The organism is Onishia taeanensis (genome assembly GCF_013349955.1).
Taxonomy (GTDB): Bacteria; Pseudomonadota; Gammaproteobacteria; order Pseudomonadales; family Halomonadaceae; genus Onishia; species Onishia taeanensis_B.
Genome location: NZ_JABVXC010000001.1, coordinates 401,587 through 459,002 on the forward strand (window position 1 = coordinate 401,587; position 57,416 = coordinate 459,002).

Consider the following 57,416-nt stretch of genomic DNA (forward strand, 5'->3'; position numbering starts at 1 on the left):
CAGGCGCCTCGGCGGTCTCCCACAGCCCTTCCATGGCAGCCAGTTTGGTGGGCTGGGCACTGCCGTTGATGAAGCCCAGGGCGTCGCCCAGCGAAATCACGCCGACGGTGGCGAATACGCCGAACAGCGCGGCGACCCGGAAGGAGCGCTTGGCCAGTTCGATATGGCGGCGGCGCAGCAGGTAGAAGGCGCTGATGCCCACCACGAAGATCGCCGCGGTCACGTAGCCGGCAATGCTGGTATGCACGAACTTGGCCTGTGCTTCCGGGCTGAAGATCAGGTCGGGCAGGCTGGTCAGCTCCATGCGCATGGTGTCGGGATTGAACACCGAGCCGACGGGATTCTGCATGTAGCCGTTGGCGACCAGAATCCACAGCGCCGAGAGGTTGGAGCCCAACGCGACCATGTAGGTCACCAGCAGGTGCTTGCCGCGGGACAGCTTGCCCCAGCCGAACAGCATCAGGCCGACGAAGGTCGACTCGAGGAAGAATGCCATCAGACCCTCGATGGCCAGCGGTGCACCGAAGATGTCGCCGACGAAGTGCGAGTAGGTCGACCAATTGGTGCCGAACTCGAACTCCATGGTCAGCCCGGTGGCCACGCCCAGGGCGAAGTTGATGGCGAACAGCTTCGACCAGAAGTGGGTCATCTGGCGATAGATATCGCGGCCGGTGATGACGTAGATGGTCTCCATCGTCGCCAGCAACACCGATAGCCCCAGTGTCAGCGGCACGAAGAGATAGTGGTACAACGCCGTCGCCGCGAACTGAGTCCGCGACAACTCGATGACGGTGTCTAGTTCTTGCATGGCGAAAGTGCTCTCTATGATCCCTGCTGCGAAACCGGCGCCCGATGCGAGACGCAAGCGAGACCGGGGAAAGATACCCAATCAGGGTAAATCAATGCCCGGACAGGCTTTTTGACCTGCATCAAGGGCCATTCAGGGGGTGACCTCGGCCGGCCGCGGCGCGGTGTCGCAGGCACTGTCATAATCACTGACGCCCCCCGACAGCCCACCGACGGCCAGACGCCGGTAATCGGCACAGTCGCGCGCAAGGGTGGCATGATCGCCCGCGGCCAGCAGGCGGCCGTGCTCGAGCATCAGCACGCGGTCGACCTGGCGCACCCAGGCCATGTGGTGGCTGATCAGCAACAGCGTGCGCCCCGCGAGATAGCCGTCGAGGTTGCGCCACAGGCGGGCCGCCGTGGCGTTGTCCAGCCCCTCGCAGGGCTCGTCGAGTATCACCAGCGGCGCGTCGCGCAGCAGCGCCCGGGCGATGCCCAAACGGCGGATCTGGCCACCGGACAGCTTGAGCCCCTCCTCACCCACCAGGGTGTCGTAACCCTCTGGCAGTGCCAGAATCTCGTCATGCAGGCAGGCCAGCCGCGCGGCCTCGATCATCGCGTCCTCGTCGGCCTCGGGGGCGCCGATCAACAGGTTGTCGCGCACCGAGGCGTGGAACAGATAGATCTTCTGCGGCACATAGGCGATGCGGGTGCGCAGGTCATCGCTGCAATAGTCGCCGATCGGCCGGCCGTCCCAGTAGAGCGTGCCACGCTCGGCCTCGACCAGCCGCAGCAGCAACTGGGCGACGGTACTCTTGCCGGCGCCGCTGGGCCCGACCAGGGCGACCCGCTCGCCCGGCGCGATGGCCAGATCCAGGCCATCCAGCGCCGCCGCGCCCTCAGGGGCATGGCGCACGCCGACGCCCACCAAGCGCAGCGCGTCACTGGCCGGCGCCTCAAGCGGCGTTTCGGGCTCGGTCACCGCCGGACGCAGCGCCTCGAAGGCGCGCAGCCGACGCGTCGCCGAACGCACCTGGCCCAGTGCCTGCCAGGCCCCGGGCAACTGGGCCACGGCCTCGAAACAGCCCATCGCCAGCAGCACCACTGGGGCGAAGTCCACCGCGTCAAGCCCCGGCGACTGCAGCCGCGGCACCATCAGCCAGGCGGTGGCCAGCACCGCCAGATGGGTGAAGACCAGCACCCCGGCCTGAGACAGCCCCGAGAGCCGCGACAGGCGTGCCTGACAGGCGATCCAGCGCCGCCCCAGGGCATCTACCCGGCGCCGGCGTTGGTCAAGCACACCGAACACCGTCAGCTCGCCGAGGCCTTCGACCGCGTCGACCACCTCGGCCTTGAGCGCCGCGCCGACCTCGACCGCCTCGGCCCCGGGGCGCCGTCCGAGCCGCTCGACCAGCGCCGGCAATAGCGCCCCGGCCGCCAGCAGCAGCGCCAGATCGACCAGCGCCACCGCCGGGCTGTAGACGGCGAGCACGGCCACCGCCCCGGCCACGCAAACCAGCGCCACCACCGCGGGGGTCAGCAGTCGCAGGTAGACGCTGTCCAGGGTGTCGATGTCGGCACGGATGCGCGCCAACAGGTCGCCGTTGCGCAGGCCCTGCAACTGCAGCGGCGAGAGCGGCTCCACCTGACGGTAGAACCGCACCCGCAAGCCGGTGAGCAGGCGCAGCGTGGCGTCGTGGCTGACCAGTCGCTCGAGATAGCGCCCGCCGGTGCGGGTGATCGCCAGGCCGCGAATCAAGGCTGCCGGGGTGAAATAGTTGAAATCCGCCGCAACGAGTCCCGCCGCCGCCATGCTGGCCAAGAACCAGCCCGATACGGCGAGCAGCGCCATGTTGGCGGAGACGGTCACCACGCTGAGCAGGATGCCCAGCGCGAAGTAGCCGAGATAGGGCCGGGCCAGGGTCAGCCACCAGCGCAGATCGCTCATGACAGCGCCTCCCCGGCAGCATCCGAGACCAGCCGGGCATAGAGCCCGCCGGCCGCGAGCAGCTCATCGTGACTGCCCTGCTCGCGGACGCGTCCGTCCTCGAGGACCACGATGCGATCGGCGTGGCGCACGGTCGCCAGCCGGTGGGCGATGACCACCAGGCTACGGCCCTCACCCAACGCCTTCAGGGCCGTGACCAGCGCGCGCTCGTTGTCGGCATCGAGGTGGGCGCTGATCTCGTCGGCGACCACGAAACCGGCGTCACGCACCAGGGCCCGGGCGATCGCCAGACGCTGCGCCTCGCCGCCGGACAGGCGTACACCGCGTTCGCCGAGCGGGGTGTCGAGCCCCTGTGGCAGGGTCGCGACGAAGTCCTGTGCCTGTGCCAGCTCGAGCGACCGCCACAGCGTGGCATCGTCGACGCCTCTCCCCAAACAGAGGTTGTCGCGCACGCTGCCGAAGAACAGTCGCGGCTGCTGCGGCACCCAGGCCAGCGTCTCGCGCCAGGCGACGATGTCGATCTCGTCCAGGGTCACGCCATCGACCGTCACCGCGCCGCGGTCAGGGCGCAGCAGGCCCAGCAGCATCAGCGCCAAGGTGCTCTTGCCGGCGCCCGAGGGGCCGACAACCGCCACCGTCTCGCCGGGGGCAATGCTCAGCGAGACATCATCGAGCGCCGGCTTGCGCGGAACATGCGTGTCGCCGGCGGAAGCGTCATCGCCGCGAGCAACGTCGTCGGCGGGATAGGCATAGCCGAGCCCGGCCAGCTCGACCCGCGGCACCCGCCCCGCGCCGAGGCCGTCGCGCCGCGTCCCGGTCCACTCGAGTGTCGGCGCGTCGAGCAGTTCGACGATGCGCTCGGCGGCCCCGAGCGCTTCCATGCGTGCGTGATAGACCCCGCCCATGTTGCGCAGCGGCAAATAGAACTCCGGCGCCAGCAGCAGCACCAGAAAGCCCGACTCGAAGTCCAGCTCGCCCCACAGCAGCCGGAAACCGATCAACACCGCGACCAGGGCGATGCTCACCGTGGCCAGGAACTCCAGGACCAGCGACGAGATGAAGGCCAGACGCAGGACCTGGAGCGTGCTGGTGCGATACTCCTCGGAGAGCCGTTCGATCAGCCGCGCCTCGCGCCGGCCCAGGTTGAAGACCTTGAGCGTGGTCAGCCCCTGCAAGGCATCGAGGAAGTGCCCGGAGAGCTGGCCCATGCGCCGCCACTGGCGCTGGTTGAGCTTCTCCGCGCCCTTGCCGATGAAGATCATGAACACCGGGATCAGCGGCGCGGTGACCATCAGGATCAGCGCCGAGACCCAGTCGATAGGCAGGATCACCGCCAGGATCGCCAGCGGGATCAGCGCGGCCAGTGCGGTCTGCGGCAGGTAGCGGGCATAGTAGGCCTCGAGCTGCTCGACGCCGTCGGCGACGGTGTTGACCACATCGCCAGTCTGCGCGCCGCGCTGCCAGACCAGCCCCAGCGCCTGCAACTGGCGCATCAGGCGCTCGCGCACCGCGAGCTTGACGGTGCTCGCCGCCGTGAAGGCGAAGTGTTCGACGGCATAGATCAGCCCGGCGCGCAGCAGCAGGATCGCCAGCATGGCAGCGAACGCCGGCCACAGCCTGGCGAGTGGCGCCTGCTGGAAGATCGCGCCATCGGCGACATGGGCGAGCAGGGTCGCCTGGATGATAAGTAGCACGCCGCTGGCGAGCCCCAGGCCAATGGCCCAGGTAACGGGCGTGCGCACACGACGGCTCTCCTGCTTGAGCCAGCCGAGGGGGTTGGTCGTTGTGGTTTGCATCGTAGAGCCGGAGTCAGGGAGTCAGTCTTTAGAAGGGACGCATCGTGGTCCGTTTCGGGCCCAGTCTACGCGTTGCGCTTGGTCATCCCTTGACCTGCATCAACCTGGCTCGCGATGCATTGCCTCGTAGGCCTCGACGGACCCGCCGGCGGCCCACCGCTGGATAAGGTGGCGACCCGCGACCCGGCCATGGCGCAGCGAAGCGAGAGACACGATAAGGAGAGAGACAGTCAGGGAGACACACTCAGGGAAGGGGCATGGCGCGGGGGGATGCGTCATGTGCGATGTCTGGAGCTGGGCCAGCGCCGGTCGAACGGCGACGGCCCAGACGATACGGAAGGCCGGGACGCCGCGGCGGCGTCCCGGTGGAGCTTGGGCTCAGCTCAACTTGGGCATGCCGGTGATATAGCCCACCGCCGCACCGAAGCGATCCTTGTAGTTGGCGCGCACGTAGGGATCCAGAGTATCGCGGACCTTGTCGTGCAAGGGGCTATCCCAGTCGCCGGGATGCTGGAAGTTGCTCATGATATAGGTCCAGCCATTGATCGCATCAACGGCCTGTAGGCCGGTGGACTCGGCACCGGCCGGACAGGACAGCAGACGGGTCAGGTCACCGCTGTCGACGTTGTAGGCCCACAGGAAGTTGTTGACGTGATTGCCGCTGTCTTCGCCAATGAACAGGGTGCGCAGCGCCTCGGAGTACTTGATGTTGTCGGGGTTGGCAATGCGTTCGGCATGCGCCGTGTTGCCCAGCGCGTCGGGCTCGGCCAGATCCTCACCGATGAGGTTGGGCGGCACCGCCATGTGCACCGACATCCACTCGCTGTCGATGGGCTGGCCATCGCTGTCCTTCTGCCCACCGCGCAGGGTGTGCTCGTAGACCGCGCCGGCGGCCGGGCCTTCGACATGGATATCGCTGCTGCCGTCGGTCATGCTCTTGTAGACGTAGGACATGGCCGAATAGGCCTTCTTGTCGGCGGCATTGACGGTGGTGCCTTCCATCTTGGTAAAGCCCATGGAAGCGCCCATCAGGGCCGCGTAGCGATGGGTCTCGAGGAAGGCGGCGGCCTTCTCCATGCCCGGCTGCAGCTTGACCCAGTTGACCTTGCCGCTGAAGGGAATGCGGGTGAAGCTATCGTCGTTGGGATCCTCGGTGCGGATATCCATGATATCCGTCGCCTGGATGCCCTCATCGATCATGGCCTTGATCTCGGCACTGCTGGCGTGGCCCAGGCGAATCCAGCTGATATCGCCGGCGCCGGGCCCCTGGCCCGACACCTGGGTCCACTTGCCCACGTACAGGGTGCCGGACGACAGATCCCGCGGCTTATCGGCGACGAGCACGAACAGGCCACCGTTGGTGGCGTCATCGCCCATCAGCACGGTGCGCTCGTCGGGCATCACCTGAATCAGCTCATGGGAGATGCGTCCCATGTTGTAGTGTTTGACGAGGGTGCCGCTGCCGTCGGGATTCACGGTCACTTCCGGCAGATGACCGTAGTCGTAGGGGTTGCCGCGACTCTCGTCGCCGAACAGATGCCTGCAGAAGCTCTTGAAGGTGTCGTCCGGCGCCGCGGCATCCGGCTCGTATTCTTCGCTCGACAGGTGGGTGCCCCAGGGCGATAGGCTGGCACCGCAGGTGATCCACAGGCCGTTGACCGGCGAGGTATCGACATTGTGGTATTTGACCAGCGACAGCTCGCCGGTTTCCGGGTTCTGATCGAGGGTCAGCACTGCGATCGGCGAGGGTAACTGACCGTACATCCCTTCTTCAGCACCGTTGCGGGTGGTGTACTCGAACTGCACCACGGCGAACACCGGGTTGCCATACACGCCCTCGACCTGAGGGTTTTCGACCGTCAGCAGGCTGGTGCCATCCGGGCAGTCGGAGAAGAACTGACGATTGCCGGCCGTGGGATCCAGGATCGGCTGGTTATCGATATCGTAATAGCCGCCGGCGACCACGGTATCGCCCTTACCGTCGGGCACACGATCACCGGTGATGAAGAAGGGATGATAGGCCAGCTTGACCTGACGACTGGTGCCATCGCTCATCTTCAGTTGCATGGCCGAACCGATGGTGGTGGTCGCCATCGCGGCCGGATTGCTCAATGAGGGCGCCGCCATGGGCAGGAACTTGACGGACGTCACTGTCGCCTCGCTCTCGGCGAAGGCTGAAGTGCTGGTTCCTAGGCTGGCAAGCCCCCCGGCGAGGGGCAGCAGGGGCGCGCCCGCCATGAAGCTGAGGAGACGGCGGCGATTTCTATCGACAGACTGGGTCATTGGAACGTCCTTGGTCATCAAACGGATCGAGATCATCACGGGTAGCGATCATGTCAAACGACGACGCTCTAGCCTCCCGGCGAGCACCGACGCCGCTGACCGGCACTAAGCATAGTCTCTAGGTTTGATGACGTATCGCTGACAGTTCCATGTCCGCTGGATGCAACCACCAAGACGGAACCAAGGACTAGGCGGAGCCTTTATCCCCTTTGTGCACCCGTGGCCTGGGCAGGCTCGCGGCCGATTTCCGCCATGACCCAGCGCATGATCTCGCCGATCAGGGCGCTGTGAGCATAACGGGTACGTAGAATATAGCCGTGGCTCTCACGGCGGATCGGCGGCGCGAGCGGTATCAGGCTACCGTCCTCGAGCGCATCCTGGACCAGCAGGTCCCAGCCCAGGGCGATGCCCTTGCCGGCCTGGGCCGCGTTGATCAGCAGCGGATAGTTGTTGTACTTGAAGACGGCTCCCCGCTCTTCATAGGGCTCCTCATAGGGCACCCCGGCCAGGGCGCTCCACTGCCGCCAGTCGATCCAGCGCGAATTGCGCTCGTCCATATGCAGAAGCGGCAACGCCGACCAGCGCGGTGGGGTGTCGCCCTCGAGCAGGCCATGCTGGGCCGCGAAGGCGGGGCTACAGACCGGAAATACCTCTTCCGGGGTGAAGATATCGTCCTGCTCGCTATCACGGTCACAGTGAATGGCGATATCGGCACGGTGGTCCTGATCGTCTTGATCGACGGCCAGCACCTCGATATCCACCTGCGGAAAGGCCGCCTCGAGCCTCGAGAGCCTGGGCAGCAGCCAGAGATGCGCGAAGCCGAAGTTGGCGGCGATCAGCACCCGTTGGCGGGTCGAGCGCGCTCGGGCTCTGAGCGAGTGAACGGCGCTGTCGATGCGGTTGAGCGCAGGCGCGATGTCATCATAGAAGCGCAGCGCCTCTCGGGTCGGCGCGAGGCCGCCGCCACTGCGCTCGAAGAGCACCAGCCCTACCTGGCTCTCTAGCCCGCGAATGCGTTGGGAGATCGCCGGCTGGGTGGCACCAAGCGCCTTGGCAGCGGCGGTCAGCGACCCCAGACGAATGGCGGTTTCAAAGGCGATGAGCGCCTTAAGGCTAGGCAATGACTCGTCGATGTTGGCCATAAGGCAACTCTATGGGATGCATAAGATGGGCGCGCCTTCCCGGCATTTGCGCGATGCGTAAAATGCCCAGCCACACGTTCCGTCAGAGCCGAGATGATGTCAGAACCCGCTTTTCACGTCCAAGAATCCCCCGCCAAGGTCTTCGCCATGGACGCTGCTGGCACCCGCACCGAGCTGCCGGCCCTGTGGCTTCGCGAGCGCTGCCAGGAGCCGGAGAGCCTGGATGTCGCCACCCAGCAGCGCCTGTTCAACCCTCACCACCTGGATGAGAGCCTGACGCTGGTAGAAGCCGAGCTTATCGGCGACCAGGAGGTACGTCTGTGCTTCAGCGACGGCCACAGCGGGCGCTACGATCTGCGGCATTTCGCCGATGACTTCGACGATCGCGACGGCCTGCCTGCCCCGCGGCTCTGGGACAGCAGCATCGACTTCGCAAGCATCACCTGCGACTGGGAGAAGATCGACGATCATGACTACTTCCGCGATGCCCTCGAGACCTACCTGCGCCATGGGGTGATCATCCTCAAGAATGTGCCCACCGACGGCGCGCGCCTGGTCGAGGTAGGCGAGACCTTCGGTCATGTCCGTTCGACCAATTTCGGCAAGTACTTCGAGGTCTGCTCGCGCCCCGCGTCCAACGATCTGGCCTATCGCAGCGTGCCCCTGGCACCGCACACCGATAACCCCTACCGCGACCCGGTGCCCGGTATCCAGCTGCTGCACTGCCTGACCAACGAGACCACCGGCGGCTTGTCGACGCTGGTCGATAGCCTCGCCGTCGCCGAGCAGCTACGCACGGAGGACCCGGAAGGCTATCGTCTGCTGGCCACCGTGCCGGTGCGCTTCCGCTTCATCGACGACGGCGTCGAGCTGATCGAACGCCGGCCGATGATCCACCTCGATGCCATGGGCAAGATGGACGGCGTGCACTACAGCCCGCGCCTGGACTACCTACCGCTGATGGACGAGCAGAGCACCAAGGCCTTTCATCGTGCCCGGCGCCGCCTCGGCGAGCTGTTCGCCCACCCGGACTATCAGATCCAGTTCGCGCTGGGCGACGGCGAGCTGATGATGTTTGACAACAACCGGGTGCTGCACGGCCGCACCGCCTACGATCAGAACGAAGGCTTCCGCCACTTGCAGGGCTGCTACATCGATCGTGACGGCCCCACCGGCCATTACCGGGCAATCGTCAAGCAGGCGCGTGCCTTTCAAGCCAGCGTTTCAACCGAGAGCGTGACTGCCGCATGAATACCGTGAATTTCACCCAGATGAAGGATGGCACCAAGGACGAGTACATGATGCTCGGCGAGCTCGAGGAGCGCTTCGTCGAGGGCCTGCCCGAGCGCATCCTCGAGGCACTGAAGGCACTCGAGAACACCCTCTCCGGCTACCGGGTCTCGCGACTCGATCATGTGCTGCAGTCCGCCACCCGGGCCGAGGACGACGGCGAAGACGAGGAAATGATCGTGGCGGCGCTGATCCACGACATCGGTGATGACCTCGCGCCCCACAACCACTCCCAGTACGCCGCGTCCATCATCCGCCCCTATGTGCGGGCCGAGGTGACCTGGATCATCGAGCACCATGGGCTCTTCCAGAACTACTACTACATTCACCACTTCGGCGGTGATCCGCTGGAGCGCGACCGCTACCAGGACCATCCCTGGTATCAGCGCTGCGTCGACTTCTGCGAGCGCTGGGACCAGGCCTCCTTCGACCCGGACTATCCCACCCGGTCGCTCGAGCACTTCGCGCCCATGGTCCGGCGCATCTTCAGCCGCCCGGCCTTCGATCCGGCCTATGTCGGCGACGAAAGCGCTCGACACCAGTGAGGCGCTTGATAACCACAGAGTAAAAACGACGCGGCCCCTGCTGGTGCAGGGGCCGCGCTTGCATCCTGGATTCGAGCTTCAGCCAGTGCTTCGACGCATCAGGCCGACAGCCGCCGCAGCAGAAATACCAGCGGCACGCTGAACACGTAGATCAGCCCCATCCAAGTGAAGATGTCGTTGAAGGCCAGCACCTGGGCCTGTTGGGAGACCCTCTGTACCAGCATGCCAACGGCCGCGTGGTAGGCATCGGGCACCGAGCCTGCGAGCATCGCCTGGTACTTGGCGATTTCCGCCACCACCACCTCGCGGCCAGTATCGATGGCCGGGGCCAACTGGTTCCAGTGAAAGTCCTCGCGGATGTCGCGCACCGTATCGAGCAGCGCCAGCCCCATGGCGCCACCGAGGTTGCGCATCACGTTGAAGAGCCCACTGGCATTGCCCACCTCGCCGGGTGGCAGCGTGCCCAGCGCGATGCGCGAGGCCGGGATGATGCACATGATCAGCCCCATGCCGCGCACGATCTGCGGCACGCAGAACTGCCAGAACCCCGACTCCACGGTGAGGTTGGCGTTCATCATGGTACCCACACCGACCAGCGCAAGGCCCAGCAGCAACAGCACCCGCAGGTCGAGGCGATTGGAGGCCTGGCCCACTAGCGGCGCGCACAGAAACATCGTCAGCCCAGTGACGAACATCACCTGGCCGATCTGCAGGCTCGAATAGCCGCGCACATAGCCGAAGAACAGCGGCATGATATAGACCAGCCCGTAGAGGGCGATGCCGATGATGAACCCCATCCCGGCGCCGATCGCGAAGTTACGATTGGCGAAGGCGCGCAGATCGACGATCGGATGGTCGCTTCGCAGGGTGCGGGTGAAGAACCACACCCCGGCCGCCAGACAGGTCAGACTGAAGATGATGATACGGTCGCTGGCGAACCAGTCATCGCCCGGGCCCTCTTCGAGCACGAACTCCAGCGAGCCCAGAAATACCGCGATCAGCACCAGGCCGATCAGGTCGAGATTGCGCGCCACCGCATGGTTGGGCTTGTCGATATCGAGAAAGCTCCAGGCAGCCCAGCACACCAGCAAGCCGGGAATCACGTTGGCCAGGAACAGCCAGTGCCAGCTCATCGTCTCGGTGATATAGCCGCCTACGGTGGGGCCGATAGAGGGCGCCATGGTGACTACCATGCCAATCACCGCCTGCACGCTGCCCATCACTCGCCGGGGAAAGATCGAGAAACTCACCGCCTGGGTGATCGGGATCATCGCCCCGCCCATGAAGCCCTGGATGGCGCGCAGCACGATGAGTTGCTCGATGGAAGTGGCCAAGGCACAGCCGAGGCTTGCCAGGGTGAAGCCGGCACAGGAAAGGGTAAAGGCCACCCGGGTCGAGAGAATACGCATCAGCATGCCCGACAGCGGGATCATGACGATTTCGGCGATCAGGTAAGAGGTCTGTACCCAGGAGATCTCATCTTCGCTGGCCGAGAGGCCGGACTGAATCTCATTGAGCGAGCTGGCGACGATCTGGATGTCCAGGATCGCCATGAACATGCCAAACACCGCGGCAATGAAGCCGACTCGCTGCCGCCAGGGCGGCATGTCGCTGACCGACGCCGCGGAGGCTGAGGCGGCCGGATTCCCGGACCGCTCGCTCACGAGCCGGCCTGAGCGTCAGAGGGAGTGCCTGCTGCCTGGGCCACGCCTTCATCGGGAACACCGTCGTCAGGGGAGCGCTGGTCGGTGTCCAGGCCGCGAGTGTCCACCTCAGGCACCGCCGACAGCCCGGCGCGCAGCTGGTCGAGCGACTCAACGGGGCCGGTGATGCGGATCTTGACCGGCACCCGCTGCACGATCTTGTTGAAGTTGCCGGTGGCGTTGTCCTGGGGTAGCAGGCTGAACTCGGTGCCGGTGGCCGGCGACAGGCTATCGACCACGCCCTCGAAGGTGGTGTCCGGATAGGCGTCCAGGTGTACCTCGACCGGCTGACCGACGCGAATCCGCTCGAGCTGGGTTTCCTTGAAGTTGGCCGCCACATAGGCCGACTCGATGGGCACCAGTTGCAAAAGCGTCAGCGACGGCTGGGCCAGGGTGCCGGCCTCGACCCGCAGATTGCCGACGACGCCGTTGCGGGGAGCGACGATGCGCGTCTTGTCGAGCTGATGGCGAGCATAGTCGAGATCAGCGTTGGCGGCGTCGAGGTTGGCTTCGGCACGGGTCACGTCGCTTTCGGCGACCGCCAGCTGACGCTTGGCCGAGACCACCGCAGCACGGCTCTTGGCCAGATTGGCCTCGGCGACCCGCAGCGCCGCCTGGTCGTCCTCGCGCTGCTGGCGGGAGCCGTAGTTGTTGACGGCAAGCGATGAAGAGCGCTCGAGATGCTGGCGGGCCTGGTCGACATCCGCCTGGGAGGCCTCTATCTGTGCATTGGCCTGATCAATGGCCGCCTGCTGCAACGCTACCTGGCGCCGAGACTGGACGATCGAGGCCACCGCGACCGCCTGCTGGGCCTTGGCCTGGGAGACCTGATCGCGATAGGTCTCGGCGTCCAGGCGCACCAGCAAATCGCCCCGCTCGACCGTCTGGTTGTCGTCCACGGCTACCTCGGCGACCCGCGCCGATAGCTCGGCGCGCACGGCCACGCTGTCGGTACGCACATAGGCATTGTCGGTCTCTTCGATGAAGCGTCCGGTCTGCCACCAGCCCAGGCCCCACCAGCCAAGCGCCGCCAAGGCGATGAGCCCCGCCAGCGCGACCAGCATCTTGCCACTCGATTTCCCGCCGGTCCGCGTATCTGGGGGCGCGACCGAAGCGTCGCTCTGGCTAGCGACCGAACCCTCGCGCTGGTCCGAGGTTTCACCCTGATTGGCATCCGATGTCATGGCCACTCCTCAATGCATGTCGTCCCGACGGGCGTCTGTGGAAAGTCGGCTCTTCGGGAGGGAAGCCCTTTAGTGTAATGAATGCTACACTACATGACCACCGCGGAATCACCCGCGCCATGGGCGGGTTCCGCCAAGACCGCTCTCTCAGCCGTGGCCTCTCTAGGTGCCACTGACATGCCGCGACAGGAATGTGCATGCCCCGCTCAGTCTCTCCCGATTCCCAAGCCCCCTCTGGCAAGACCGACGCATCCCTCACCCCACGCGGGGTAGCGAGACGCGAACGGCTGCTGGATGCCGCTCGGGATGTCTTTCTCGAGCAGGGTTATGCCGGCGCCAGCGTCAATGAGGTGGTGGCTCGCGCCGGCGGCTCACTGGCGACGCTCTACAAGCAGTTCGGCAACAAGGAAGGACTGTTCACGGCGGCCATGGAGCGCCATATCGCCACCGCCTGGGCGGTGCTGGAAGCGGGACGGCGGGATCGCCAGGCGCCCGAGCAGGTGCTCTACGAATTGGGCCGCCGCATGCTGGCGCTGGTGTTCGATCCAGGCGTGATCCGCCTGGTACGTGGCCTGGCCTTCGAGGCCGAGCGAGCCCCCGAGCTTGGCGAGCTCTTCCTCACCCGTGGCCCCGACCAGACCCGTCAGGCGCTCGCCACCTACCTGGCTGACCAAGTCGACAGCGGCCACCTCGATCTCGACGACCCGCGCGAAGCGGCCGGGATGTTCATGGGCATGCTGCTCGGCGAATGGCATATCGACGCCCTGCTCGGCCGCGACCTGCGCCTCGACGAAGCGGCGCGCGACGCCCGGGCCAGGCGCTGCGTAGCGATCTTCCTCTCGGGGGTCGATCGGCCACCGGCCTGAGGCCTTGTCACGGGCATCGGCGAGGACTCAGCCGGATACTGCCAGAGCCTTGAGCGCCTGATGATCTAGGCAACGATAGCTGAACGAGGGGCGGCCTACCTGACCATAGTGGAACGATTCTTCAAGGATGCCGGTTTCGGCCAGGTGCTTTAAGTACTTGCGCAGCGAGACCCGCGACATGCCGGTGGCCGGCGCTAGCGCTTCGGTGGCGAAGTGAGCATCGCCCTGCTCGGTGACCGCCCGGGCCACCTGGGCAAGGGTCGGCGCGGTCAGCCCCTTGGGCAGGTCATCGGGGTGGCGAACCGGGCCTGCACCCGAGCGACCGAACAGACGGTCCAGGTCGCGCTGGGAGGCCTCGGCGGGCAGGTGGCGCAGGGAATCCCGGGCGGCCACGCAGGCGCTGACCGCATCCCGGAAGCGCTCGAACTCGAAGGGCTTGACCAGAAAATCCCTGACGCCCAGCTTACGCGCCAGGCGCACCGTCTCGACCTCTGACGCGGCGGTGATCAGGATCACGTCGATATCGCGCCCCTGGCGCTGCAGCTGGCGCACGATGTCCAGTCCGCTGCGCTCCCGCAGGTAGACGTCCAGCAGCACCAGGTCGATACCGCCCTGCTCCAGCACGTCCAGCGCCGACGGCACATCGCGGCACTGGGCCGCCAGGGTGACGTGGTCCAGGCGGTTGAGGTACTCGAGGTTCAGGCGCATCACCATGGGATCGTCCTCGACGATCAGCACACGGATGGGATCGCTCATGGTGCCTCCTGTCGAGGAAGGTCTCGGGATGAGAGGTCATCGGTTGCCGCCGCGTAGGGTAGCGCGACTTCGATCAGCGTGCCCTGCCCTTCGCTGCTGTAGAGCGACAGCACGCCTTGATGGGCCTCGACCCGCTCCCGGGCCAGGCCAAGCCCAAGCCCGCGACGCTGCCCCTTGGTGGAAAGCCCCCGCTCGAAGACCCGCGCCTGAAGCGCTGGCGGAATGCCGGGCCCGGTGTCCTGAATCTCGAGGGTCAGCCAGCCGTGCTGATAATCCAGCGTCAGGCTCACCCGGCGCTCCTCGCAGCTCGCCAAGGCCTCGAAGGCATTTTCCAACAGGTTGCCGATCACCGTCACCAGCGTATGGCCAACCTCCGGATCGGCAGCCACCGGCAGCGGCTGCTCGGCCGAAAGCGTCAGGGTGATATCGCGCTCGCGGGCCTCGCTGCGCTTGCCGAGCAAAAAGCCTGCTAGCACCGGGTCACGAATCGCCTCGTTGAGACCGTCGGATACCACCCGTTGGCCATCGCTTAGCTCGCGCAGATAACGCTTGAGGGCCGCCAGATCGCCGAGTGCCGCCAGGCCGGTGATGACGTGCAGCCGGTTCTTGAAGTCATGGGTGGTGGCGCGCAGCGCCTCGGCGTAACGGCGCACGCCGGTCAGTTCCTCGGCCAGCCGATGCACATCGGTCTTGTCGCGCAGGGTCGCCACGGCACCGATCACCTGGCCACGATGGTGGATGGGCACTCGGTTGGCCAGCAATACCTGATCATTGATGGCCACCTGCTGATCGAGAGACGGCCTGTCTTCGCTCAGCACCTCCAGCATGCCGGTCTCGGGCAGGTAGTCGGCAAGCGGTATGCCCAGTCTCGGCGCTGGGAGTCCCGCCCGCTGCAGCAGGCGTCGGGCGGCATGATTGACCAGCGTGATGCGTCCGCCGGCATCGACGGCCAGAATCCCCTCGTGCACCGAGCTCAGCATCGCCTGGCGCTCTTCGACCAACTGAGCGATCTGGTAGGGCTCGAGCCCCAGCAATACGCGCTTGATATAGCGCGCCAGCAGCCCCGCTCCCAGGGCGGCGGCCAGCATCAGCGCCAGCACGCCCAGCACGATCTGATGGCGATGGGCTTCGAGAGTCGGCAGCAGCGAGGCCATGGTCACCCCGACCGCGACCGCTCCGATCACCGCGCCGTCGTCGCCAAGCACCGGTGCAAAGCCGCGGATACTGGTGCCCAAGGTTCCCTCGGAGCGTGATGCGTAGCGCTCGCCCTCGAGGGCCGGCCCTTCATCACCGCCCTGAAAGAAACGCCCGACACGCGATGGGTCGGGGTGGGTCAGGCGCTGAGAGGTCTCGGTCATCACCACGATGAAATCGACGTCCAGTTCCCGGCGCAGCCGCTCGATGGAGGCCTGCAGCGGGCCTGGCGTCAGGGTGGCGTTATCGCGCTGTAAGGCGAGGGCCGAACCCACGTCGCTCCTGCCCGCCACTACCTGAGCCAGGTCGGTAACGCGGGTGGCCTGCGCCTGCTCCAGGGCGCTTCGCTGCTGACCGACGAACAGCCATAGCGCCAGGCCCAGCGACAGCACGATCATCACCGCCACCAACAGCGAAATCAGCGCACTCAGGCTAAGGCGAGGTCTACTCATGGCGACCTCCGGGCAGCGTTCGTCGGCATCGCACGGCCCCGGCCCCTCGCTTGCCAGACACGACAGGGCGAAATTGCGACCTTGGTGGCATTTCCTGTCTGCGCTTGCTGAATCAACAGGCCTACCTCGAGTTTCATTAGTTTCAAAACGCTTTGTTAATTTTGCAAAGCTTGGCGCCACGCCAGGGCGACTTATCCTCGGCCTACCCCTTGGCAACGATTGGCAACTGCCTCGCAAGGGACATCCCATTGACGACGCTGCCTGACCCCGCTCAGGCACCATGATGCCGCCCTCGTATGCTACCTGGCGGCCTGGAGGATAAACATGAGTCACGCCACCGAATCCGCGACCGCCGTGCCGGGCAGTCGCTCCGCGCTGCCGCGCATCTTCGGCCTGCCGATGGGGGTCTTCGCCCTGATTGCCGGTGTAATGGTCGTCGCCCTGGCCACCGACACCCTGCCGGCGGGCATGATCGGCGCCTTTCTGGTGCTGATGGTGTGCGGGGAGCTGACGGGCTTCATCGGCGACCGGCTGCCGATCATCAAGACCTACCTGGGCGGCGGCGCCATCCTGTCGATTTTCGGTGCGGCCACTCTGGTCTACCTGGGCTTTCTGCCAAGCGATGTGGTCGACAACGTCACCGGCTTCATGAAGAGCGGCGGCTTCCTGAATTTCTACATCGCGGCACTGATCACCGGCAGCATCCTGGGCATGGATTCCAAGGTGCTGGTCAAGGTCGGCTCGCGCTTCGCCCTGCCGCTGATCTGTGCGGTGCTGTTTGCCGGCCTGTTCGCGATGGCCGTCGGCGCCCTACTCGGCTTCTCGCCTCAGGATGCCCTGGTGGTCATCACCCTGCCGATCATGGGCGGCGGCATGGGCGCCGGCGCGGTGCCCATGAGCCAGATCTACGAGCAGCTGCTCGGCCAGCCGGCCAGCTACTACATTTCGATCCTGGTGCCGGCGCTGGCGCTGGGCAACGTCTTCGCCATCATCATCGCCGGGCTGCTCAACGGCCTGGCCAATCGCTTCCCCCACCTGACCGGCAACGGCCAGATGATGCCGGGGGTCGAGATCGAGGATCGCAAGAGCGTCTTCGATCCGTCCACGCTGGGCATCGGCCTGGTCGTGGCGCTGACCTTCTTCACCGCCGGCGAGATTCTCGGCGATTTCATCCCGCTGCATCCCTATGCGCTGATGATCGTGCTGGTGGCGCTGTGCAAGGTGCTCAACCTGGTGCCGGAGCGCATCAACGAGGCGGCCTCTCAGTGGTTCCAGTTCGTGGCCAAGAACTGGACCTTTGCGCTGCTGTTCGGCATCGGTATCGCCTACACCGACCTCGGCCAGGTGATCGACGCGATTTCCCTGACCTATGTGCTGATCGTGCTGGCCGTGGTAGCCGGTGCCGCCTTCGGCGCGGGCATCGTCGGCAAGCTGGTCGGCTTCTATCCCGTCGAGTCGGCGATCACCGCCGGGCTTTGCATGGCCAACATGGGCGGCACCGGTGACGTGGCGGTGCTGTCCGCGGCGCGGCGCATGTCGCTGATGCCCTTCGCGCAGATCTCGTCACGGCTGGGCGGCGCGCTGATTCTGCTGATCTCCAGCGCCCTAGTGCCACTGCTGGCGGGCTGATCGACAAAACCAAGCACTGGCAACGGCACCCTTGTAATGCCCTTGCAACGACAACGGCCCCGCCAAGCGGGGCCGTTGTCGTTTGCGGGGCCTCAATATGCTTGGGCCAGTCCTGGCGCAGCCCTCTAGACCAATCCTTTCGATCAACCGCTGCGCTCAATCCTCTTCATCGTCGGCAATATCCCGCCCGAAGGCACGCCACTGGGCCAGCGTCATCACCTCGGTGAGTTCGGTCTGCAAGTCATGAGCGATCAGCAGCTCGCCGCGTTCGAGCTGGCCCTTGAGCTCGGCGGCCCAGCCGCGCATGCCCTCGCCGGTATCGGTGGTGTCATAGCCCTGGCGGGTCACGAAGGCCTCGAGCAGGGCGTCGAGGGTCTCGCCGGGCAACATGCGATAGGGGACTTCCACGAAACGGCTCATTGAGTCTCCTCTTGATGGTCAGCGTCGCTTTCAGCGTCCATGGATTCGCCGCGCTCCCAGGCGGCCAGGCGGGTCAGGAACTCGTCTTCGTCGATCACCGGCACGCCGAGATCCGTCGCCTTGGTGAGCTTGCTGCCGGCGGCCTCGCCGGCCACCAGGCAGGCCGTCTTCTTCGACACGCTGCCGGCGACCTTGGCGCCCAACGCCTGCAAACGCGCCTTGCCCTCGTCGCGGGTCAGGTTCTCGAGGGTACCGGTCAGCACCCAGGTCTCACCCGCCAGCGGTTGCGGCCGCTCGACCACCGCTTCCTCCTGCCAGGTGAGGCCCTGCGCGATCAGCGCCTCGATGGTTTCCCTGTTGTGGGGCTGGAGAAAGAAGGTATGCAGATGAGCGGCAACGATCGGCCCCACGTCATCCACGGCTTCTAGGTCCGCCTGCTCGGCGGCCATCAGGGCGTCAAGGGTGCCGAAGTGGCGGGCCAGGTTGTTGGCAGTGGCCTCGCCGACCTCGCGAATGCCCAGCGCATAGATGAAACGCGCAAGAGTGGTCTGCTTGGCCTTCTCCAGCGCCGCGACCAGGTTGGCCGCCGACTTCTCGCCCATCCGCGGCAGGCCGGCCAGCGCCTCGGCGGTCAGGGTAAAGAGATCCGCCGGGGTCTTCACCCAGTCGCGCTCGACCAGCGCATCGATCAACTTCTCGCCGAGTCCTTCGATATCCAGGGCACGGCGACTGGCGAAATGCTTGAGCGCCTCCTTGCGCTGGGCCGGGCAGTAAAGCCCGCCGGAGCAACGCGCCACAGCCTCGCCTTCCAGCCGTTCGATCTGCGAGTCACAGACCGGGCAGCACTCGGGAAAGACGATCTCGCGGGCATCTGCGGGCCGCTCTTCCTCGATCACCCTCACTACCTGGGGAATGACGTCACCGGCGCGGCGAATGCTGACCTGATCGCCAATCTTGACGCCGAGGCGGGCGATCTCGTCCTGGTTATGCAGGGTGGCATTGGAGACGGTCACGCCGGCCACCGAGACCGGCGCCAGCCGCGCCACCGGGGTGATGGCGCCGGTACGCCCGACCTGAAACTCGACGTCCTCGAGGGTGGTGACCTGCTCCTGGGCCGGGAACTTGAAGGCAATCGCCCAGCGCGGCGCCCGGGCGACGAAGCCAAGCTCGCGCTGCGCTCGCAGGGCATCGACCTTGATCACCGCGCCGTCGATATCATAGCCAAGGCCGTCACGCTTCTCGCCGAGGCGCCGGCAGTAGTCGATGATGCCCTCCGCCCCCCGGACGACTTCAAGCTCAGGGCTCACGCGGAAGCCCCAGTCGCGCAGCAGGGCCATCTGCTCGCTATGGGTGGGCGTATCGATATCGGCCAAACTGACCGTTCCCTGGACGAGTTGATAGGCGCTGAATTCCAGGGGCCTTTTGTCGGTGATGCGCGGGTCGAGCTGTCGCAGGCTGCCGGCGGCGGCGTTGCGGGGGTTGGCAAACACCTTGGAGCCCTCCTCCCGGGCCTTGTCATTCATGGCCTCGAAGTCGGCGTGACGCATGGTGACCTCGCCACGCACTTCCAGGCGCTCCGGCCACTCATTGCCACGCAGCCTGAGCGGGATCGATTTCAGTGTCTTGAGATTGGAGGTGATGCCCTCGCCGGTGCGGCCGTCGCCCCGCGTCACACCACGAGTCAGTTCGCCATGCTCAAAGACCAGCGACACGGCGGCGCCATCGAGCTTGGGCTCGCAGCAGAAAGACAGCGACTCGGGAGTGACCTCCAGGCGGTCGGCGACCCGGCGCACGAAATCGGCCAGCTCCTCCTCGTCGAAGGCGTTGTTGAGCGACAGCATGGGGACGTCATGCGTCACCTCGGGAAAGCCATCGGCCGGAGCGGCGCCGACGCGCTGGGTCGGCGAGTCCGGGGTCACCAACGCCGGGTACTCGGCCTCGATCTCCTGCAGGCGGCGCAATTTGAGGTCGTAGTCCGCGTCGGTCAGTTGCGGCTCATCGAGCACATAGTAACGGTAGTTGGCGTCATCGAGGGCGGCACGCAGCTGGGCCACCTCGTCGCGGATCTGGGTATCAGGCTGGCTCATGAAGGGGCGGCATCACCTAGGGTAAGCAAAGGGGCATTGTAGCGGCGGCGGGGCCCAAACGACATATGGGCTCCCGAAGGAGCCCATATGGAGGGTCGTACCGGCAGAGGGTACCGGTTCAGTTGGCCTGGGTACGATGCAGCCGGTGGCGACGCTCGAACTCCTGCACCCGCTCGCGGGCAAAGCCCACGGTCTGGGCGGTCATCACGCTCTGGTTCTCGTCCTTCAGCTCGCCGCCAAGATGACGCACCACGACCATGGCTGTCTCGACCATGGCTTCGAAGGCCGCGGAGCTATCCTGCGCCCCGGGCAACGGCATCAGCAGGCTGATGCCCGGCGTGGTGAAGTCGACGCCGTCGTCAAGCGGGAAGGTCCCGGGCTTGATGACGTTGACCATCGAGAACTGCAACTCGCTATGCGGGTCCTGGGTCTCGAAGCGATGGAATATCTGCATATCGCGACAATAGCGCAGGCCGCAAGCCAGCATCAGGTCCAGCAGGGCTGTACCCGAGAAGCCCTCCTCGTTTCGAGACATCACGCTGATGACGATGATCTCCTCGGCATTGCCGAGGGTCTCGCGGGCGTGCTCGACCTTGACGCCATTGCGCAGCGCACGCTGGATCGTAGGATGCGGAGGCTCGCCGACGTCGGTTAGCTCGGGCGCCTCGTCAGCATATTGAGGGGCGTCAAAGGCGGCGTAGCGCTCATCACCTCTCTCCTCTGCCCCACCTTGCTCGCCTCTCTCAGCACGGCGAGTGTCATCCAGGCGTCCGCTATCACTTGCCGACGCGCTTGCCTGGGCGCTTTTCTGGGCAGACAGCCGCGATGAAAACAGCGGATCGTCGCCGTCGCGCTGCGCGGCGGCTTCGGCCGCGCGGCGGGCCTCAATTTCACGTTCGGCCTGTTGCTGCTGTCGACGGCTGGTTTCGCGGGCCTGACGCTCGGCCTTCTGACGCTCGCGCTCAAGCTTGTCCTTCTTGCGCTTTTCCTTGCGGCTGGCCATTTTCTGCTGGATCGAGGAGCCGAAGCGCTGCATCGAATTACCTACCCTCGCCGAGCGATCGCGCAGCGAATCGGACATGCCGTCGAAATCGACGAGCTGATAGCGCTCCTCATCATGGAAGCCTTCATGATCCGCGGGATCGGCGGCAAGACCGGACAGCACATCGTCCTGAACGTCGTCCTGATGCTCCGTGGCGAATTCCTCACGGGCATCGAGATCCATCCGTGCCTCGGCGCCATCATTAATCTCACCTGGCTCGTCTATTACCGGCTGCTTGCCCTTCGGCTGGCTGGCCTTCTGACTCGCTTCCCCACGGGGCACCTGAGGGGCGTCGTCTTGCGGCGGTCTCGTATCCTGATGGCGCGGCTCTTGACGACCAGACGCCTGGGTGACCGTGGGTTCGCCGTCGTGCTGGCTCCCCTGACTCTGGCCACCCTTGCTCTGACTAGCCTTGCTCTGACCGCTCTGACCACCCTGACTCTGACTTTCCTGATCCTGGCGCCAACTGGACAGCACCCGCGACGGCCCCGGGTGCTCCTGGCGCTGCAGCTTGGGCTTCGAGCGCGGCTCGTAGGCGGCGGGCTTGACGACCCGTGCCCCGCCGTTTGGCAGCTCACGGCGCACTTCAGCATCCCGAGCTTCCTGCTCAGGGTCGGTGTCTGCCCCCGATGCTGCATCGGCCGATGAGGCATCGACCTGATCCAGTCGAGGGACGCGACGCTGACGCTGCAGACGACGTACACCATCGATCACGATGATGGTCACCAGCGCCAACCCCAGAATGATCAGCCACTCTCTAAGTTCCATGAGTTGTCTTGCCTGTCTGCTAGGGGCACCATGCCGGATAGATTAACTGCCATTAGCATAGCGCGATTACCAAAAAAAGGGCCATGTCTTTTTTGATTGTCAAGCAACATTCATTGCCTGACAGCATGTCGAATGGCCAGCGTAATCACCCTACGTGTGCGTCACCGACATCGTTTATATCTCCCGTCTTGGTACCCGCTTTCGCGATCGGGTGCAAGCGTCGCATTTCACCGACCCAGCCCAGCCTGCGCCGTCTTCAAGCCTCGGCAAGCACCGCTGCCTCCTCGACACCGACCGATACCAAGCGCGAAACTCCGGGTTCCTGCATAGTCACACCCATCAAACGTTCGGCCGCTTCCATGGCGATCTTGTTGTGGGTGATATAGATGAACTGCACGGTCTCGGACATCTCCTTCACCAACTTTGCATAGCGTCCTACATTGGCATCATCCAGGGGTGCATCGACCTCATCCAGCATGCAGAACGGCGCGGGGTTGAGCTGGAAGATGGCAAACACCAGCGACAGAGCAGTGAGCGCCTTTTCTCCCCCCGACAGCAGATGAATGGTGCTGTTCTTCTTGCCCGGCGGCCTTGCCATGATGGCGACCCCGGTCTCCAGCAAATCATCACCGGTAAGGGTCAACCACGCGGTCCCGCCGCCGAAGACTTTAGGGAAAAGCGTCTGCAGACCGGCGTCGACCTGATCGAAGGTGGCCTTGAAACGGGTGCGGGTCTCCTGATCAATCTTGCGGATTGCCCGGTCCAGCGTCTCCAGGGCCTCGGTCAGCTCGGCATGCTGGGCCTCCAGGTAGTCGCGGCGTTCGGCCTGCTGGTCGTATTCCTCGATGGCCGCGAGGTTGATGGCGCCGAGCCGGCGGATCTTGTCGCCCAGGCTATCGAGACGCTCCCGCCAGGCGGATTCGGTGGCGTTGGGGTCGAGGTGCTCGGCCAGGGCATCGGCATCATGATTGAGTTCAGCGAGCTGCTCATCCTGAGCATCGGCCTTCAATGCCAGGGCCTGAACCTGCATGCGCGCTTCCTGCAGCCGCTCGCGGATGCCTTCCAGGTTTCGCTCGTGCTGCTGGCGGGCCTGCTCGTCCTCACGCAGCTGTTCGGTGAACGCGGCGGTCTTGTCGCGACAGTCGGTCAGGGCCCGTTCGTCACGGTCGCGCTGATGCAGGAGTTCCTCGAGACGCTCGCGATTCTCTTCGTCAGGCTCGCGCAGCATCTCGCGATTCTCTTCTAGCTCAGCGCACTTCTCCTCCAAGCGGGCCCGGGATTCCTCGGCGCGGCCCTGCTGCTGGCCGAGACCGGCGCGTTCGGTGGTCAGCCGCTGATGATCCAGCGCCAGTTGCTGGGCACGCTGGGCCAACGGCCGCTGGCGGGTGCGCAGCGAAGCAAGCCGTTCCTGGGCTTCGCGGCGGGCACGCTCGAGGCCCTCACGCTCGGCGCTATCGTCTTCCAGCCGTGCCATCGCGGCCTGCCACTGTTCGCGGGCTTCCTCCAGCGCCAGGGCACGCTCCTCGCGCTGCTCTTCGATACGCTCGAGCTCTGCGTCGATCTCCCGGGCACGCGCTTCCAGGTGTTCGAGGCGCGTGGCGAGATTGGCCTCGGCGAGGGTCCACTGCTGATGACGCCCCTGCTGTTCGGTCTCGTCGCGACGGCACTGCTCCAGGGTCGCCTCGATGTCCTGATCGCGACCCTCTAGCGCTGCCAGCTGCTCGTCCAGCTCGGCCAGGGCAGCGCCCACCTCATCGAGTTGTGCGGCGACCTCGTCGCGGCGGCGACGACTGGTCAGCAGGCTGTTGCTGCCCTGCGCCTCGCCACGCCGCCGCACGAAGCCTTTGCCTAGCCACAGGCCCGTGGGAGTCACCAGGCTTTGCCCTGGCGACAGGCTCGCGACCCGCGACCAGGCCTCTCGCTCGTCGGCGGCACAGTGAATGCCGGCAAGCAGCAGCGCCGCGGCACCCGCGCCCTGCACCTTGCCGGCCAGGCTTTCGTCGCCCAGGCTGCCACCAAGATCCGAGGTATCAAGGTCGCCATCCAGCAGCGCCAGATCGCCAAGCGCGGCGGTCTCCGGGCCGGCATCCAGCGCCTGGCGGGCGCGGCCCAGATCGACCAGCCGGGTGTTGAGCCAGGGGGCGAGAATCCAGCCGACGACGTCCTCCCAATCGGCCTCCACCGACAGCCGCTCACCGAGGCGCGGCGCATCACCCAGGCCATGCTCGGCCAGGTGGGCTTCCAGGGCCTCGTCATGATCGGCAAGTGCTGCTTCGATCAGCGCATCGAGGGAGGCCAGTTCGCCTTGCAGGCTGTTGCGGCGCTGGCGTTCGGCCTCCCGGCGCGCCTCGGCGTCGCGGCGCTCGTCGCGAGTCTGCTGGCGGCGCTCCAGTGCCTGCTGACGGCGATCTTCCAGGGCTTCGCGCTCCAGCTCGGCTTCGGCCAGACGCTCGGCAAACTCGGCGCGCTGCTCGCGAAGCTCGCTGGCATCGGGGAGCTCTGCGCGCTGCTGATGGCGGCGCTGCACCTCGGCGGCCAGTGTCTCGACGCCCTGCTCCAGGTTGCGGACCCGATCCTGGGCACGTTCGGCTTCGTGACTCGCCTGCTGATGACGCTCGTTGAAGGCGTCCCAGCGCTCGCTGTGTTCGGTGTTGGCTGCCTCGGCTTCCTCGAGGGCCTCTTCGAGCTGGGCCAACTCCTCGGCCACTTCCTCCTGCTCGGGCCCCAGCGTCTCGAGGCGCTCGTCCAGCGCGGCCAATCGCTCGCCGTCGCTGTCGTTCAGCCGGTCGAGGTCGGCGAGTTCGGCGCGGGCACTTTCCAGATCCCGTGCCAGCTGCTGCTCGCGGGTTCGGGCATGCTCGAGGCTCTGCTCGAGGCGGGCGATAGCGGTGGTGGTTTCATAGAAGCGGGCCTGATGGCCCTCGAGTTCCTCGGCGAGGCGGTCATGCTCGCTTCTGGCCTGTTCGAGCCGGGTCTCGCATTGGCGGGCCCCCAGCACCTCGCGCTCGACGCCGGTCTCGAGCTCGCGGACACGGCTCTCCTGTTCGTTCTGTTCGGCGCGCAGCGCGCGGCCGCGCAGCAAGGCCAACTCGCCCTTCAGCCGGTATTCCTCCTGCTTGAGGGTCTGGTAGCGCTTGGCGGCGTCGGCCTGTCGCTTGAGCCGTTCCAGCTGCTTGTCGAGCTCTTCGCGGATGTCGTCGAGGCGTTCCAGGTTCTCTTGGGTGCGCCGCATGCGGTTTTCGGTCTCGCGACGGCGCTCCTTGTACTTGGAGATGCCGGCGGCTTCTTCGAGGGTCGAGCGCAGCTCTTCGGGGCGCGCCTCGACCAGCCGCGAGATCATGCCCTGGCCGATGATGGCGTAGGAGCGCGGCCCCAGGCCGGTGCCCATGAACAAGTCGGCGATGTCGCGCCGCCGGCATTTCTGGCCGTTGAAGAAGTAAGTGGACTGGCTGTCGCGGGTCACCACGCGCTTGACGGCGATCTCGGCGTACTGGGCGTAGACGCCGCCCATGCTGCCGTCGCGGTTGTCGAACAGCAGTTCGATGGACGCCTGGCCGACCGGTTTGCGGCCGGTGGAGCCGTTGAAGATGACGTCGGTCATCGACTCGCCGCGCAGGGTCTTGGCCGAGGACTCCCCCATCACCCAGCGCACGGCATCGATGACGTTGGACTTGCCGCAGCCGTTGGGGCCAACGATGGCGGTCATGTTGCCGTCGAAGGGCACGGTGATCGGGTCGACGAAGGACTTGAAGCCGACCAGTTTGATGGACTTGAGCTGCATGGTTAGTCGTCGGCCTCACTGCTGGTGGTGACGATCCGGTCGATGGCCACCTCGACCGGAGCGCCCGCTTCTTCATCCCCTGACGCGGTCACAGGCACCGCCGGGTGCTCGCCGACCAGGTCGCCGGGCTGGGGCACGGCCTGACCGCTAGGCGAGACCCGCACCACCAAGCGCGCCTGCTGGACCTGAGAAAGTTTGGCCATGGGGCTCATGGCGGCACCGTCATCGAGACGCACCGTCAGCGGCAGTTCGCCCACCGTGGTGCGCACGATGGCCAGTGGCGGCTTCTCGCCGTCAATATCTCGAGCGACCACGAAGACGCTGGCACCGGCATCGACCCGCTCGGCGAGGCGCGGATCCAAGCGCACCCGCACGCTGATACCCGGACCTTCGGCGGCCGGCTGGTCCGGTGCGTCCTGGTCCGGCGCGTCCTGGTCCGACACCGCCTGGCCCAGCCGCGCTTTCGCCACAGCGATGCCCTGGCGCAGGGACTCGGCGGCATCCGGGGTGTTCAAGCCGGCCACGGCACGCCGCCAGTAGTCGATGGCGGCTTCATAGCGGCCATGGTCGAAGGCCTCGATGCCCAGCATGCCGAGGATGGTCGGCTCGCGGGGGTCCTTGTCGAGCGTCTCATCGACCAGGTCCTGCACCTCAGGCGTCAGGGTGCGGTTGGCGTCGAAGAAGCGGATCTGCGCCAGCTGGGCAAGCAGCGACGGCTGGCGGCCCTCCAGGGTGATCAGCCGCTCCAGGGCGGCCTCGGCCCGTGGGAGCCGACCGCCATCCCGGTACAGCGGAAAAAGCGAGGCCCAGACGTTGGGATTGTCGGGCTGGCGGTTGGCTTCCTCTTCGAGGCGATTGATCATCATCGCCGGCGAGCCGTTCGGCGCCTGACGCACCTCCTGCTGCACGGCATAGAGCGCCAGATCGCCGGTGGCACCCTGCTGGCTGTACCAGGCGAAGGCCGCCACGGTCACCGCCAGCATGGTGATCGGCACCATCAGCCGGCCGGCACCGGCCGGCTTGAGTGGGCGCCGGGCTTGCGTAGCGGTATCTTCGAGCAGGCTGCGTTCGAGCTCCAGCAGATCCTCGTCGAAGCGGGCATCATCGATCTCGCCGCGCTCCCGGGCAGCCTCCAGGGAGGCCCGGCGCCGGCGATAGATCGCCAGGTTCTGCTCGGCGCTGCGATCGCTCTCCTCATAGTCGCGCTGGGCCGTGGCGAAAGCACTGGCGCGGCGCAGCGGCAGGGCCAGCAGCCACAGCGCCGGCAGCAGCAATACGGCCAGGGCAAGCCAGAGTAGGGTCATTCAGTGATCTCCTGAGGCATCAGGGGGTCGATTGAGCAGGGCATCCAGGCGCGCGCGCTCGTCGGCCGAGAGCTCGCGGGCCGATGCGCGGCGCCGGCGGCGCACGATCAGCGCCACCAGCACTCCACCCAGCAGCACCAGGGTCGCGGGCAGGCCCCAAAGCAGCAGGGTGCGATCCTCCAGGCGCGGATTGTAGAGCACATAGTCGCCGAAGCGAGCGACCATGAAGTCCTGAATCTCGCGGTCGCTGCGGCCCTCGCGCAGCAGCGCCGCGACCCGCTCGCGCATGTCCTTGGCCACCGGCGAGTTGGAATCGCCGATCGCCTGGTTCTGGCACTTGGGGCAACGCAGGGCACCGGTCAGCGAGCGGTAACGCTCGGCGGTCACCGGGGAGTCGAAGTCGCGCACCTCGACCGCCGCCCGGACCGGCTCCGCGCAAAGCCCCATCAGCAGTGAAAGCAATAGCGCGGCAAGCAGCGTAAAGCCGAGACAGCGCCTTGCGGCAAGCAAAGTCGCAGAGGGAGACGCTGTGGCGGTCATTGCCATTTCCTCACCTCCGGCATGATGGTCTCGGTAACGTCCTCGGGGGTGATATAGCCGGTGTGGTGGTAGCGGATCACCCCATCGGCATCGACCAGGAAGGTCTCCGGGGCACCGTAGACGCCAAGCTCGAAGCCAAGCTCGCCTTCAGGGTCGAAGAGATTGACCTCGAAGGGGTTGCCGAACTCCTCGAGAAAGGCGCGGCCCTTCTCGCGGCTGTCCTTGTAGTCGACGCCGACCAGCCGCACGCCACGCGCCGCGAGATCGAGCAGCTGCGGCATTTCCTGCTTGCAGGTCGGGCACCACTCGCCCCAGACGTTGACCAGGGTCACCTCGCCCTCGAGCAGCGAGGCATCCAAGCTCGCCTCGGGGTCCTCGAGGCTCGACAGGCTGAAGGCGGGGAAGTCCCGCGCCAACAGCGCCGAATCTCGGGACGAAGGATCCAGCGACAGGCCGCGATAGAGCAGCGCCGCCAGGGCGATGAACAGCAGCAGCGGAATGGCCAGCAACAGACGCCGCTTCATGCCCGAGCCCCCTCAGCGCCGGCCCGCGACGAGTCGTCAGATGCGGTGCCCTCGCCCCGTGACCGAGCGCTGCGCGCCTTGACGCGCCTGCGATAGCGCCGGTCGACCACCGCCACCAGCCCACCAGCGGCCATCAGCAGCGCTCCGAGCCACAGCCAGCGCACGAAGGGCTTGAACTGAATGCGCAGCGCCCAGGAGCCGTCGTCCAGCTCTTCGCCCATCGCCACGTACAGGTCGCGCAAAAGGCCGGGGCGCAGGGCGACCTGGGTCATCGGCATGCCGCGGGCGAGATAGACGCGTTTCTCCGGGTGCATGGTGAACAGCCGCGACTCGTCGCCGCGGCTGACGGCGATGGTGGCGGTATCGGCCAGATAGTTGGGGCCGCGCTGCTGACCGAGCCCGGTCATGGTGAAGTCATAGCCCGCCACGCTGACGCTTTCGCCCACGTCGAGGCGCACATTGCGCTCGACGTTGTAGTTCGAGACCACGGTGACGCCGACGATGGTCACGGCGAGCCCCAGATGGCCGAGTACCATGCCCCAATAGGCCGGCGACAGACGCTTGAGCGCGGCCAGCGGCGCGCCCTGCCGGCGCATCCTGTCGACCAGGTCACGCACCAGTGGCAGCACCACCCACAGCGCCGCCACCAACCCGAGCGACACCCAGAGATTCCACGCCCCGCCGTAGATCAGCGGGGCAATGAGGCCGATCACCAGCGCGGTCATTCCAGAAAACGCCAGGCGACGGGCCAGCTCACGGCCCGGCATGGCCTTCCAGCGCGATACTGGGCCCAGGCCCATGAACACGCAGAGGATCACGGTCAGCGGCACGAAGAGCGCATTGAAGTACGGCGGGCCGACGCTGATCTTGCCAAGATCCAGGGCATCCAGCACCAGCGGGTAGAGGGTGCCGAGCAGCACGGTGACGGTCATGATCACCAGCAGAATGTTGTTGATCAGCAGCAACGCATCCCGTGACAGCCAGCTGAAACGCACCGCATGGCTCACTCGGGGAGCGCGCAGGGCGAATACCAAGAGCGAGGCGCCCACGGTGATACCCAGCAAGGCGAGAATGAACATGCCTCGCGACGGGTCGTTGGCGAAGGCGTGCACCGAGGTCAGCACCCCAGAGCGCACCAGGAAGGTGCCGAGCAGCGACAGCGAAAAGGTGGTAATGGCCAGCAGCACGGTCCAGCTCTTGAAGGAGCCCCGCTTCTCGGTCACCGCTAGCGAGTGGATCAGCGCGGTGCCGGCCAACCAGGGCAACAGAGAGGCATTCTCGACCGGGTCCCAGAACCACCAGCCGCCCCAGCCCAGTTCGTAGTAGGCCCACCAACTGCCCAGCGCGATGCCAACCGTCAGAAAGGCCCAGGCGATATTGGTCCAGGGCCGCGCCCAGCGGGTCCAGGCGGCATCCAGCCGACCGCCGAGCAAGGCGGCAATGGCGAAGGCGAACACCACCGAGAACCCCACATAGCCCATGTAGAGCATCGGCGGATGGATGATCAGGCCAACGTCCTGCAGCAGCGGATTGAGGTCGGCACCGTCCTGTGGCGGCACCGGCAGCATGCGCGTGAAGGGGTTGGAGGTCATCAGCACGAAGGTCAAAAAGCCAGCGCTCACTAGCCCCATCACCCCCAGCACCCGGGCCAGCATGTCTCTCGGCAGTTCCCGGGAGAACAGACTGACGGCAAACCCCCAGGCGCCGAGCAGCAGGCTCCACAGCAGCACCGAGCCCTCATGATTGCCCCAGACGGCGCTGGCCTTGTAGTACCAGGGCAGCATCGAGTTGGAGTTGTTGGCGACGTTGGCGACGCTGAAGTCATCCAGCAGGTAGCTGGCGGTCAGGCAGACGTAGGCGACCAGCAGGAACAACAGTTGGCCCGTCGCCATGGGTTGGGCGAAGGCCATCCACAGCGGCCGACGGGTCGCTGCGCCGGCCAGCGGCACCACCGCCTGGACCAGGGCCATCAGCAGGGCCAGCACCAGCGCGAAGTGGCCGAGTTCGGGAATCATCTCAATCAGCATGGCAACTCCGGGTCAGTAGGCAGCGTCGCTCGCGCTACCGGCCTTGGGGGCGCTGTCACCACCGGCGGACGAATAGTCGGCAGGGGAATAGCCGGCGTCCTTCAGGGCGTCGGCGACCTCGCGGGGCATGTAGTTCTCATCGTGCTTGGCCAGCACCTCGCTTGCCATCAGGTGACCCTCGCCATCGAGCTTACCAACCACCACCACGCCCTGACCCTCGCGGAACAGATCGGGCAGGATGCCGCTGTAGCGTACCTCGAGATCCTCGACGAAATCGGTGATCACGAAGGTAACATCCAGGCTCTCGGCGTCTCGGGCCACGCTGTTCTCCTTGACCATGCCGCCGGCACGCAGGGTGCGGTTGACCGGCGCCTCGCCGGCGGCGATCTGCACCGGGCTGAAGAACAGATTGATGTTGCTGCGCAGGGCATACAGGGTCAGGCCGATCGCCAGCGCGGCCAGGGTCATCAAGCCAAGAATGATGAAGAGCTTCTGCTTGCGCTTAGGATGCATCGGGATTTTTCCTCGGGGTGGCGGCCTCGCGGCGCGCCCGGCGTTCAAGATCACGCAGCAGGCCGCGGCGTTCGATCCGGGCATGCGCCACGCTGCCGACCATGGCAAGCGCCGTGACCGCCCAGGCTGACCACACGTAGGCGCCATGACCGCCCATGGCGAAGAAGGCGTCGAGGGAATCGAAAGCCATCAGGCGCCTCCCGCGGCGAGTTCACGCACCCAGTGCTTGCCGGCCTCGCGGCGCAGGACCTCGCTGCGGGTCCGCATCAGGGTCATGGCGATAAAGAAAGCATAGAAGCCCAGGACCATCAGCAGCAGCGGCCACCACATCTCGACCGGCATCGAAGGACGCGAGGTAATCGAAAAGGACGCCGGCTGATGCAGGGTGTACCACCAGTCGACGGAGTACTTGATCACCGGAATATTGATGACCCCGACCATGGCCAGCACCGAGGCGGCCCGGGCCCCGCTGTCGCGGCTGGTAAAGGCGCCGCGCAGGGCGATCACGCCCAGATACAGGAACAGCAGAATCAGCATCGAGGTCAGGCGGGCGTCCCAGATCCACCAGGTGCCCCAGGTGGGCATGCCCCACACCGAGCCGGTGAACAGCGCCACGAAGGTCATCACCGCACCCAGCGGCGCCATCACCGCGGCGGCCATGTCGGCGACCTTGATCTTCCAGACCATGAATATAAGCGCCGCCACCGCCATGGAAACGAAGATCGACTGCGCGAGGAAGGCCGCCGGCACATGCACATAGATGATGCGAAAGCTGTCACCCTGCTGGTAGTCGGCCGGGGCAAAGGCGAGCCCCCATATACTGCCGACGAGGATCAGGGTCACCGCCAGGGTCCAGCACCAGGGCAAGAGCCTTGCGCTGATGGTGTAGAACCACTTGGGGGACCCGACCTTGTGAATGAACGCCCACATACCCCGAAATTCCTTATCCGTTGATACTGATGCGCAGCGACGCAGCGATGGCAAAGGGCGCCAGCATCAGCGCCCCGCAGCACAGCGCGCCGAGGATCGCCAGGTGCGGGCCCACTGGATTGCCGATGATCGCCGCCTGGACGGCGCCGGTGCCGAAGATCAGCACCGGAATGTTCAGCGGCAGAACCAGCAGCGAGAGCAGTACGCCGCCCCGGGACAGGCCGACCGTCAGGGCGGCACCGATGGCGCCGATCAGGCTCAGGCTGACGCTACCCAGCGCCAGTGACAGCGACAGCACCAGGTAGCTCTCGCCCGGCAGCGCCAGCAGCAGCCCCAGCAGCGGCGCCATCAGCGCCAGCGGCAGCCCGGTCATCAGCCAGTGCACGGCAACCTTGCCGAGCACCAGCGCTGACAGCGGCTGAGGCGCGAGCAGCAACTGCTCGAGGCTGCCATCGTCGAAGTCGGCGCGAAACAGCGCATCCAGCGACAACAGCGTCGCCAGCAGTGCCGCCACCCACAACAGCCCCGGGGCGATGGTGGCCAACAAGGCCTGCTGCGGCGAGATGCCCAGCGGAAACAGGGTAATCACCAGGGCAAAGAACGCCAGCGGGTTGAGGATATCACTGCGCCGCCGCGCGGCGAGAATCAAGTCACGCTTGAAGATAGCGGCCATGGCGACGCCGAGGCCGCCGCGGGGCTCCACCATCTCGACTGCACTCGACGCACCCTTGTCAGAGGATGGCATGCTCACTCCCTTCACCGAGCTGAACGCGCTTTACGCCCCCTTGGGAGGCCAGGTCGTGATGGGTGGTCAAGAGCACGCTGCCGCCGACGGCGACATGCTCATGCAGGCGCTGCTCGAGGGCCGCGACGCCCGGCTTGTCGATGGCGGTGAAGGGCTCGTCGAGTACCCACAGCGGCCGCGGCGTAAGCTCCAGGCGCGCCAGCGCCACCCGGCGCTGTTGCCCCGCCGAGAGCTGAGCCACCGGCAGGTCTTCGAAACCGCTAAGGCCGACCGCATGAAGCGAATTGAGGCGCGCCGCCTCGCTGCCCGTCTCACCCGCCAGCGCCTGATACCAGGCGAGGTTCTCGAGCGCCGTCAGCGCCACCTTGATGCCGGTGGTATGCCCCAGGTAGACAAGGTTGGCCAGAAAAGCCTCGCGAACACGGGAGAGAGGCGCGTCGCCCCAACGCAGCTCGCCCTGGTAGTCGTCAAACTGCCCCGACAGAATCTTCAAGAGCGTCGTCTTGCCGCTGCCATTGGGCCCTTCGACACGCACCAGCTCGCCGGGGCCGATCGCCAGATCAAGGTCACGAAACAGCATGCGTCCGTCGCGTTCACAGCTCAGGTTTCGCGCTTGCAGGCGAGCACTCACGAGGGTCTCCCAGGGTCGATAATCCGCTCGGCACTGTACACGCTGCGGCCATTTCTCGCCAGCACGGGGCTTGCGGCGGCAGGTCGCATTGGCCTGTTATGAGGCGGTTTTAACGTGATTCCCTTGCGAGCCTCGCTGCCCTTGCTATGATGCAGGAGCACTGCCAAGAATACTGTAAATAACAACAGCTACTGAGCCATGGGCTCACTTCGACGCCGCGCCTAGGGAGAAGGATCATGCCGCACACCGCACCGCATTATCTGCACCGTCTACCCAACCTGCCGCTCGGCAATGCCTGGGAGGAAATTACGGCCAGCGACATGGTCGAGGTCGAGCTGCTCGGCAAGGTCGCTGCCGGACTACCCATCGAGGCCTGCCCTGACCAAGCCAGCGTGCTCATTCCGTCCCGGATGGTGCGACGCAACACCTATGCACTCAAGGTCTGTGGCGACTCAATGATCGACTGCAATATCTTCGACGGGGACGTGATCATCATCGAGCGCCAGGAAAGCGCCGAGAATGGCGAAACCGCCGTGGTGCTGATCAATAACCAAGAGGTCACCCTGAAGAAGCTCTACATCGAAAAGTCTGGCGTGCGCCTGCAGCCGGCCAACGAGACCATGGCACCGATCTTTCTCAAGAACGACGATATCCAGGTGCTTGGCCTGGTCATGGGCGTGGTGCGACAGCCGGCACAGGCGGCCTGATGCGCTACCCGATTCCCGACCTCCCCCTTGGCGACTGGCGCGAAACCGAACTCGAGGTCGAGAGGAGCCGCTTTCTGACCTGGACCTGCCATGCCCCGGACACAGCGAGTTTCGAGGCCCTGCTGGCCGAGGCCCGGACCCGCCACCCCAACGCCAGCCACCACTGCAGCGCCTTCATCGCCGGCCCACCCGGCGAACAACAGGCCATCGGCTTCTCGGATGACGGCGAGCCCGGCGGCACCGCCGGGCGCCCCATGTTCCAGGTGCTCGAGGGCGCCGGCATCGGCCAGGTGGGCTGCGTGGTCATTCGCTATTTCGGCGGCACCAAGCTCGGCACCGGCGGCCTGGCACGCGCCTACTCCAAGGCCGTGGCTCAGGCGCTCGAGACACTGCCGCGCCGCGATTTCACCCAGCGCACCCCGCTGCGCATGAAGCTCGGCTTCGCCGGCGAGGCCGAGGCCCGCTCCTGGCTCTATGAGCAAGGCATTCCCGTCGAACAGGCCGATTACGGCGCCGATGGCGTCGTGCTCACCGTGGGCTGGCCCTCTGACCGGGACGCGGATCTCAGCGCCCTTGATAGCCGTCTCAAGGGACGGCTCGAGCACCTCACCGACTGACGCTCACCCCGGCGCCTGCGCGCCTGAACGCCACAAAAAAACGGCGCCCGTAGAGGCTGTGTGAAAACAGCCTCCAACGGCACCGTTTCTATTAGCCGGCAGCGTAAAACGCAGGGCTCAGCCCAGGTACTTGATCATTACCCCGGCGGCGACCGCCGAGCCGATGACGCCGGCCACGTTCGGGCCCATGGCATGCATGAGCAGGAAGTTGTGGGGGTTGTACTCGAGTCCCACCTTGTTGGACACCCGTGCCGCCATCGGTACTGCCGACACGCCGGCCGAGCCAATCAGCGGATTGATCTCCATCTTGCTGAAGGTATTCAACAGCTTGGCCATCAGCACGCCGCAGGCGGTGCCGATCGCGAAGGCGACGATGCCGAGACTCAGGATGCCCAGGGTCTCGACGGCCAGGAAGCGATCGGCGATCAGCTTGGAGCCCACCGACAGGCCGAGGAAGATGGTCACGATGTTGATCAACGCATTCTGGGCCGTATCCGAGAGGCGCTCGACCACGCCACACTCGCGCATCAGGTTACCGAAGCAGAACATGCCGAGCAGCGGCGCGGCATCCGGCAGGAACAGCACCACCAGGATCAACAACACCAGCGGGAAGCAGATCTTCTCGAGCTTGGACACCGGCCGTAGCTGGGTCATGACGATCCGGCGCTCCTTTTCGCTGGTCAGCGCCCGCATGATCGGAGGCTGAATCAGCGGCACCAGCGCCATGTAGGAATACGACGCCACGGCGATCGCCCCCAGCAGCTCGGGCGCCAGCAGGCTCGACACATAAATCGAGGTAGGACCGTCGGCCCCGCCGATGATGCCGATGGCGGCGGCCTGCTTGAGCGAGAAATCCATCCAACCAAGCGAGGTCATCCCCACCGCGCCGATCAGGGTGGCGAAGATGCCGAACTGAGCCGCGGCCCCCAGAAACAGGGTGCGAGGGTTGGCGAGCAGCGGACCGAAGTCAGTCATGGCGCCCACGCCCATGAAGATCACCAGCGGCGCGATGCCGGAAGCAATGGCCACGCTGTAGAAGTTGTAGAGCATGCCATTGGCGAAGCCCACATCCTGAGCCACGTCCTGGGCGGCCCGCACCAGATTCGGTGCGGTATCGCCATGCACCACCTCGGCGATGGCATGGCGCGTGGCCTCAATCGAGGCGGAAGGGTCCAGGTTCATCCCCAGCGCATCGGCCATGCGTGCCAACACCTCGGGGCTCGCCAGGTGCGCCGCCTGCTCGGCGGCGGACAGAGCGAGCCCGGCTTCGGGGATGTTGGCCAGTATCCCGCCGAAACCGATCGGCACCAGCAGCAGCGGCTCGAACTTCTTATGGATCGCCAGGTAGAGCAGCAGCAGGCCGATGACGATCATCGCCGCCTGCCCAAGGCTCAGGTTGTAGAGCCCCGAGCCGTACCAGAGAGTCAACAGTTTATCCATGAATCGGCGCCCTTACAGGACGACCAGCGCATCGCCTACGGATACGCTGTCGCCTTCTTTGACATTGACCGCAGAGACGGTGCCGGCGCTTGCCGCGCGGATTTCGGTCTCCATCTTCATGGCCTCGAGAATGATCACCACATCGCCCTCGGCGACCTGATCGCCTGGCTTGACGTTGACCTTGAAGATATTACCGGCGAGCGGCGCGCTGACGGTCTCACCGCTGGAGGCGGCCGGCGCCGCTGGGGCAGCCGACTGACCGGCGTCCCCCTGGGACTGGACCTGGCCGATCTCGCCCCCTTCGGCGACCTCGACCACATACTGCTTGCCGTTAACGGTAATGGTGTAGGTCTCGGGACCCGCCGGTGCCTCACCGCCTGACTTGGCAGGAGCGCTGGCCGCCGGCACACCCTCAGTCTGAGCCTTGGGCGCTGGCTCGAAGGCGTCGGGATTATCGCGGTTCTTGAGGAACTTGAGCCCGATCTGCGGGAAGAGCGCATAGGTCAGCACGTCATCGATGCGCCGCTCGCCCTCTTCCAGACGAATTTTCTCTTCTCCGGCCTTGCCCTCGAGCTCCTGGGTCAGGCGCTCGACCTCCGGCTCAAGCCGGTCGGCCGGCCGGCAGGTGATCGGCTGCTTGCCTTCCAGCACCCGCGACTGCAGGTCCTGGTTATAGTCAGAGGGTGCTGCGCCATATTCGCCCTTGAGCAGCGCCTGGACCTCCTTGGAGATCGACTTGTAGCGCTCACCCATCATCACATTCATCACCGCCTGGGTGCCGACGATCTGCGAGGTCGGGGTCACCAGCGGAATGAAGCCCAGGTCTTCGCGGACCCGTGGAATCTCGCTGAGCACGTCATCGAGTTTATCGCCGGCGCCCTGCTCCTTGAGCTGGCCTTCCATGTTGGTGAGCATGCCGCCGGGCACCTGGGCGACCAGGATCCGCGAGTCGATACCCTTCAGCGAGCCCTCGAAGGCGGCGTACTTCTTGCGCACTTCGCGGAAATAGGCGGCGATATCCTCGAGCAGCTCGAGGTCCAGGCCGGTGTCGCGGTCGGTGTCCTTGAGCATCGCCACCACCGACTCGGTGGGGCTGTGACCGTAGGTCATCGACATCGAGGAGATGGCGGTATCGATATTGTCGATGCCGGCCTCGACGGCTTTCAGGGCAGTCGCCGTGGACATGCCAGTGGTGGCATGGCACTGCATATGGATGGGAATCGACAGTTCCTGCTTGAGCTTGGACACCAGCTCAAAGGCGGTATAGGGCGCCAGCAGGCCGGCCATGTCCTTGATCGCCAGAGAATCGGCGCCCATGTCGGCAATCTGCTTGGCGAGCTCGACCCAGCCATCGATCGTGTGCACCGGGCTCACGGTATAGGCGATGGTGCCCTGGGCATGGCCTTCATTGGCACGCACGGCCTTGATGGCTCGCTCGAGGTTGCGCGGGTCGTTCATGGCATCGAAGACACGGAAGACGTCGACACCGTTGGTGCGGGCGCGCTCGACGAACTTGTCGACCACGTCGTCGGCATAGTGGCGGTAGCCCAGCAGGTTCTGGCCGCGCAGCAACATCTGCTGGGGCGTGTTGGGCATCGCTTCCTTGAGAGCCCGAATGCGCGCCCAGGGATCTTCACCCAGATAGCGGATGCAGGCATCGAAGGTGGCACCGCCCCAGGACTCCAGCGACCAGAAGCCGACCCGGTCGAGCTTCTCGGCGATTGGCAGCATGTCGTCCAGACGCATGCGAGTGGCGAACAATGACTGGTGGGCATCGCGCAGCACCACATCGGTGATGCCCAACGGGCGTCGAGTTTCGCTCATAACGGTTTATCCTTGTCTTTGTCGATGATTCTGTCTGGCAGGCGCAGAGGCTCAGGCCTGCGCGCGGCGTGATGTGACGACCGCCTGCCTAACGACGATGACGCTGGCGATAGCGGTGCACGGCCGTGCTAATCACCACCATCAGGTCGTCATCCTGGGCGGCAGGCGCGGGTGCCCGCGCGGCGGCTTCGGGCTTGGCCGGCACCGGCGCCCAGCGCGCGACCAACTTCGACATACCGGTGGTGGCGATGACCAGCACCGTCAGGAAGACGAAGACGAAGCCCATCCCGAATGCCATCAGCATCAGGCCTTCCTGCATCAGCGAGTCTTGCATATATAATCCCCTTGCTCGGTCGCGCCCAACCATGACGGCCCTGGGCATGCTATTCGGCTGGTACAATAACCTGCCTGAACCTACCGATAATGCAATGACACCATGGTTGAGCAGAACGTAGTTAATTTACTACATGAAGGCCGCATCGGCCTAGCGCCCATGGAAGGCGTGATCGATGCCCATACCCGCGCCCTGCTCACCGAGCACCCAGGCTTCGACTGGACGGTGACTGAGTTCGTGCGCGTCGTCGACGTGCGCCTGCCGCCGCGCGTCTTCTACAAGCACTGCCCGGAGCTTATCCAGGCGCCCGAGCAAGCGCCTGGCCAACCACGGGTCATGACCCCCCATGGTATCCCGGTGCACCTGCAGCTGCTGGGCTCGGACCCGGCGGCCTTGGCCGCCAACGCGCGCCAAGCGGTGAGCCTCGGGGCGATCAGCCTCGATCTGAACTTCGGCTGCCCGGCCAAGACGGTCAACCGTCACGATGGCGGTGCCTCGCTACTGCGCGACCCGCGCCGCCTCGAGCGGGCCGTGGCCGCGGTGCATCAGGCCGTGGACGGCGCCGTGCCGGTCACCGCCAAGGTGCGCCTGGGCTTCTCGGACCGTCTGCGAGCCCTGGACTGCGCCCTGGCCGCCGAGCGAGGCGGCGCCGCCTCGCTGGTGGTACACGCCCGCACCCGCGACGAGGGCTATCGCCCGCCGGCCCACTGGGAGTGGATCGGCCGCATCCGTCATGCCCTGCGCATCCCGGTGATCGCCAATGGGGACATCTGGACGCTCGAGGACTACTGGAAGGCGCGCACCCTGTCCGGCTGTGCGGACGTGATGCTGGGTCGCGGCGCCCTAGCCGACCCCTTCTTGGCCCCGCGCATCCGCCACTGGCAGCGCACCAATGAACGCCTGCCCGCCACCTCATGGACGATTCGTGCCAATATGCTTTGCACCTATGCTGCATTGCAGCGTAGCACACTCCCCGAGCGTGTCGTGGTCTCGCTGCTCAAGCAGTGGCTAAATCATATGCGCGGCCGTGACCCAGAAGCCGCCCGCCGCTTCCAGGCACTGCGCCGCGAGACCCGCCTGGATCCCTTCCTGGCCGGCCTGACCGCCGCCAGCGCATCGGCAGAGAGCGCCTCTCGCCAGGAGCGTCAGCCAGCCACCACCTTTGCTGTCTGACGCCGCCTCAAGCCTGCAGGGCGGCGATAAAGCGTCGATAGTCGCTCTGGGCGGCGCCCAGCGCTATAGGGGCGAGGTGCACCGTCTGGCCGGGCTGGCACTGGGCAAGCCGTGCACAGGCCAGGGGCGTCAGGGTGCCAAGCCTTGGATAACCCCCAACGGTCTGGCGGTCGTTGAGCAGCGCGATGGGCTGACCGTCCGGCGGCACCTGCACCGCCCCCAGGGCGATACCCTCCGAGATCATGCCATCCAGCCGGCATTCGAGCCTGGGCCCGGTAAGCCGCACGCCCATTCGGTCCGCCCGAGCATCGACCCGCCATTCGGCGTGGAAGGCACGAAACAGGCTCGGCCCGGTGAAGTCAGCGATCTGGGCGCCGGGAATCAGCCCCAACACCGCCGGCGCCAAATAGTCGAGCCTCTCCTCCATCGGCACGGCTCGCGCCTCGCCGGCTGAGGCGTCAGCCAACGCACCGGCATCGATGCGCAGGCACTCGCCCTCGGCCAGCGGTGTGCCCGCGTCGCTATGCCCGCCGAGCCCTTCACGGGTCACACAGGACAGGCTGCCAAGCACCGGCGAGCCCTTAAAGCCACCGGGCACGGCCAGGTAGCCGCGCACCCCGGCCCGAGGAATACCGAAAGCCAGGCGCTGCCCCTTGTGCAGGGTAAAGGCTTGCCAGGGCGCAAGCGGCTCACCGTCGAGAGTGGCGCTCAGGTCGGCGCCGCACAGTGCCAGGCAAAGGTCCCGCTCGGCGACCAGGGTCAGGCCGCCAAGGGTAATCTCAAGCCCCGCGGCACCCCAGTCATTGCCCAGCAGGTAGTTGGCCCAGGCGAAGGCGTGCAGATCGGCCGGACCGCCCTGGGTCACACCCATCCGGCGCACGCCGAACCGCCCAGCATCCTGCAGGGTGGCCAAGGGCCCGGCTTTCTCCACTCGCAGGGCAGCAGCGTCCGCCATTGACGTCTCGCTCATGGGCGCACCTCCTGAGTCGCGGGGACTGGACGGGGATCGCCGCCCAGGCGTTCGAATTCGGCGCGATCCACCGGCTTGAAGCGCACCCGATCGCCGACCTGCAAGTAGCTCTGCTCCTCGCGATGCTGATCGAAGAGCCTGAGCGGCGTGCGCCCGATCAGGTTCCAGCCCCCAGGAGACTGGCGCGGGTAGGCCGACGTCTGGCGCCCGGCCACCGCGACGCTGCCGGCCGGCACCCGCTGACGCGGGGTGTCGAGCCTGGGCATTGCAAGGCGCTCATCGAGGCTGCCCATGAAGGCGAAACCCGGCGCAAAGCCCAGCGCGAAGACCCGGTATTCGTGGCCTGCATGCAGCTCTATCAGCGCCTGACGATCGAGCCCGGTGGCGACCATCAGGCGCTCGAGCTCAGGGCCCACGCTCTCGTCGTACCAGACCGGGACCTCCTTGATGGCACCTGCCGCAGCCTCTTCGTTCGGGCGCAGGTCGGCAAGGATGTTCGCCAACCGGGCGCGGGCCTCACCTGCCGAGAGCTGCGTGGCGTCATAGTGCACCAGCAGGGTGGTATAGGAGGGCACCAGATCGACCAGTGCTGTCCCGAAGGCGTCTTCGCAGCCACGACATAGCGCCATCAACCACGGCATATTGGCTTCATCGATGGTATCGAAGAGGCGCACCAGCCAGGCATCGACGCCAGCATTCTCAAGACGTGGCAGCCTCATGAGGTGGCCTCGATATCCATGAGGGCCTGGCGAATGGCCTTGACCGCGGCGACCGATTCCGGGTTGTCACCGTGAACGCACAAGGTGTCGGCTTCGAGCACCAGCTCACTGCCATCGGAGGCGGTGAGAGGCGAACCGGTGGCGATTCGGCGAGCCTGGTCGACGATCACCTCGGGGTCGTGATGCACGGCCCCGGTCTCGCGGCGACTAACCAGGCGCCCTTCGGCATCGTAGGCGCGATCGGCGAAGGCTTCGAGCCACAAGGTAAGGCCATGCTCTGCCGCCAGGGTGCGAGCGGCCGAGGGGTCGCGAGTCGCCATCACCATCAGCGGCAAGTCGGCATCGAAGGCGCGCAACGCCCGCATCACCGCGGACAACTTGTCCGGATCGCGCATCATGTCGTTGTAGAGCGCACCGTGGGGCTTCATATAGCCCAGCCGCGCCCCCTCGGCGCGGCACAGCGCGGCCAGTGCGCCGATCTGATAGAGCACCAGGTTCTCGACCTCATCGCTCGAACAGGCAAGCGAGCGGCGACCAAAACCGACCAGGTCGGGATAGGCCGGGTGCGCCCCGACCGTGACGTCGTGTTGAGCGGCCAGGCGGACGGTGGCACGCATGGTATCCGGGTCCGAGGCATGGAAGCCGCAGGCCACGTTGGCCAGGTCGACTACCGGCATGACCTCATGATCGAGCCCCATTTTCCAGGGGCCGAAGCTTTCGCCCATATCGGCATTGAGCAGCAGTCTGGTCATTGGCGTCCTCTCTTGTTGAATTGTTGTAGTGACAATTTATAGACAATTTATCGTCAAATTGCCACCAAAAGACAGGGAAGCACTAGACGAACACGTTTCCTTTCTTGGAGATGAGAGCTATCTAAGCCGCCAGCCACGAGGCTCGCGCGCCCGATGGCTCACGCAGACACCCACGACCAGGCATCACCAATCGCTGGTCTGACTTCACGATGTTCAGCATGCGCCAAGGCCAGGGGGCATGGATAGGGCTTTAGATAGGGCTTTGAATAGCGGCACGGATAAGACCGCCGTCGATAGCTAGGCCGCCAAGAGCGCACCAGGATAGCCCCATGGTCAGGCCCAGGAGAGATAGACAAAAAAATGCGCCGTTCGCGATGGCGACGACGCATAAAGAATCAGGCGTGGGCCGCCAGACAGGGCTGGCAACGCCGGGGCGGTATCAAGAAGGATATCAAGCGCTATATCAAAAACGACGGGAGGCGCTCGGACTACCGGACGGTAGCGAGGCCAGAAACACGAAACCCGCCCTCGAGAGGACGGGTTGAAATCTGGCGCGCCCGGGAGGATTCGAACCTCCGACCCTCTGATTCGTAGTCAGATACTCTATCCAGCTGAGCTACGGGCGCGTATCAAAATAGTGCTCGTGTTGGAGTGCAGCAAACTGCTGCTGCATCCAGTATCCGGCGAGAAATTGCTTTCACGCTGGAGCGTAAGATGGCGCGCCCGGGAGGATTCGAACCTCCGACCCTCTGATTCGTAGTCAGATACTCTATCCAGCTGAGCTACGGGCGCGTACTTACATACTGCATCTTCGCTGTGATGATGATACTGCGACGCATCGCAGTTAATGGCGGAGAGAGAGGGATTCGAACCCTCGATGAGGCTATAAACCCCATACTCCCTTAGCAGGGGAGCGCCTTCAGCCACTCGGCCACCTCTCCTTCATCAACACGGCGCGTATGTTACCGTTTCTGAAGGTGTTTGTCCAACCCTTCGGGCAACTTTTTTGCGCTTACCATGATCAGATGACGTCTGAAACTCAGAACGAACGCTTAATCATGGCTTACCGGGCCGCGAGTGTTTCTCAACCACCACTCCTGCAACCCAGCGGCGTTAGCCTATCACACTTTATCGGCCACCGCTTGCCATATGCAGACACCATACTTCACACCCGGCTCTAACAGCGGCACGGGTGCCGCGGGGCTTTACGCCAACGGCTCCTGTTCCCCGTCTTCCTCAGTCTTCTCGCGCTGGATGCGCTGATAAATTTCTTCACGATGTACTGCGACATCCTTGGGAGCATTCACGCCAATGCGTACCTGATTCCCTTTGACACCCAGCACAGTCACGGTGACTTCATCACCAATCATCAAGGTTTCGCCAACACGGCGGGTCAGGATGAGCATGACCGATCTCCTTTTCAGACTTTTTGCAACGGGATATGCACGCTTATCTCCAAGCGATGCGAGAGTATGCGCGACACAGGGCTTCAAGCCAAACGCCCTTCCTAAACGCTCTTCCTTTGCGACACCGCTCACGACCCATAAGTGTGGTCACCACCCAGGGCAGTGACCATCACTATAGCGTAATGAAAGTAGTCGACGTCACCAGCGGCGATCACTCTTGCTCGATGTCACCCTTGTCCAGGCCGAAGGCCTTGTGCAGGGCGCGTACCCCAAGCTCCATGTGCTTCTCGTCGATAACCACGGAGATCTTGATCTCGGAAGTGGAAACCATGCGGATGTTGATGTTCTCGTCAGCCAGCACGCGGAACATCTTGGAGGCGATGCCTGCATGGGAACGCATGCCGACGCCGACCAGCGAGACCTTGGCGATATTGTCATCGCCGCGTAGCTCGCCGCCACCCAGGTCCGGAATCACCTGTTCCTTGAGGATCTTCATGGTCTGCTTGTAGTCGCCCTTGCCGACCGTGAAGGTGAAGTCGGTGTAATCGCCGGCTGGCGCCACATTCTGCACGATCATGTCGATTTCGATGTTGGCATCGGCGATCGGCCCGAGGATCCGCGAGGCCACACCCGGCACGTCCGGAGTGTTGAGCAGGGTCAGTTTGGCTTCGTTGGCGGTGAAAGCGATACCGGAGATCAGCGGTTCTTCCATGGAATCCTCTTCGTCATCTGTGTCAGCAATGATCAGGGTGCCGTTGCCGCCGTCCTCGAAGCTCGAGAGTACGCGCAGCGGCACGTTGTACTTGCCGGCAAATTCGACGGCGCGAATCTGCAGGACCTTGGAGCCCAGGCTTGCAAGCTCGAGCATTTCCTCGACGGTGATGGTCTCCAGCCGGCGCGCCTTGGAGCAGACCCGCGGGTCGGTGGTGTATACCCCGTCCACATCAGTGTAAATCTGACACTCATCGGCCTTTAGCGCAGCAGCCAGGGCCACACCGGTGGTGTCGGACCCCCCACGGCCGAGGGTGGTGATATTGCCTTCTTCGTCGACACCCTGGAAACCGGCCACCACGACCACCTGGCCGTCATTCAGGTCGGACTGAATATCATCGGTCTCGATGCGCTGAATGCGCGCCTTGGTATGGGCGCTGTCGGTCTGGATGCCGACCTGGGCCCCGGTGTAAGAGGTCGCCGGCACGCCCAGCTTCTGCAGGGCCATGGCCAGCAGCGAGATGGTGACCTGCTCGCCGGTGGAGACCAGCATGTCCAACTCGCGCGGCGTCGGCTCGTCGTTGATCTGGCTGGCCAGGTCGACCAGACGGTTGGTCTCGCCACTCATCGCCGAGACGACCACTACGATCTGATGACCGTTGTCGCGGAAGCGTTTGACCTTCTCGGCCACGGCCTTGATGCGCTCTACCGAGCCCACCGAGGTGCCACCGAATTTCTGTACGTATAGCGCCATATGCGATTGCCTTGAAGTGAAAGGATGAAGGGAAAGAACGCGATTCGGGTGAGAAACAAGAAGGGGGTCGGAGCGATATTGCCCACGACCCCCTAGATAATAGCTTAGCCTAGCTGCTCCTCTACCCAGGCCGGCACACTGGCCAGGGCCTCCGGAAGGGCTTCAGGGTCACTACCCCCGGCCTGCGCCATATCGGCGCGACCGCCGCCCTTGCCGCCCACCTGGGCGGCAACGTGCTTGACCAGGTCGCCGGCCTTGAGACGCCCGATCAGGTCGTTGGTCACACCGGCGATCAGGCTGACCTTGCCTTTCTCGGCATCGGCCACCCCGAGCACCACCACACCGGAACCCAGCTTTTGCTTGAGCTGATCCATCACGGTGCGCAGCTCCTTGCCGGACACGCCCTCGAGCTGCTTGGCGAGCAGGCGGACACCGGCGATGTCCTGCGCTTCGTTCAGCATGTCGTTACCGGCGCTCGAGGCGAGCTTGGCCTTGAGGCGCTCGAGCTCTTTCTCGAGGCTACGGTTGCGCTCGAGCAGCGATTCAACGCGGCTTTCGACCTGCTCGGGCTTGGCCTTGAGGCGCTCACCGACCCGTGCCAGCTGTGCCTCCTGCTCCTGGAAGTAGGCCAGAGCCGCCTCGCCGGTGATGGCTTCGATGCGGCGCACGCCCGAGGCGATGCCAGTCTCCGTCACGATATGGAAACAGCCGATATCGCCGCTGCGCACCACGTGAGTGCCACCGCACAGCTCCACCGAGAAGCCATCGGCGCCGATGGTCAGGACGCGTACATCGTCGGCGTACTTGGCCTCGAACAGCGCCGCGGCGCCCTTGGCCTTGGCCTCGTCGAGGGTCATGTTCTCGATCCGGGTCGGCGCATTGGCTAGCACCTGGGCGTTGACGATGGTCTCGATCTCGGCGAGTTCCTCAGGCGTCACGGCCTCCAGGTGGCTGAAGTCGAAACGCAGCCGCTCGGCGCTGACCAGCGAGCCCTTCTGCTGGACGTGTTCGCCGAGCACTATCCGCAACGCCTTATGCAGCAGGTGGGTTGCCGAGTGGTTGCGCACCGTGGCGGCACGCAGGCTGGCATCGACCGTCGGCGTTACCGTGGCGCCTACCTCGAGGCCACCCTCGACCATCACGCCCTGGTGCAGGTGGTGGCCGGCCTGTTTCTGGGTGTCGGTGACCTGGAAGCGACCGGTATCGACCACCAGGTAGCCGGTATCGCCGACCTGGCCGCCGGACTCAGCGTAGAAAGGCGTGCGGTCCAGCACCACCACACCCTTCTGGCCCTCTTCCAGTGCCGCCAGCTCGTTGCCCGCCGTATCGACCAGCGCCGTGATCCTGGCCTCGTCCTCGAGGCGATCGTAACCGGTAAAGGCGGTTTCGCCCTCGAGTTCCAGAGTCACGCCGTAGTCGGCGCCGAACTGGCTGGCTGCCCGAGCCCGCTCACGCTGCGCCTCGAGCGCTGCCTTGAAACCGGCCTCGTCGAGAGAGACGCCGCGCTCGCGGCAGACATCGGCGGTCAGATCATAAGGGAAGCCGTAGGTGTCGTAGAGCTTGAACACCGTCTCGCCGGGCAGCACGTCGCCATCGAGGGCGTCCAGCGCCTCGGTCAACAGGCCCATGCCGTGATCCAGGGTACGGGCGAACTGCGCCTCTTCCTTGGCCAGCACGGTCTCGATCTGGGCGCGTGCCTGGCGCAGTTCCGGGTAGGCGTCGCCCATCTCGGCGTCCAGCGCCGCCACCAGGGTGTGGAAGAAGCTGCCCTCGGCGCCGAGCTTGTGGCCGTGGCGCACCGCGCGACGAATGATTCGGCGCAGCACGTAGCCGCGACCTTCATTGGACGGCAGCACGCCGTCGACAATCAGAAAGGCGCAGGAGCGGATATGGTCGGCGATCACCCGCAGCGACGGTGCGCTGGTATCGCGATGACCGGTCGCCTCGGCGGCAGCCGCCAGCAAGTTCTGGAACAGGTCGATCTCATAGTTCGAGTGCACGCCCTGCAGCACGGCGGCCACCCGTTCGAGCCCCATGCCGGTATCGATGGACGGCTTGGGCAGCGGATTCATATTGCCCTGGACGTCACGATCGAACTGCATGAAGACCAGGTTCCAGATCTCGATGTAGCGATCGCCATCTTCCTCAGGACTCCCGGGAGGCCCACCCCAGACCTCGGGGCCATGATCGAAGAAGATTTCCGAGGAGGGCCCACAGGGGCCGGTATCCCCCATCTGCCAGAAGTTGTCCTCGTCGAGCTTCGAGAAACGTTCCGGGTCGATGCCGATCTCGTCTTTCCAGATGCGCTCGGCCTCGTCGTCGCTTATATGAACGGTGACCCACAGCTTGTCCTTGGGCAGCCCCAGGCGCTCGGTCAGGAAGGTCCAGGCAAACTGGATGGCTTCGCGCTTGAAGTAGTCGCCGAAGCTGAAATTGCCCAGCATCTCGAAGAAAGTGTGGTGCCGGGCGGTGTAGCCGACGTTATCCAAGTCGTTGTGCTTGCCGCCGGCGCGCACGCAGCGCTGGGCGGAGGTGGCACGCACGTAGGGACGCGGGTCGCGCCCCAGGAAAACGTCCTTGAAAGGCACCATGCCGGCGTTGGTGAACAGCAGGGTAGGGTCGTTGTCCGGCACCAGCGAGCTGGACGGCACGATGGAATGTCCCTGCTCCTCAAAGAAGGTCAGAAAGGCCTGTCTGATCTCTGCGCTTTTCATATCAAGTCCGTGGCGATAAGCGTGTTGACGCTGCGGGCGAGCGGCCGCCGAGGCGGACCGACACGGCACGCCGGTGTCGTCGCAAACCTTGGAGTATAACGAGTCGGCGGGAAACTTTCAGGGGGGAAAGTGCGGGCTAGTCGACCTCGTGGGGGTCCCAGGCATGGGCCAGGGCGTGTTTGAGCTGGTCGAAGTCAAAACCGCGCCCGGCCAGGAACCGCTCGCGCTTGGCGCGCTGCTTGGGCGCCTCACCGGGATCGCTGAAGCGTCGAGCGAGGGTCTCGGCAGCCAGTTGATACCAGTCGACTTCAGCCTCCTCGAGGGCTTGATTGACCGTCTCGCGCGCCACACCCCGCTGATCCAGCTCGGCGCGCACCTTGCGCGGGCCCTGGCCCCGCTGGATGCGTGAGCGCACGAAGTGCTCGGCGAAACGCGCATCAGACTGCAGGCCCTGCTCGGCCAGCGCGTCGAGGCAGGCCGCCACGTTCTCGTGAGCATGCCCCTTGGCTAACAGGCGGCTCTCGATCTCGTGGCGGGAATACTCTCGCCGCGCCAGCAGCCGAATGGCGTCGTCACGGGGTGACGGCTGATCGCCGCCACCGCCATGTGTCGCTTTGCCGGACTCGAACGCCATGGATCAGGCCTTGTCGTCGAGCTCATCGCTGGCTACGGCTTCGCTTTCGGCCTTGTCGTCCTTCGGCTCGGCCTGAGCCAGCAGCTGGGCGCGGATCTGGCTCTCGATCTCTTCCATGATCGCCGGGTTGTCCTCGAGATACTGGGCGGCGTTAGCCTTGCCCTGACCGATCTTGCTGCCCTTGTAGCTGTACCAGGCGCCGGCCTTGTCGACCAGGTTGCACTGCACGCCCAGGTCGACCACTTCACCGGCATGGTAGATGCCCTTGCCGTAGAGGATCTGGAACTCGGCCTGACGGAACGGCGGCGCGGTCTTGTTCTTGACCACCTTGACGCGGGTCTCGTTGCCGGTCACCTCGTCGCCCTGCTTCACCGAACCGGTGCGGCGAATATCCAGGCGCACGCTGGAGTAGAACTTCAGGGCGTTGCCGCCGGTGGTGGTCTCGGGGCTGCCGAACATCACACCGATCTTCATGCGGATCTGGTTGATGAACACCACCATGCAGTTGGCGTTCTTGATGTTGCCGGTGATCTTGCGCAGCGCCTGTGACATCAGACGCGCCTGCAGGCCGACGTGGGAATCGCCCATCTCGCCCTCGATTTCTGCCCGCGGCGTCAAGGCCGCCACCGAGTCGACGATGATCACGTCGACACCGCCAGAGCGCACCAGCATGTCGCAGATTTCCAGCGCCTGCTCGCCGTTATCCGGCTGCGAGACCAGCAGGTCGTCGAGATTGACGCCCAGCTTCTCGGCGTAGCTCGGGTCCAGCGCGTGCTCGGCGTCGACGAAGGCACAGGTCTTGCCTTGTTTCTGAGCCTGGGCGATCACCGACAGGGTCAGGGTGGTCTTACCCGATGATTCCGGCCCATAAATCTCGACGACCCGGCCCAGCGGCAGCCCGCCGATGCCCAGGGCGATATCCAGGCCCAGCGAGCCGGTGGAAACCGAAGGCATCACCACGCGCGGCGCGTCGCCCAGGCGCATCACGGTGCCCTTGCCGAACTGGCGATCGATCTGGGTGAGCGCCGCGTTCAGTGCCTTGGTGCGATTGTCGTCCTGTGCCATGGATGGCCTCCTGGAGTCATCAAAGGGAAAACGATGAGTTCTGAATGCCGGGCCTCGATACTGGAGCCAAGCACTGTATGACTGCACAGTATTATGGAGAAAAAAACCGGCCGCGCCTACCGCTCAGAGAACTTTTCCTGTGCCGCCTGCTCACCCTCGAGCCGAACGATAAGCCCAACCAGCGCCGCCCGCAGCGCCTGCTCGCGCACCGCATGGCGATCACCCTCGAAGTGCCGGCACACGGCCTCCTGGGCGTGGATGTCGCCCCAGGCCAGCCATACCGTACCCACTGGCTTGTCCTCGCTGCCGCCACCGGGGCCTGCCACGCCGCTGATGGCCACCGCCAGGCTGGCGCCGCTATCGCGACAGGCCCCGGCGACCATGGCATTGACCACCTCGCGACTGACCGCACCATGGGCGGCGAGGGTCGCTTGCGGCACGTCCAACTGGCGCGTCTTGGCCGCGTTCGAATAGGTCACGTAGCCGGTCTCGAAGTAGCCGGAGCTGCCGGCGACCTCGGTAATGGCATGGGCGACACCGCCACCGGTACAGGACTCCGCAGCGGTCACGGATGCCCCCCGAGCTCGGCAGGCCTCACCAAGCCGAGTGGCGAGTGTGAGCGTATCGAAGGCCTCGAGGGCCGCAGTGTTATCCATCATCTGTTCCCTAGCGGCTGGCGAAGCAATGCCCTCGCAATGGAGGGTCAGCGCCTGACGAGGCGCGCCTGAGCGAGTAGAATATCGCCTTTTGAGGGCCCCTGACGAGTCACCCGTCCAGGTGGTGCCATGTCCTCGCTGTCACGTCCAGCCGCGCCTTGCAGCGCCACGCACGCCAGAGCAATCAAGGAAGCCCATGACCCAGGCCAGCGCCCAGCACACCCCGATGATGAGCCAGTTCCTGAAGATCAAGCGCGAGCACCCCGAGGTACTGCTGTTCTATCGCATGGGGGACTTCTATGAGCTGTTCTTCGACGACGCCAAGCGCGCCGCCGCGCTGCTCGATATCACCCTGACCCAGCGCGGCCAGTCCGCGGGCAAGCCTATTCCCATGGCAGGCGTGCCCTACCACAGCGCCGAGGGCTACCTGGCGCGGCTGGTCAAGGCCGGCGAGTCGGTGGCGATCTGCGAGCAGATCGGCGATCCGGCCACCAGCAAGGGCCCGGTGGAGCGCAAGGTGGTGCGCATCGTCACTCCCGGCACGCTCTACGATGAGGCGCTGCTCGATGCCAGCCGCGACAACCTGGTGCTGGCCGCCTATTCGCGTGGCGAGACCTGGGGCATGGCCTGGCTGGAGCTATCCAGCGGGCGCTTCAGCGTACTGGAGGTCGAGGGCGAGGCCGAGATGCTCGCTGAAGTGCAGCGCCTCGATCCCGCCGAACTGCTGATCGCCGACAGCCAGGACCTTCCGCCCTCGATTGCCGAGCGCCGCGGCCTGCGCCGCCAGAGCGACTGGCTGTTCGATCTCGAGTCCGCGACCCGCACCCTATGCGACCAGTTCGCCGTGCAGGATCTGCGCGGCTTCGGCTGCGCCCACCTCGAGGCCGCCATGACCGCCGCCGGGGTATTGATCGACTACGCCCGTGACACCCAGCGCTCCCAATTGCCCCACGTGACCGCCATCGGCGTCGAGAACCGGGACGACGCCGTGGTCATCGACGCCGCCAGCCGGCGCAATCTGGAGATCGACACCAACCTGGGCGGCAGCGGCGACAACACCCTGGCCAGCGTGCTCGATACCACCGCCACCGCCATGGGCTCGCGGCTGATGAAGCGCTGGTTGAACCGGCCGCTGCACGACCGCCCGCGGGTGCTGGCCCGTCAGGCGGCCGTGGCGCTGCTGCTTAACGACGAGGCATTCGTGGGCCTGCGTGAAGACCTGAAAGCCATCGGCGACGTCGAGCGCATCCTGGCCCGAGTGGCGCTGCGCAGCGCACGCCCCCGCGATCTGGCCCGGCTGCGTGATGCTCTGAATGCCCTGCCCGGCCTCGAGGCGAGTCTCTCAGGCTTCGACGAGGGCACCGCGCTCGATGAGCTCAAGCGCCATATCCGCCCTTATCCCGCGCTTGCCGAAACGCTGACCCGGGCACTGATCGAGAACCCGCCGGTGGTGATCCGCGATGGCGGCGTGATCGCCAGCGGCTATGACGAAGAACTCGACGAGCAGCGAGGTCTCGCCGAAAACGCCGGTGACTATCTGATCCAGTTGGAGACTCGCGAGCGCGAGCGCACCGGCCTTGCTGGCCTCAAGGTCGGCTATAATCGCGTGCACGGCTACTATATCGAGATTCCCCGTGCTCAAGCCCGCGAGGCGCCGGCAGACTATATCCGTCGCCAGACGTTGAAAAACGCCGAGCGCTTTATCATTCCCGAGCTCAAGGAGTTCGAGGACAAGGCGCTGTCGGCCAAATCCCGGGCGCTGGGCCGCGAGAAATTGCTCTATGAAGTCCTGCTCGACACCCTGGGCGCCGAGCTCGACGCCCTGCAGCAGTCCGGCCGGGCGCTTGCCAGCCTCGATGTGCTGGCAAGCTTCGCCGAGCGTGCCCAGGCGTTGGACTTCGTGCGCCCGACTCTCACCGAGGCACCGGGTATCAACATCCAGGGCGGGCGCCATCCAGTGGTCGAGCACGTCAGCGAGGCGCCCTTCGTGCCCAACGACCTGGCCCTCGACGACAGCCGACGCATGCTGGTGATCACCGGCCCCAACATGGGCGGTAAGTCGACCTACATGCGCCAGGCCGCACTGATCACCCTGATGGCCCATACCGGCAGCTTCGTGCCCGCCGATATGGCCGAGATCGGCCCGGTGGATCGCATCTTCACTCGTATCGGCTCCTCGGACGATCTGGCCGGCGGCCGCTCGACCTTTATGGTCGAGATGACTGAGACGGCCAACATCCTGCACAACGCCAGCGACAAGAGCCTGGTGCTAATGGACGAGATCGGACGTGGCACCTCGACCTTCGACGGCCTATCGCTGGCCTGGGCCAGCGCCGAGCATCTGACCCGCTCGCGGGCTTTCACGCTCTTTGCCACTCACTATTTCGAGATGACCGCCCTGCCCGATCAGGCACCGGGGGTCGCCAACGTGCACCTGACCGCCGCCGAGCACAAGGACGGCATCGTCTTCATGCACCGGGTGGAAGATGGTCCGGCGAGCCAGAGCTATGGCCTACAGGTGGCCCAACTGGCTGGCGTGCCCCAGCACGTCATCACCCGAGCACGCGAGAAGCTGGCTCTGCTCGAACAGCAGGAAATCGACCAGGGCCAGCGCCAGACACCCCTTGCCGACCCGGCAGCGGACACCGGGTCGAGTGCGGCCCCTTCGGCATCAGCGCCGCGCCAGGACGACCTGTTCGCCAGCACGCCGCACCCGTTGCTCGACGAATTGGCCGGCCTGGATGTGGACGGCCTGAGCCCACGCCAAGCCCTGGAACTGCTCTATGCCTGGCGAGAAAGAATCTAGGAACCGATCCAGAGACGCGCCAAGCGTGCATTGACCGCCACTCCAGACAAGCCAACTCTCAGTTGAACGGGCCGGCGCGATCGGCGGTGAAAGTGACCGGAACGCAGCATAACGGGCATGAATAAATGCCGAAACGTTCTGCCCGCCGGCTGCGGTGATGACTTGCTGGCCCTGCACGCCACGACTAAAATATTCGCCCATTAGAATGGCGGCTTCTAATAATCAAGCCGCTTATAACTACGACACATTCAGGGACACGGCGAGTCACCGCACCCTGACAGCTAACGATCGAGGAAGCCCCATGACATTCGTCGTCACCGAGAACTGCATCAAGTGCAAGTACACCGACTGCGTGGAGGTCTGCCCGGTAGACTGCTTCTACGAAGGTCCCAATTTCCTGGTTATCCACCCCGACGAGTGCATCGATTGCGCCCTCTGTGAACCAGAATGTCCGGCCGAGGCCATCTTCTCAGAGGACGAGCTCCCCGAGGGTCAGCAGGAATTCATCGAGCTCAACGCCGAACTGGCAGAAGTCTGGCCGAACATCGCCGAGAAGACAGACCCGCTGCCCGACGCCGAAGAGTGGGATGGCAAGAGCGGCAAGAAGGAACTGCTCGAGCGCTGAGACAGTGCCATCAATGCTGCCTGACATGCTTCACAAAAAAGGGGCCAGCGATTTCTCGTCGGCCCCTTTTTCATGCGCCCCGGCCTGGCTAGAGCCGAGGGCGCAGCGATTGGCGAAAACACCGAACACGGCCAACCGTGCCGCCAGGAATCGAGGCAAGCCGTAAGTTGCCTGGCTGAGACGCCTCAAACAGCGTGCAGGCAAGTATATAAAAAACGGACACAAAAAAGGCGACCCGAAGGTCGCCCGCTCCTAGCCGTTCCTTGAGCATGTCCCTATGCTCGACTCCTGAGGTGACTTCCTTGCCCGGAAACGACCTCCTGTCGCACCAAGCGCACCCGACTACCATCCCGTTGCATCCTGCCGGGAAAGCGTCCTGCTTTCCCACATCCCAGGTACAGTTTGGCAGCTATGACGGGGTTCTCAAGTCGGCCAATGGAGGAGCAGATCCCTTGCTACTTATGCACCAATTATCTAAAAACTATTTATTTTCAATAAGTTAAATAAGAAGAAGCATTCCAGGAGTGGTTGTTTTTTGCTCAAAATCAAGCATATCGGGCTCAAGTTGTCGGTAATCTCTTACAAGCAATGAGGACATAACACTCACCCGTTGCAGCGCGCATCATCACCAGGCACAAAAAAAGGCGCCCGCGGGCGCCTTTCGTCTTACGTTTTGCTCATACCACTGAGCTTAGCGAGCTCATCCCTGCCCCTTGATGGCAGCAAGCCCCGGATAACGCACCGCCTCACCCAGCTGCTGCTCGATCACCAGCAGACGATTGTACTTGGCGACGCGGTCGGAGCGGCACAGCGAACCGGTCTTGATCTGGCCCGCCGAGGTCGCCACGGCCAGATCGGCAATGGTGGTGTCCTCGGTCTCACCGGAGCGGTGCGAAATGACCGCGGTGAAGCCGGCATCCTGCGCCATCTTGATCGCATCCAGCGTCTCGGACAGAGAGCCGATCTGGTTGAACTTGATCAGGATGGAGTTGCCGATTTTTTCGTCGATGCCACGCTTGAGGATCTTGGTGTTGGTGACGAAAAGGTCGTCGCCGACCAGCTGCACCTTGTCACCGAGCTTGTCGGTAAGCGCCTTCCAGCCGGCCCAGTCGGACTCGTCCATGCCATCCTCGATGGAGACGATCGGATACTGATCGGCAAGCTCGGCCAGGTAGTCGACGAAGCCCGCCGCATCATAGTTCTTGCCTTCGCCAGACAGGCTGTACTGACCGTCCTTGAAGAACTCGCTGGACGCGCAGTCAAGCGCCAGCGTGATATCGCTGCCCAGGGTGTAGCCGGCATCGGAGACGGCCTGCTTGATCACCGCCAGCGCCTCGGCGTTGGAGGCAAGGTTTGGCGCGAAGCCACCCTCGTCACCCACCGCGGTGGAAAGACCGCGTCCACCCAGCACCTTCTTCAGAGCGTGGAAGACCTCGGCGCCCATGCGCAGGCCTTCACGGAACGAAGGCGCGCCCACCGGCTGAATCATGAACTCCTGGATGTCGACGTTGTTGTCGGCATGCTCACCGCCGTTGATGATGTTCATCATCGGCACCGGCATCAGATACTGGCCCGGCGCGCCATAAAGCTCGGCGATGTGCGCGTAGAGCTCGACACCCTTGGCGCTGGCGGCGGCCTTGGCGGCGGCCAGGGAGACGGCGAGAATGGCATTGGCGCCAAGGCTTTCCTTGTTCTCGGTGCCGTCGAGCTCGAGCATGGCATTGTCCAGCGCGCGCTGATCGAGGGCGTCGAGCCCCATCAGCCGCTCACGAATAGCGCCATTGGCGGCCTCCACGGCCTTCAACACGCCCTTGCCCAGATAGCGTGTCTTGTCGCCGTCACGCAGCTCCAGCGCCTCGCGGGAGCCGGTAGAGGCACCGCTCGGCGCGCAGGCCACGCCCTTGGCACCGCTTTCCAGCACCACCTCGGCCTGTACGGTGGGATTACCGCGGGAGTCCAGCACCTCGAGGGCGCGAATATCGACAATCTTGGTCATGATTTCGTCCTTATTATCGCTAAGCATTGATCCAGTCGGCGTGCCTGGAGGGAGTCACGGCTCCGCTCGAAAACTGTCCATCGACCACCGTCTTGTCAAAAACAGACATCTATCGGGAACTGCATGCAAGAACTGAGGGCGGCCCGCCAGGCCACCCCGACCACCCTCGGGTGGCTCAGGAAATCGTCAAGGCCGGAAAGCCCTTGACCAGGTCATCCAGCGACTTGAGCTGACTCAAGAACGGCTCGAGCTGATCCAGCGGCAAGGCACAGGGACCGTCACACTTGGCGTTGTCCGGGTCCGGGTGCGCCTCGAGGAAGAGTCCGGCCAGGCCCACCGCGACACCGGCACGGGCCAGTTCGGCGACCTGGGCGCGACGCCCGTCGGCGCTGTCGGCACGACCACCAGGGCGCTGCAAGGCATGGGTGACATCGAAGAACAGCGGGTAGCCGGTGGCCTTCATGTCACCGAAGCCGAGCATGTCGACCACCAGATTGTTGTAGCCGAAGCTCGACCCGCGCTCGCAGAGGATCAGGCGATCGTTACCGGCCTCCTGGCACTTGCGCACGATGTGGCGCATTTCATGAGGAGCGACAAACTGCGGCTTCTTGATATTGATCACCGCACCGGTCTCGGCCATGGCCACCACCAGATCGGTCTGACGCGCCAGGAAGGCCGGCAGTTGAATGATGTCGGCGACCTCGGCCACGGGCTTGGCCTGCCAGGGCTCATGGACATCGGTGATGACCGGCACATTGAAGCGCTCTTTGACCTCGGCGAGGATTTCGAGGCCTTTCTCTAGGCCAGGACCGCGGTAGGAGTGGATCGAGCTGCGGTTAGCCTTGTCGAAGCTGGCCTTGAAAACGTAGGGAATGCCGAGCTTGCCGGTCACTTCGACATAGCGCTCGGCGACTTCGAGGGCCATCTCGCGGGACTCGAGCACGTTCATGCCGCCGAAAAGGGCAAGCGGCAGCGCATTGCCGGCCTTGAGGCCGGCAAACTCGATGATCTTCTGCGGTTCGCTCATCTACTTTCCTTAGCCTTGCGGCTGAGCCTGGGCCTGCTGACGGGCGCGCACCTGCTTGTGTTCGAGGGCTGCCTGAATAAAGCCACTGAACAACGGATGGCCATCACGGGGCGTGGAGGTAAACTCGGGATGGAACTGGCAGGCCACGAACCAAGGGTGGTCCGGCAGCTCGACCATCTCCACCAGTGACTCATCGACGCTCTTGCCGGAGATCACCAGACCAGCCTTCTCCAGCTCGCCAATGAACTGATTATTGACCTCGAAACGGTGGCGGTGACGCTCGACGATCTCGTCGCTGCCGTAGGCCTCGCGGGCCTTGGAGCCCGGCTTCAGGTGACAGATCTGGCCACCCAGACGCATGGTGCCGCCGAGATCGGAAGCCGCATCGCGCAGCTCGATCTTGCCTTCGGCATTCAGCCACTCGGTGATCAGGCCGACCACCGGATGCTGCGTGTCGTGGGTGAACTCGGTGGAATTGGCATCCGCCCAGCCGGCGACGTGGCGGGCAAACTCGATCACCGCGACCTGCATGCCGAGACAGATACCCAGGTAGGGAATCTTCTGCTCGCGGGCAAAGCGGGCGGTGGCGATCTTGCCTTCTACGCCGCGTTCGCCGAAGCCGCCAGGCACCAGAATGGCGTCCTTGCCGGCCAGCCGCTCCGGGCCATGACGCTCGATGTCTTCAGAATCGATGTAGTCGATGTTGACCTTGATGCGGTTCTGGATGCCGGCATGGATCAGCGCCTCATTCAGCGACTTGTAGGCATCCAGCAGCTCCATGTACTTGCCGACCATGGCGATGTTGACCGACTTCAGCGGATTCAGCTTGGCGTCGAGCACCCGCACCCACTCGTCCAGTTCGGCCTCATCGGCTTCCAGGCGCAGCTTGTCGCAGACGATCTCGTCGAGGCCGTGCTCGTGCAGCATCAGCGGGATGCGATAGATGGTATCGGCATCCTGCAGCGGCACTACCGCCCGTTCTTCGACGTTGGTGAACAGCGCGATCTTGCGCCGCTCGGTCTCCTCGAGCTCGACTTCGCTGCGACAGATCAGGATGTCCGGCTGGATGCCGATCGAGCGCAGTTCCTTGACGCTGTGCTGGGTCGGCTTGGTCTTGGTCTCGCCGGCGGTCTGGATGTAGGGCACCAGGGTCAGGTGCATGAAGATGGCGCGATTGGCGCCGAGTTCGCTTCTGATCTGGCGAATCGACTCGAGGAACGGCAGCGACTCGATGTCGCCGACCGTGCCGCCGATCTCGACCAGGGCCACATCGAAGCCCTCCCCGCCCTCGTAGACCCGACGCTTGATCTCGTCGGTGATATGCGGAATCACCTGCACCGTGCCGCCCAGGTAGTCGCCGCGGCGCTCCTTGCGTAGCACGTGCTCGTAGACGCGACCGGTGGTGAAGTTGTTGCTCTGGGTCATCTTGGTGCGGATGAAGCGCTCGTAGTGGCCCAGGTCCAGGTCGGTTTCAGCACCATCCTCGGTGACGAATACTTCGCCATGCTGGAAGGGGCTCATGGTGCCCGGATCGACGTTGATGTACGGATCCAGCTTGAGCATGGTGACCTTGAGGCCACGCGCCTCGAGAATCGCCGCC

The 57,416-nt window shown here is 64.9% G+C and carries 46 protein-coding genes and 3 tRNA genes (2 of these 49 only partly in view); 9 read left to right on the forward strand and 40 right to left on the reverse strand.

Annotated features, from left to right (window positions below; all coding sequences use genetic code 11):
* The 5 genes from HUS66_RS01835 to HUS66_RS01855 all read right to left on the reverse strand — a co-directional run.
* Nucleotides 1–808, reverse strand: partial view of a cytochrome ubiquinol oxidase subunit I gene (locus HUS66_RS01835; protein ID WP_175069260.1) — the 5' portion only. The gene continues 773 nt to the left of window position 1, outside the view; 808 of the gene's 1,581 nt are visible here — the first part of the coding sequence; it begins with the start codon at nt 806–808; its stop codon lies beyond the left edge, outside the window.
* Between the two features lie 132 nt (nt 809–940).
* A complete protein-coding gene (cydC, locus tag HUS66_RS01840; RefSeq protein ID WP_175069261.1) occupies nt 941–2,734 on the reverse strand; it encodes a thiol reductant ABC exporter subunit CydC in 1,794 nt (597 codons plus the stop codon).
* Nucleotides 2,731–4,530: a thiol reductant ABC exporter subunit CydD gene (gene cydD, locus HUS66_RS01845; protein ID WP_175069262.1), complete on the reverse strand. Its 1,800-nt coding sequence runs from the start codon at nt 4,528–4,530 to the stop codon at nt 2,731–2,733. Before cydD ends, cydC begins: the two co-directional genes overlap by 4 nt.
* Nucleotides 4,531–4,908: 378 nt before the next feature.
* Nucleotides 4,909–6,813, reverse strand: a complete 1,905-nt coding sequence (locus HUS66_RS01850; protein ID WP_175069263.1) for a PhoX family protein — start codon at nt 6,811–6,813, stop codon at nt 4,909–4,911.
* Between the two features lie 200 nt (nt 6,814–7,013).
* The gene (locus HUS66_RS01855; RefSeq protein ID WP_175069264.1) at nt 7,014–7,955 is read right to left on the reverse strand and encodes a LysR substrate-binding domain-containing protein; all 942 of its coding nucleotides are present in this window, start codon (nt 7,953–7,955) and stop codon (nt 7,014–7,016) included.
* A 93-nt stretch (nt 7,956–8,048) separates the two neighbouring features.
* Here HUS66_RS01855 and HUS66_RS01860 point away from each other — a divergent pair, with 93 nt between their 5' ends.
* Together HUS66_RS01860 and HUS66_RS01865 are read left to right on the forward strand one after the other, a co-directional pair.
* A complete protein-coding gene (locus HUS66_RS01860) occupies nt 8,049–9,206 on the forward strand; it encodes a TauD/TfdA family dioxygenase (protein WP_175069265.1) in 1,158 nt (385 codons plus the stop codon).
* A complete protein-coding gene (locus tag HUS66_RS01865; RefSeq protein WP_175069266.1) occupies nt 9,203–9,790 on the forward strand; it encodes an HD domain-containing protein in 588 nt (195 codons plus the stop codon). Before HUS66_RS01860 ends, HUS66_RS01865 begins: the two co-directional genes overlap by 4 nt.
* A 98-nt stretch (nt 9,791–9,888) precedes the next feature.
* Here the strand turns inward: HUS66_RS01865 and HUS66_RS01870 are convergent, their stop codons facing one another.
* Nucleotides 9,889–11,454, reverse strand: coding sequence for a DHA2 family efflux MFS transporter permease subunit (locus HUS66_RS01870; RefSeq protein ID WP_282847839.1), 1,566 nt, complete (start codon nt 11,452–11,454; stop codon nt 9,889–9,891).
* Nucleotides 11,451–12,677: an HlyD family secretion protein gene (locus tag HUS66_RS01875; protein WP_175069267.1), complete on the reverse strand. Its 1,227-nt coding sequence runs from the start codon at nt 12,675–12,677 to the stop codon at nt 11,451–11,453. The genes HUS66_RS01870 and HUS66_RS01875 overlap by 4 nt, the downstream gene beginning before the upstream one ends.
* Before the next feature lie 197 nt (nt 12,678–12,874).
* On the opposite strand from HUS66_RS01875, the gene HUS66_RS01880 reads away from it, so the two are divergent.
* Nucleotides 12,875–13,543, forward strand: a complete 669-nt coding sequence (locus HUS66_RS01880; RefSeq protein ID WP_175069268.1) for a TetR/AcrR family transcriptional regulator — start codon at nt 12,875–12,877, stop codon at nt 13,541–13,543.
* Nucleotides 13,544–13,570: 27 nt separating this feature from the next.
* Here the strand turns inward: HUS66_RS01880 and HUS66_RS01885 are convergent, their stop codons facing one another.
* Nucleotides 13,571–14,299, reverse strand: a complete 729-nt coding sequence (locus HUS66_RS01885; protein WP_175069269.1) for a response regulator — start codon at nt 14,297–14,299, stop codon at nt 13,571–13,573.
* The gene (dcuS, locus tag HUS66_RS01890; RefSeq protein ID WP_175069270.1) at nt 14,296–15,945 is read right to left on the reverse strand and encodes a DcuS/MalK family sensor histidine kinase; all 1,650 of its coding nucleotides are present in this window, start codon (nt 15,943–15,945) and stop codon (nt 14,296–14,298) included. The genes HUS66_RS01885 and dcuS overlap by 4 nt, the downstream gene beginning before the upstream one ends.
* 324 nt (nt 15,946–16,269) lie before the next feature.
* On the opposite strand from dcuS, the gene HUS66_RS01895 reads away from it, so the two are divergent.
* Complete coding sequence (locus tag HUS66_RS01895) at nt 16,270–17,574, forward strand: 2-hydroxycarboxylate transporter family protein (protein WP_175069271.1); 1,305 nt, start codon at nt 16,270–16,272, stop codon at nt 17,572–17,574.
* A 156-nt stretch (nt 17,575–17,730) separates the two neighbouring features.
* Here HUS66_RS01895 and HUS66_RS01900 read toward each other — a convergent pair whose 3' ends face one another.
* The 13 genes from HUS66_RS01900 to ccmA all read right to left on the reverse strand — a co-directional run bounded on the left by HUS66_RS01900 (nt 17,731) and on the right by ccmA (nt 32,886).
* Complete coding sequence (locus HUS66_RS01900) at nt 17,731–17,994, reverse strand: YheU family protein (protein WP_175069272.1); 264 nt, start codon at nt 17,992–17,994, stop codon at nt 17,731–17,733.
* The gene (gene ligA, locus HUS66_RS01905) at nt 17,991–20,081 is read right to left on the reverse strand and encodes an NAD-dependent DNA ligase LigA (RefSeq protein ID WP_175069273.1); all 2,091 of its coding nucleotides are present in this window, start codon (nt 20,079–20,081) and stop codon (nt 17,991–17,993) included. The genes HUS66_RS01900 and ligA overlap by 4 nt, the downstream gene beginning before the upstream one ends.
* Before the next feature lie 118 nt (nt 20,082–20,199).
* The gene (zipA, locus tag HUS66_RS01910; protein WP_175069274.1) at nt 20,200–21,891 is read right to left on the reverse strand and encodes a cell division protein ZipA; all 1,692 of its coding nucleotides are present in this window, start codon (nt 21,889–21,891) and stop codon (nt 20,200–20,202) included.
* A 256-nt stretch (nt 21,892–22,147) separates the two neighbouring features.
* Nucleotides 22,148–25,672, reverse strand: a complete 3,525-nt coding sequence (gene smc, locus HUS66_RS01915) for a chromosome segregation protein SMC (RefSeq protein ID WP_175069275.1) — start codon at nt 25,670–25,672, stop codon at nt 22,148–22,150.
* A gap of 2 nt (nt 25,673–25,674) precedes the next feature.
* Complete coding sequence (gene ccmI / locus HUS66_RS01920; protein WP_175069276.1) at nt 25,675–26,976, reverse strand: c-type cytochrome biogenesis protein CcmI; 1,302 nt, start codon at nt 26,974–26,976, stop codon at nt 25,675–25,677.
* Nucleotides 26,977–27,423: a cytochrome c-type biogenesis protein gene (locus tag HUS66_RS01925; protein WP_175069442.1), complete on the reverse strand. Its 447-nt coding sequence runs from the start codon at nt 27,421–27,423 to the stop codon at nt 26,977–26,979. It abuts the gene before it with no gap.
* Nucleotides 27,424–27,512: 89 nt separating this feature from the next.
* Nucleotides 27,513–28,040 carry a DsbE family thiol:disulfide interchange protein gene (locus HUS66_RS01930; RefSeq protein ID WP_175069277.1) on the reverse strand — a complete coding sequence of 176 codons (528 nt, stop codon included), beginning with the start codon at nt 28,038–28,040 and terminating at the stop codon, nt 27,513–27,515.
* Nucleotides 28,037–30,067 (reverse strand): heme lyase CcmF/NrfE family subunit, encoded by a 2,031-nt coding sequence (locus tag HUS66_RS01935; RefSeq protein ID WP_282847845.1) that lies wholly within the window; start codon nt 30,065–30,067, stop codon nt 28,037–28,039. The genes HUS66_RS01930 and HUS66_RS01935 overlap by 4 nt, the downstream gene beginning before the upstream one ends.
* A 12-nt stretch (nt 30,068–30,079) precedes the next feature.
* Nucleotides 30,080–30,580, reverse strand: coding sequence for a cytochrome c maturation protein CcmE (ccmE, locus tag HUS66_RS01940; protein ID WP_175069278.1), 501 nt, complete (start codon nt 30,578–30,580; stop codon nt 30,080–30,082).
* Nucleotides 30,570–30,770 (reverse strand): heme exporter protein CcmD, encoded by a 201-nt coding sequence (gene ccmD, locus HUS66_RS01945; protein WP_175069279.1) that lies wholly within the window; start codon nt 30,768–30,770, stop codon nt 30,570–30,572. Before ccmD ends, ccmE begins: the two co-directional genes overlap by 11 nt.
* The gene (locus tag HUS66_RS01950) at nt 30,770–31,510 is read right to left on the reverse strand and encodes a heme ABC transporter permease (protein ID WP_175069280.1); all 741 of its coding nucleotides are present in this window, start codon (nt 31,508–31,510) and stop codon (nt 30,770–30,772) included. Before HUS66_RS01950 ends, ccmD begins: the two co-directional genes overlap by 1 nt.
* Before the next feature lie 13 nt (nt 31,511–31,523).
* Nucleotides 31,524–32,255: a heme exporter protein CcmB gene (gene ccmB, locus HUS66_RS01955; RefSeq protein ID WP_175069281.1), complete on the reverse strand. Its 732-nt coding sequence runs from the start codon at nt 32,253–32,255 to the stop codon at nt 31,524–31,526.
* Nucleotides 32,242–32,886, reverse strand: a complete 645-nt coding sequence (gene ccmA, locus HUS66_RS01960; RefSeq protein WP_175069282.1) for a cytochrome c biogenesis heme-transporting ATPase CcmA — start codon at nt 32,884–32,886, stop codon at nt 32,242–32,244. The genes ccmB and ccmA overlap by 14 nt, the downstream gene beginning before the upstream one ends.
* Nucleotides 32,887–33,122: 236 nt before the next feature.
* Between ccmA and HUS66_RS01965 the strand changes: the two genes are divergently transcribed.
* Both HUS66_RS01965 and HUS66_RS01970 read left to right on the forward strand, forming a co-directional pair.
* Entirely contained in the window at nt 33,123–33,593 is a 471-nt protein-coding gene (locus HUS66_RS01965; protein WP_175069283.1) for a LexA family protein, read from the forward strand.
* The gene (locus HUS66_RS01970; RefSeq protein ID WP_175069284.1) at nt 33,593–34,210 is read left to right on the forward strand and encodes an IMPACT family protein; all 618 of its coding nucleotides are present in this window, start codon (nt 33,593–33,595) and stop codon (nt 34,208–34,210) included. Before HUS66_RS01965 ends, HUS66_RS01970 begins: the two co-directional genes overlap by 1 nt.
* Nucleotides 34,211–34,327: 117 nt before the next feature.
* Here HUS66_RS01970 and HUS66_RS01975 read toward each other — a convergent pair whose 3' ends face one another.
* The 3 genes from HUS66_RS01975 to HUS66_RS01985 form a co-directional block, all read right to left on the reverse strand.
* Nucleotides 34,328–35,650, reverse strand: a complete 1,323-nt coding sequence (locus HUS66_RS01975; protein WP_175069285.1) for a sodium ion-translocating decarboxylase subunit beta — start codon at nt 35,648–35,650, stop codon at nt 34,328–34,330.
* 12 nt (nt 35,651–35,662) lie between these two features.
* Entirely contained in the window at nt 35,663–37,474 is a 1,812-nt protein-coding gene (oadA, locus tag HUS66_RS01980; protein ID WP_175069286.1) for a sodium-extruding oxaloacetate decarboxylase subunit alpha, read from the reverse strand.
* Between the two features lie 88 nt (nt 37,475–37,562).
* A complete protein-coding gene (locus HUS66_RS01985; protein WP_175069287.1) occupies nt 37,563–37,808 on the reverse strand; it encodes an OadG family protein in 246 nt (81 codons plus the stop codon).
* A 159-nt stretch (nt 37,809–37,967) separates the two neighbouring features.
* Here HUS66_RS01985 and HUS66_RS01990 point away from each other — a divergent pair, with 159 nt between their 5' ends.
* A complete protein-coding gene (locus HUS66_RS01990) occupies nt 37,968–38,981 on the forward strand; it encodes a tRNA dihydrouridine synthase (protein WP_175069444.1) in 1,014 nt (337 codons plus the stop codon).
* 7 nt (nt 38,982–38,988) lie between these two features.
* Here the strand turns inward: HUS66_RS01990 and HUS66_RS01995 are convergent, their stop codons facing one another.
* The 12 genes from HUS66_RS01995 to HUS66_RS02050 form a co-directional block, all read right to left on the reverse strand.
* Complete coding sequence (locus HUS66_RS01995) at nt 38,989–39,951, reverse strand: biotin-dependent carboxyltransferase family protein (RefSeq protein ID WP_254628643.1); 963 nt, start codon at nt 39,949–39,951, stop codon at nt 38,989–38,991.
* Nucleotides 39,948–40,670 carry a 5-oxoprolinase subunit PxpB gene (gene pxpB / locus HUS66_RS02000; protein WP_175069288.1) on the reverse strand — a complete coding sequence of 241 codons (723 nt, stop codon included), beginning with the start codon at nt 40,668–40,670 and terminating at the stop codon, nt 39,948–39,950. Before pxpB ends, HUS66_RS01995 begins: the two co-directional genes overlap by 4 nt.
* Nucleotides 40,667–41,422, reverse strand: a complete 756-nt coding sequence (locus HUS66_RS02005) for a 5-oxoprolinase subunit PxpA (protein ID WP_175069289.1) — start codon at nt 41,420–41,422, stop codon at nt 40,667–40,669. The genes pxpB and HUS66_RS02005 overlap by 4 nt, the downstream gene beginning before the upstream one ends.
* Before the next feature lie 549 nt (nt 41,423–41,971).
* Nucleotides 41,972–42,048, reverse strand: a tRNA-Arg gene (locus tag HUS66_RS02010).
* An 89-nt stretch (nt 42,049–42,137) separates the two neighbouring features.
* Nucleotides 42,138–42,214: transfer RNA gene (locus HUS66_RS02015), tRNA-Arg, on the reverse strand.
* A gap of 56 nt (nt 42,215–42,270) precedes the next feature.
* Nucleotides 42,271–42,363 (reverse strand) — tRNA-Ser (locus HUS66_RS02020).
* Between the two features lie 264 nt (nt 42,364–42,627).
* Nucleotides 42,628–42,828, reverse strand: coding sequence for a carbon storage regulator CsrA (csrA, locus tag HUS66_RS02025; RefSeq protein WP_175069290.1), 201 nt, complete (start codon nt 42,826–42,828; stop codon nt 42,628–42,630).
* A 211-nt stretch (nt 42,829–43,039) separates the two neighbouring features.
* Nucleotides 43,040–44,293: an aspartate kinase gene (locus HUS66_RS02030; RefSeq protein ID WP_175069291.1), complete on the reverse strand. Its 1,254-nt coding sequence runs from the start codon at nt 44,291–44,293 to the stop codon at nt 43,040–43,042.
* A 104-nt stretch (nt 44,294–44,397) separates the two neighbouring features.
* Nucleotides 44,398–47,007 carry an alanine--tRNA ligase gene (alaS, locus tag HUS66_RS02035; protein ID WP_175069292.1) on the reverse strand — a complete coding sequence of 870 codons (2,610 nt, stop codon included), beginning with the start codon at nt 47,005–47,007 and terminating at the stop codon, nt 44,398–44,400.
* A gap of 136 nt (nt 47,008–47,143) precedes the next feature.
* Complete coding sequence (locus tag HUS66_RS02040) at nt 47,144–47,641, reverse strand: regulatory protein RecX (RefSeq protein ID WP_175069293.1); 498 nt, start codon at nt 47,639–47,641, stop codon at nt 47,144–47,146.
* Between the two features lie 3 nt (nt 47,642–47,644).
* Nucleotides 47,645–48,706 (reverse strand): recombinase RecA, encoded by a 1,062-nt coding sequence (recA, locus tag HUS66_RS02045; RefSeq protein ID WP_175069294.1) that lies wholly within the window; start codon nt 48,704–48,706, stop codon nt 47,645–47,647.
* A 116-nt stretch (nt 48,707–48,822) separates the two neighbouring features.
* On the reverse strand, nt 48,823–49,365 hold the full coding sequence (locus HUS66_RS02050; RefSeq protein WP_175069295.1) for a CinA family protein: 543 nt from the start codon (nt 49,363–49,365) through the stop codon (nt 48,823–48,825).
* Nucleotides 49,366–49,558: 193 nt separating this feature from the next.
* On the opposite strand from HUS66_RS02050, the gene mutS reads away from it, so the two are divergent.
* Both mutS and fdxA read left to right on the forward strand, forming a co-directional pair.
* Nucleotides 49,559–52,168 carry a DNA mismatch repair protein MutS gene (gene mutS, locus HUS66_RS02055; protein ID WP_175069296.1) on the forward strand — a complete coding sequence of 870 codons (2,610 nt, stop codon included), beginning with the start codon at nt 49,559–49,561 and terminating at the stop codon, nt 52,166–52,168.
* 301 nt (nt 52,169–52,469) lie between these two features.
* Nucleotides 52,470–52,793, forward strand: a complete 324-nt coding sequence (gene fdxA, locus HUS66_RS02060; protein ID WP_092523025.1) for a ferredoxin FdxA — start codon at nt 52,470–52,472, stop codon at nt 52,791–52,793.
* Between the two features lie 700 nt (nt 52,794–53,493).
* Here the strand turns inward: fdxA and eno are convergent.
* From eno to HUS66_RS02075, 3 genes are all read right to left on the reverse strand, one after another.
* Complete coding sequence (eno, locus tag HUS66_RS02065; protein WP_175069297.1) at nt 53,494–54,789, reverse strand: phosphopyruvate hydratase; 1,296 nt, start codon at nt 54,787–54,789, stop codon at nt 53,494–53,496.
* Between the two features lie 175 nt (nt 54,790–54,964).
* Nucleotides 54,965–55,816 (reverse strand): 3-deoxy-8-phosphooctulonate synthase, encoded by an 852-nt coding sequence (kdsA, locus tag HUS66_RS02070; RefSeq protein ID WP_175069298.1) that lies wholly within the window; start codon nt 55,814–55,816, stop codon nt 54,965–54,967.
* Nucleotides 55,817–55,825: 9 nt separating this feature from the next.
* Nucleotides 55,826–57,416, reverse strand: the 3' portion of a protein-coding gene (locus HUS66_RS02075; RefSeq protein WP_175069299.1) for a CTP synthase. Its footprint extends 71 nt past the window's final position; 1,591 of the gene's 1,662 nt are visible here — the last part of the coding sequence; its start codon lies beyond the right edge, outside the window; it ends in the stop codon at nt 55,826–55,828.

What these genes read in the sequence shown, in the direction of transcription:
- cydC (WP_175069261.1), bottom strand. Translation starts at nt 2,734, where the DNA reads ATGAGCGATCTGCGCTGGTGGCTGACCCTGGCCCGGCCCTATCTCGGC.
- cydD (WP_175069262.1), bottom strand. Translation starts at nt 4,530, where the DNA reads ATGCAAACCACAACGACCAACCCCCTCGGCTGGCTCAAGCAGGAGAGC.
- HUS66_RS01850 (WP_175069263.1), bottom strand. Translation starts at nt 6,813, where the DNA reads ATGACCCAGTCTGTCGATAGAAATCGCCGCCGTCTCCTCAGCTTCATG.
- HUS66_RS01855 (WP_175069264.1), bottom strand. Translation starts at nt 7,955, where the DNA reads ATGGCCAACATCGACGAGTCATTGCCTAGCCTTAAGGCGCTCATCGCC.
- HUS66_RS01860 (WP_175069265.1), top strand. Translation starts at nt 8,049, where the DNA reads ATGATGTCAGAACCCGCTTTTCACGTCCAAGAATCCCCCGCCAAGGTC.
- HUS66_RS01865 (WP_175069266.1), top strand. Translation starts at nt 9,203, where the DNA reads ATGAATACCGTGAATTTCACCCAGATGAAGGATGGCACCAAGGACGAG.
- HUS66_RS01875 (WP_175069267.1), bottom strand. Translation starts at nt 12,677, where the DNA reads ATGACATCGGATGCCAATCAGGGTGAAACCTCGGACCAGCGCGAGGGT.
- HUS66_RS01880 (WP_175069268.1), top strand. Translation starts at nt 12,875, where the DNA reads ATGCCCCGCTCAGTCTCTCCCGATTCCCAAGCCCCCTCTGGCAAGACC.
- HUS66_RS01885 (WP_175069269.1), bottom strand. Translation starts at nt 14,299, where the DNA reads ATGAGCGATCCCATCCGTGTGCTGATCGTCGAGGACGATCCCATGGTG.
- dcuS (WP_175069270.1), bottom strand. Translation starts at nt 15,945, where the DNA reads ATGAGTAGACCTCGCCTTAGCCTGAGTGCGCTGATTTCGCTGTTGGTG.
- HUS66_RS01895 (WP_175069271.1), top strand. Translation starts at nt 16,270, where the DNA reads ATGAGTCACGCCACCGAATCCGCGACCGCCGTGCCGGGCAGTCGCTCC.
- HUS66_RS01900 (WP_175069272.1), bottom strand. Translation starts at nt 17,994, where the DNA reads ATGAGCCGTTTCGTGGAAGTCCCCTATCGCATGTTGCCCGGCGAGACC.
- ligA (WP_175069273.1), bottom strand. Translation starts at nt 20,081, where the DNA reads ATGAGCCAGCCTGATACCCAGATCCGCGACGAGGTGGCCCAGCTGCGT.
- zipA (WP_175069274.1), bottom strand. Translation starts at nt 21,891, where the DNA reads ATGGAACTTAGAGAGTGGCTGATCATTCTGGGGTTGGCGCTGGTGACC.
- smc (WP_175069275.1), bottom strand. Translation starts at nt 25,672, where the DNA reads ATGCAGCTCAAGTCCATCAAACTGGTCGGCTTCAAGTCCTTCGTCGAC.
- ccmI (WP_175069276.1), bottom strand. Translation starts at nt 26,976, where the DNA reads ATGACCCTACTCTGGCTTGCCCTGGCCGTATTGCTGCTGCCGGCGCTG.
- HUS66_RS01925 (WP_175069442.1), bottom strand. Translation starts at nt 27,423, where the DNA reads ATGGGGCTTTGCGCGGAGCCGGTCCGGGCGGCGGTCGAGGTGCGCGAC.
- HUS66_RS01930 (WP_175069277.1), bottom strand. Translation starts at nt 28,040, where the DNA reads ATGAAGCGGCGTCTGTTGCTGGCCATTCCGCTGCTGCTGTTCATCGCC.
- HUS66_RS01935 (WP_282847845.1), bottom strand. Translation starts at nt 30,067, where the DNA reads ATGCTGATTGAGATGATTCCCGAACTCGGCCACTTCGCGCTGGTGCTG.
- ccmE (WP_175069278.1), bottom strand. Translation starts at nt 30,580, where the DNA reads ATGCATCCTAAGCGCAAGCAGAAGCTCTTCATCATTCTTGGCTTGATG.
- ccmD (WP_175069279.1), bottom strand. Translation starts at nt 30,770, where the DNA reads ATGGCTTTCGATTCCCTCGACGCCTTCTTCGCCATGGGCGGTCATGGC.
- HUS66_RS01950 (WP_175069280.1), bottom strand. Translation starts at nt 31,510, where the DNA reads ATGTGGGCGTTCATTCACAAGGTCGGGTCCCCCAAGTGGTTCTACACC.
- ccmB (WP_175069281.1), bottom strand. Translation starts at nt 32,255, where the DNA reads ATGCCATCCTCTGACAAGGGTGCGTCGAGTGCAGTCGAGATGGTGGAG.
- HUS66_RS01965 (WP_175069283.1), top strand. Translation starts at nt 33,123, where the DNA reads ATGCCGCACACCGCACCGCATTATCTGCACCGTCTACCCAACCTGCCG.
- HUS66_RS01970 (WP_175069284.1), top strand. Translation starts at nt 33,593, where the DNA reads ATGCGCTACCCGATTCCCGACCTCCCCCTTGGCGACTGGCGCGAAACC.
- HUS66_RS01975 (WP_175069285.1), bottom strand. Translation starts at nt 35,650, where the DNA reads ATGGATAAACTGTTGACTCTCTGGTACGGCTCGGGGCTCTACAACCTG.
- oadA (WP_175069286.1), bottom strand. Translation starts at nt 37,474, where the DNA reads ATGAGCGAAACTCGACGCCCGTTGGGCATCACCGATGTGGTGCTGCGC.
- HUS66_RS01985 (WP_175069287.1), bottom strand. Translation starts at nt 37,808, where the DNA reads ATGCAAGACTCGCTGATGCAGGAAGGCCTGATGCTGATGGCATTCGGG.
- HUS66_RS01990 (WP_175069444.1), top strand. Translation starts at nt 37,968, where the DNA reads ATGGAAGGCGTGATCGATGCCCATACCCGCGCCCTGCTCACCGAGCAC.
- HUS66_RS01995 (WP_254628643.1), bottom strand. Translation starts at nt 39,951, where the DNA reads ATGAGCGAGACGTCAATGGCGGACGCTGCTGCCCTGCGAGTGGAGAAA.
- pxpB (WP_175069288.1), bottom strand. Translation starts at nt 40,670, where the DNA reads ATGAGGCTGCCACGTCTTGAGAATGCTGGCGTCGATGCCTGGCTGGTG.
- HUS66_RS02005 (WP_175069289.1), bottom strand. Translation starts at nt 41,422, where the DNA reads ATGACCAGACTGCTGCTCAATGCCGATATGGGCGAAAGCTTCGGCCCC.
- csrA (WP_175069290.1), bottom strand. Translation starts at nt 42,828, where the DNA reads ATGCTCATCCTGACCCGCCGTGTTGGCGAAACCTTGATGATTGGTGAT.
- HUS66_RS02030 (WP_175069291.1), bottom strand. Translation starts at nt 44,293, where the DNA reads ATGGCGCTATACGTACAGAAATTCGGTGGCACCTCGGTGGGCTCGGTA.
- alaS (WP_175069292.1), bottom strand. Translation starts at nt 47,007, where the DNA reads ATGAAAAGCGCAGAGATCAGACAGGCCTTTCTGACCTTCTTTGAGGAG.
- HUS66_RS02040 (WP_175069293.1), bottom strand. Translation starts at nt 47,641, where the DNA reads ATGGCGTTCGAGTCCGGCAAAGCGACACATGGCGGTGGCGGCGATCAG.
- recA (WP_175069294.1), bottom strand. Translation starts at nt 48,706, where the DNA reads ATGGCACAGGACGACAATCGCACCAAGGCACTGAACGCGGCGCTCACC.
- HUS66_RS02050 (WP_175069295.1), bottom strand. Translation starts at nt 49,365, where the DNA reads ATGATGGATAACACTGCGGCCCTCGAGGCCTTCGATACGCTCACACTC.
- mutS (WP_175069296.1), top strand. Translation starts at nt 49,559, where the DNA reads ATGACCCAGGCCAGCGCCCAGCACACCCCGATGATGAGCCAGTTCCTG.
- fdxA (WP_092523025.1), top strand. Translation starts at nt 52,470, where the DNA reads ATGACATTCGTCGTCACCGAGAACTGCATCAAGTGCAAGTACACCGAC.
- eno (WP_175069297.1), bottom strand. Translation starts at nt 54,789, where the DNA reads ATGACCAAGATTGTCGATATTCGCGCCCTCGAGGTGCTGGACTCCCGC.
- kdsA (WP_175069298.1), bottom strand. Translation starts at nt 55,816, where the DNA reads ATGAGCGAACCGCAGAAGATCATCGAGTTTGCCGGCCTCAAGGCCGGC.